The following is a 57671-nucleotide window of genomic DNA, read 5'->3' on the forward strand; positions in this document are numbered from 1 at the left end:
TTTTGATATGTAAATACACCAACTTGCCTCTCAGAGGAAAGTCCTGAATTGTAATCTCATCTTGAAAACCCTTTGATACTAATTGAAGATTATTAAACTCTTCTGGAGGTTTAGAATTCTCTTCAAAATAGAGGTGTAATATTTCTTCGCTATTAGTAGATGAAACTACTTCAAAATGTTCTACTAAAAAATCAGGAAGCATAAACTTCAAAAGTTCTATAGGGGTCATATAAAATTCTTAGATTACAAAGTTCTTATTTTATTTTGACATTTCCTCCCCAGGTTTTGAGATTGATCCTTTTTCTTAATATCTTAATGGTAAAATTGTTTTTATTTTAAATCGCTCAAATCACTTTCTGTTTCTAATTCTTCGGGATTATTGTTTTTTGTAAACAAACGAGCTTTTAAGCTTCCTTTAAGGGTTATTTTATCTCCTTTTACTTCAAGCCAGCTTCCTTCTCTTAATCCTAAAACAGGAATTGAGTTAAAAGCGTGAAATTCTTTAATTCTCGTTTCGCGGGTTTCTCCCATATGCAGCGATTGAGTATCAGGATCTAAATAATGCGGATTCAAATTGAAAGGAATTAATCCTAAAGTCTGAAAACTTGGTGGGTAAATTATAGGCATATCATTCGTGGTTTGCATTGATAAGCCGCAAATGTTACTTCCTGCGCTTGTTCCTAAATAGGGGGTTCCGTTTTTTACCGTTTCAGCAAGAAGCTGCATGATGTTGTTTTTATACAATTGCGTAACAAGCAAAAAAGTATTTCCTCCTCCGGTAAAAATCCCTTCTGCGTTTTTTATGGCATCCTCAGGATTTTCGAATTCATGGATTCCTTTTACAGAAATGCTAATAGAAGCAAATGCCAGAGCTACTTTTGCAGTGTATTCGTCATGCGAAATTCCGCTTGGACGCGCGTATGGAATGAATAATATGCTTTTGCAATTTTTAAAATGTGATTCTAGTGTAGGTAATATATAGTCTAAATAACTGCCTCCGTGTAGGGTAGAAGTGCTGGCAATGATGATGTTTTTCATAAAATTTTAACTCAGATTGTTTATGTTAAAGATATTAAAACTCTCTTTTTGCCAAGTGTAAAATGGGTTTAATTAACATATTTTTACCAAGTCCTTAATACTAAATTTGCAATACATTAAGATATTTTTACAGCTTTAAGAATAATTTTAATTTTTTAGCATTTTGATCAATAAAGTTGCATGTGTTTTAATGATTGTTTTGGGGCAAACAAGTTGGTCTCAAAGTCAGGATCGTAGTATTATTAACGGAAAGATAGCTTCAAACTCATCTGATTTAGAAGGTGTTTATGTTATAAATGCTCAAACTGAAGCTATGACAACTACGGATGAAAATGGAGCTTTTTCGATTTCTGCCAAAGATGGTGATACACTCGTTTTTTCGTCTATACAGTTCAAAGAAAACAAGGTTTTGCTTACTGCGGATAACTTCTCAGATCTTCATTTTACTGTAAAACTAAATATGGTAATGCATCAATTGCAAGAAGTTGTGGTTAGAAATTATAATGGAATAAATGCAACTTCGCTGGGGATTATTCCGGAAGGGCAAAAAAGATATACTGAAGCCGAAAGAAAACTGCATACGGCAACAGCTTTAAATGCTCAGGCAAATGCAGGAACAATGGCAGGAGGTTCAGTTTCTGCAGATCCTTTATTTAATTTTTTATCCGGCCGTACAGCAATGCTTAAAAAAGAAGTTGTTGTAGAAAAGAAAGAAGCTTTCATGAAGCTTTTGGAGCGTATGTTTAGCATTGATCATTTTGTGAATAGACTACAAATTCCGCTTGAATACGTAAAAGGATTTGAATATTATGCCGTCGATAATGATAAGTTTACAGTAATTTTGAACTCTAAAAATAAAACTTCAACAGAATTTTTGTTGGCAGAATTAGCTGTAAAATACAAAGAAATAATAGCGAGTGAAAATAAATAAAATAGTACTGATTCTTATTCTGATATTGACTCAGGTTAGTTTTGGACAAAACACGGCATCAAAAGAAATCCTTGGACAGATTTTTGAACAATCTACTTCGGTTGAAGGGGTGAATATTATCAATAATACAACGCAAATTGCAACTATTTCAGATGTTAATGGAATGTTTTCGATTGTAGTGAAAGAGGGAGATGTTCTGGTTTTTTCGGCTGTAAATTTAGAAGGTGTTCGTTATCGAATTACCGCTGACGATCTGATTCTAAATTCGTTAAAGATAAAAATGGCTGCCAAAGAAGTAGAATTGAAAGAAGTTATCGTAAATGAAAATGCCAATATCACAGCAGAAAATTTAGGAATAATTCCGTACGGACAAAAAAAATACACGCCCGCAGAACGAAAAGTTTATACAGCAACTTCGACTTCTGTAGATAAAGTATTGAACATGATTTCCGGACGAACCACGATGCTTAAAAAAGAGGTAAATGTGGAGAAAAAGGAAGCGCTGTTTAGAAAAATTGAATACCTTTTTGAAGAGAATTATTATACAGACAGATTGAAAATTCCGGTAGCAGATATCAAAGGATTTCAATTATATTGTGTAGATGATGCTGAATTTGCCGTATCTTTGAATACTAAAAACAAAACAATGAGTATGTTTTTAATAACAGATTTAGCAAGAAGATATTTAATAATTCTCGAAAATGAAAAATAGACTAGGAATACTCGTTGTGTGCTTATTTTGCCAGATTGCGCTGGGACAAAATAACTCAAGGAAGCCATTGCATGGGCAAGTTACCAATAGTAAATTGGGTATAGAAAGCGGTTATGTGATGAACATTAACGCAAACGTCAGAACTTTTATTGGTTCAGGCGGATTGTTTGATATTATGGCAAAACCAAAAGATACTTTGTTGTTTTCAGGTTTGGCATTTCAGGCAAAAAAAATCGTTCTGACAGAAAAAGATTGTGCAAATGTACTTTTTGTGATTCAGTTAGATTTAGCTAACAATCAATTGAAAGAAGTTGTTGTTCGTAAAGATTTAAAAGTAAAATCACTAGATAAAGATACTCAGAAATATGTTGATATGCAGTTTGAAGATGATAAGCAATCTACAGCAAAAAATATCGCAATGTACTCTGATCAAACCATTAAGTACGGAACAGATTTTGTCCGCATCTTTAAAGATGTAAAAAAGATCTTAACGAAAAACAAAGAAGTTGAGCCTGAAGTTATAGACGATATGGCTTTCGTTCAATATTCAAGAGCTAATTTTTCGCCGGACTTTTTTACTAAAACATTAGGATTGAAAAACGATGAAATCGATTTGTTTTTAATGTATTGTTCTAATGATCCGGAATCTAAAAAACATTTAAAACCAGAAGAAAAATTTGAACTAATGGATTTTTTGGTTAATAAAAACAAAGAATTTCAAAAAACAAATGTTGCCGAAAAATAGATTAATTTATCCTCTTTTAGGATTATTGTTTTTATCGCTTTCAGCTTTTACATTCCATAAATTTTATATGGGTGTTTTTCAGGTCAATTATGCGGCCGAAAAAAAAATGATTCAAATTACTTCCCGAATCTTTGTCGATGATCTGAATAACGGAATCGAAAAAAAATACCATAAAAAAACAAACATCGGTACTGAGAAGGAAACTCAGGCCGATGTTGATTTATTAAAAAAGTACCTCTCAGAAAATTTTACAATAAAAATAAACGGACAATCAAAACCAATAACTTTTTTGTCTAAAGAAGTAGAATCGGATGATGTTCTGGTTTGTTATTCCAGAATCAAGGATGTTGAGAAATTTAAGACAATTGAAATTTCAAATAGTATTTTGGTCGATTGGAATACAGAACAGCAAAATATTACACATATCACGGCATTTGGGGTTAAAAGAAGCGTTCTCTTTACAGAATCTTCAAGAAAGGAACTGTTAAAGTACTAGATAATGTTAAGAATTATTGTTTTAATTGTTATTTTCACACCCTGATAAAATTACCTTTAAATATTTATGAAAAAACTTTCATTATTATTGCTTTTTCCTGCAATACTTATCGCTCAGGAAAAAACTACTACTACTGTTGCTCCCAAACAACAAGGAAAATACGACACGAATAAATTCAGTCAGATGTATGATTTGTTGGCAACACCTAACATGTTTCGTACAGCAGCCGGTGCGCCGGGACCAGCATATTATCAGCAACAGGCAGATTATAAAATCGATGTTGAATTAGATGATAAAAATTCAAAATTAAATGGTTCTGAAACGATTACGTATTCAAACAATTCTCCGGATAGTTTAGAGTATTTATGGGTGCAGTTGGACCAGAATCAAGCAAAAGCAAATACACAATCCTCTTTAGCAGAAAGCGAAAAAATCAGTCAGGTTTTGCCTTTGGATGGATTTTCGAGTAAATATTTGAAAAAGGATTTAGAACGTGGTTTTAATATTGAATTTGTAAAAGATTCAAAAGGAAACGCAATGTCTTATACGATCAATGAAACCATGATGCGTATTAATCTGGCAACTCCTTTAAAACCGGGTGAGAAAATCTCGTTTGCTGTAAAATGGTGGTATAATATCAATAATTATAGAAAAGAAGGCGGACGTTCAGGTTATGAATTGTTTGAAAAAGACGGAAACAAAATATATGTAATCGCTCAGTTTTATCCAAGAATGGCGGTTTACAATGATGTTGAAGGATGGCAAAATATGCAATTTTGGGGAAGCGGAGAGTTTGCTTTGCCTTTTGGAAATTTTGATGTAAATATTACAGTTCCTGCTGATCACGTAATTGATGCAACAGGAGAATTGACCAATAGAGCTGAAGTTTTTACTCCGGAACAAGTAAAACGTTACGAACAAGCTCAAAAATCATTTGATAAACCCGTTGTAATTGTTACACAAGCGGAAGCAGAAGTAACAGAAAAAGGTTTCTCTGAAAAGAAAAAAACATGGAAATTTAGTGCCAAAAACGTACGTGATTTTGGAATTGCTTCGTCAAGAAAATTCATTTACGATGCCATGGCAGTTAAATTAGGAGGTAAAATTGTAATGGCTGAGTCCGTTTATCCAAAAGAAGCAAATCCACTTTGGGGAGAAACTTCTACGATAACAGTGGCACATACATTAAAAAGTTATTCGTCGCATACATTTGATTATCCTTATCCAAAAGCAGTATCAGTTTCTGCAGAAGATCAAGGAATGGAATATCCAATGATTTGTTGGAATTTTGGTCGCCCTGACGAAAATGGAGTGACTAGTAAAGAGGTTAAAAACGGAATGATTGGTGTTGTAATCCATGAAGTTGGACACAATTTTTTCCCTATGATTGTAAACTCTGACGAGCGCCAATGGACTTGGATGGATGAAGGTTTGAATTCATTTATGGAATATATGGCAGAACAGGAATTAGATCCAACTTTTCCATCAAGACGTGGACCGGCAAAAAATATCGTTCCGTACATGAGTGGAGATCAGAAGTTTTTAGAGCCAATTATGTCTAACTCAGAAACGATTGCTCAGTTTGGAAATAATGCTTACGGAAAACCTGCAACAGGACTTAATATGTTAAGAGAAGTTGTGATGGGACGTGAATTGTTTGATTATGCTTTTAAAACATACGCAAACAGATGGAAGTTCAAACACCCAACTCCTGAAGATTTCTTTAGAACTATGGAAGATGCTTCGGCCGTAGATTTAGATTGGTTTTTTAGAGGATGGTTTTATTCAACAGATTTTGTAGATATCGGAATCAAAGAAGTAAAACAATATTACGTTTCAGAAACTCCAACTGCAGATCTTAAAGATGTAAAAGTTAAAAAAGGACGTTTCGGAGTTGATAAAGGACCATTTGTTTATTTAGTAGCAAGTGATAATGCAGAAGTAAATGTTTCAAATAAAAAAGCATTGAAATTAACCGACGTAAAACTATTGTCTGATTATGTAGATCAAACTTTTACTACAGAAGAAAAGGCAGGTTTAAAATCGCCTAAATATTTCTATGAAGTAGAATTCAATAAACCGGGCGGAATGATTATGCCAATTCTTGTTGAGATTACTTATGAAGACGGTTCAAAACAAAATTATCAATATCCTGCTCAAATATGGAGAAAGAATAATGATACCGCTAAAAAAGTTTACGCAACCGAAAAAGCGATAAAAAGCATTCAGATAGATCCAAAATTAATGACTGCTGATATTGATTTAACCAACAATTCTTGGCCAAAAGTAGAAGAAAAGTCAAAATTTGATTAAATATAAGGAAAGAAGACTCTGAAAAGAGTCTTTTTTTTTAAGTAAATTTTAAAACTGTCAGCTACAAAATTTAATATCTTTGTGGGACACAAAAATAAAAGATATGTTTGGTATAGGAGGAGGAGAATTAGTTTTCATACTATTTATAGTTCTAATGCTTTTTGGTTCAGACAAAGTGCCGGAAATTGCCCGTACAATGGGAAAAGCAATGGCGCAATTGAAAAATGCAACCAATGATATTAAAAGTGAAATTCAGAAAGGTGCTGAGGCGAATGGTCTTGATGCAAAAGCGCTTACTGATATAACCGGAAATATCAACGCCCAAATAAACGACGCTAAGTCTAACTTATTGGGTGACTCTCCTAATTTATTGGGAGATACCGCAACAGAAATTAATAAAGTAAAAGAAGATGTTGATTCTATCTCAGGACCTGTAAAACGCCAGATGTAATGCTTGAAAGAATAAAAGAATTAGATACTAATCTATTTATATATCTTAACGGATTAGGTTCCGAAACGTACGATAAATTTTGGCTTATTATTACCAGTCAATTGAATTGGACGCCATTTTTTCTATTGCTATTTTATCTTATTTATAAAAAAGTAGGAGGCAAGCAAACCTTGTATATTGTATTGTTTATTGCAGTTTTGTTGACTTTTACAGATCAGGTGACTAATTTGTTTAAATACAGTTTTCAGCGTCCGCGTCCTTGTAATAATCCCGAAATCAGCTCGATTATTCGGATTGTTCAGGTTAGAACATCATATAGTTTTTTCTCTGGTCATGCTGCCAATACAATGGCTGTGGCAACGTTTTTATTTCTTATTTTAAGACGTTACTTCAAGTATTTAGGATTCTTGTTTTTATGGCCGTTAATCTTCGCTTATAGCAGAATCTATTTAGGATTGCATTATCCCGGAGATATTCTAACAGGATATTTCTTTGGAGCACTTTTCGGGTCTTTACTATATTTAGTATATAGAAGGCTAAAACCACTATATTTTCCTGATAGTATTTAGGAGCCATTTCCAGCACCCGAGCCTGAAGTGCGAATTGGCGAAGCAATTCGCTATATCTTTTGTTTTTTAAAGAAAAAAACAAAAGGATATCGCTTCTATCTGGGCTAAGGCATTTGTTTTCAAAAGAAAATTTTAGATCAATTTAATATCATAATCTTTGGATTGCCTCCTGCTTTAGCTCAAAGTCATTAAGTTAAGCTTTTTGACTAGCCTCCAGCTTCAGCTGGAGGTGTTTAATACGCACAATGAGTGGCTTTAGCCAAATCGCACATTTTTGGCTAAAGCCACTCAGACTGGTTTTACATAATCTCCAGCTAAAGCTGGAGGCTATTCAAAACTACACTTTGAGATAAAAAATATAATCAAAAAAGCTTAACTTAATGACATTGTGGCTTTAGCTGGAGGGTTAAAAATTTAGCACAAGATAAAGGCTTTAACCAAAACGCAATGTTTGGCTAAAGCCTTTTTTTAATATTCAAATTAAGGTTTATTTGTTTTCAAGTAAGATTTGTCATTTCGACCGAAGGGAGAAATCACACCAGTGATTCGATAAAGATTAGCGACTATAGATGCGGAGTTTCTTGTGTGATTTCTCCTTACGTCAGAAATGACAAGATAATGACTAAAGTATTTGATTAGCTGTCAGATTTTCAAGAACAGTCTTTTCACTCCATTCCAATCCATCAGGAAGCTCTTTTTTACTGAACTCAATATGAATAACCCTTCTTCTTTCGTTATTAGTTGTTTTATTTGATGCATGAAATAATAGAGGTTTCATAATCATGATTCCGCCTTTTTCAACTTCGCAGATTGTTTCTTTTTCAATTTTCAGATTTTCAATTCTCAAAATTCCTTTTGAATGCGAATTGTTTATGACTTTTAAAGCGCCGTTGTCTTTTGTAGTTTTATCAATATGAATTCTGATTGTAAAATTATTTTCAAGAATTTCTTTTGGAGGCTGAACCGCAAATTGGTTTTGTTTTATAGTCCAGTTTACGAAATTATCCAATTCTATTTTTCGGTTTACCGAAATAGTTAAATCCTGATGATAAGCCACAAACCAATTTGATTTTTCGGGTTTATCAAAATAGATTGATTTCGTTATAAAATAGTCTTTCCCAAAAGTTGATTCAATAATATTCTTTAAATTCTCATTGAAAATAAAAGGTAATGTTTCAGGGATTTCTTTATGAAATTGTCTTATAGCAAATAAATCCTGAGATTTTCGAAAAGTAGCATTCTCAGTTTCGTTTTCGGTGATATTTTCAATTAAAGAAATTAGTTTGTCGATTTCAATATTAGAATAAACATTATTGATAATTGTAAAACCTTTGGAATCTATTTCGGTACTATAACTCATTACTAATATTTTTTGTGACTAGTTTCCTGTTCTGGCTGAAGGTAAATTAAATGAAGTATTATTAATTATAAGTTAGATTTGTCATTTCGAAGAATGAGAAATCACACAAGAAACTCCGCAAACAAAATCGCCAATCTATGTCGAGCTTCTGGTGTGATTTCTCCCTTCGCTCGAAATGACAAACACTAACGAATTTGATCAGCTGTCATTTTTAATAATAATTTTCTAATTAAAAAAAAAGCTCAGCGTCTTAGTGCCTCAGAATCTCAGAACCTTTTTCTAAAGAACTCGACTAACCGTCAATCCATCACGGATTGGCAATAAAACCGTTTCAACTCTAGGATCATTCTTCAAAAGTAAATTGTATTCTAAAAGCACTTTTGTACTAACATCATTTGGGTGAACAGGTTGTAAGATCTTCCCGCTCCATAATACATTATCAGATAAAATGATTCCGCCTTTATTCATTTTAGGAACAATCATTTCCCAATAATTCAGGTAGTTTTCTTTATCGGCATCAATAAAAACCAAATCAAACTTAACATCCAAAGTTGGAATAATATCAATGGCTTCTCCTAAATGCTGAAACATTTGTTTTCCCCAAGGCGATGCATCAAAATACTTGCGTTGAAAATCTACCAATTCTTCCTTAATATCAATAGTATGCAGCTGTCCATTTTCCTGCATTCCTTCGCATAAACATAAGGCAGCATAACCGGTATAAGTTCCGATTTCAAGAATATTAACCGGACGGATTAATTTAGATAACATACTTAAAACACGACCTTGAAAATGTCCGCTTAGCATTCTTGGCAAAAGTATTTTTTGATAGGTTTCTTTGTTAAGTCTGGCTAGCAATTCCGGTTCGTTTTCAGAATGTTGCTCGATATAATCTTCTAAGTCTTGTGATATAAAATGCATCTTGTATTATCTTCTAATTTGAAAGCAAAAATACAAAAAATATCGGCTCACTTTTTTGCATAAAAAAAAACCATTCGCCGAAACGAATGGTTTTAATTTGAATCCGGAAGAAATTATTTTTTCAAAGCGTCATTAACTTCTTTTGCTGTTTTTACAGTTCCGTCTTTAGCAGCTTTAGCAGCGTTTTCTACTTTTTCAGCTCCTTTTTTAGTAGCATCTTTTACGTCAGTAGCTGTTTTTTTAGCTGCGCTTTCTACATCATCAGCTGCTTTTTTAGTAGCATCTTTAACATCTTGAGCAGCATTTTCTGTTTTGGTAACAGCGCTGTCTTTTACTTCTTTAATATCTGTTGTTAGAGAATCAACTTTGTTTCCAAGAGTTAATTCGTCTTCTGCTGGTTTTGGTTCTTTCTTCTCACAAGACTGAACAGCGAATGCTAATAAAGCGATAACAGCTAAGCTTAAAATTTGTTTTTTCATAGGGAATGATCTTTTTTAGGTTATAAAAATTTAAAGGTTATAAAGCTGAAAAATAAAGATACACATTTTAAAATGACTGCGCGCTTTGTAAGATTATTTTCCTTTTGAGAGCAAGACAATTCTCGTGCCAAATTTTATGATTTTAAAAGATTACTGCTAAAGTTTTTTCAGAATTAAAAGGTTTCCATAAATACTTAGTAACTTTGCACCATGCAAATCGAGAAAAAAGACATAAGAGCCTTATCAAAAGATCAATTACGAGATTTTTTTGTTGAAAATAATGACAAAGCTTTTCGCGGAAATCAGGTCTATGAATGGTTATGGAGCAAAGGAGCACACAGTTTTGACGATATGACGAATGTTGCCAAAGCAACACGTTCTATGCTGGAGAATAATTTTGTAATCAATCACATTAAGGTTGATACTATGCAGCGCAGCAACGACGGAACCGTAAAAAATGCTGTTCGTTTGCATGATGGTTTAGTAGTAGAGTCAGTATTGATTCCTACTGATACCAGAACAACAGCTTGTGTTTCCAGTCAGGTTGGTTGTAGTTTAGACTGTAATTTCTGTGCAACTTCACGTTTAAAAAGAATGCGAAATCTGGAACCGGGAGAAATCTACGATCAGGTTATTGCCATTGATAAAGAAAGTCGTTTGTATCACAATCATCCGCTTTCGAATATTGTTTTTATGGGAATGGGAGAACCTTTGATGAATTATAATAATGTAATCAAAGCCATCGATATGATTACTTCTCCGGAAGGTTTAGGAATGTCTCCAAAACGTATTATGGTTTCTACGTCCGGAATCCCAAAAATTATTAAAAAAATGGCCGATGATGATGTAAAATTCAAATTGGCAGTTTCTTTGCACTCGGCTATTGATGAAATTCGTGCGAGAATCATGCCTTTCAGTAAAAATTTCCCATTAGCAGATTTGAGAGAATCATTAGAATATTGGTATAAAAAGACAAAAAATAAGATTTCATACGAATATGTAGTCTGGAAAGGAATCAACGACGACAAAGCTTCAATAGATGCATTGGTGAAATTCTGTAAATATGTGCCTTGTAAGGTTAATTTAATAGAATACAACCCAATAGATGACGGAGAATTTCAACAAGCTTCAGAGGAATCTATTATGGCTTATATAAAAGCATTGGAGAATATTGGAGTTGTGGTAAAAGTACGTCGCAGCCGCGGAAAAGATATTGATGCTGCTTGCGGGCAATTGGCAAACAAAGAAGCCGAAATGTAGAGAAATATTCCGCCAGGAATAATTGATTGGTAGAAAAAAAAATATTGACAAAGTGAATTTGTTCCATAGGAACATCTGATCATATCATTACATAAGAAAAAGCATTAAAAACGAGAGTTATTCTTGTTCTTAATGCTTTTTTTTGGGCAAAAAGGATTCTTATTTTTTCAAATCAATTTCTTCCGTTACGCCATCTTTTGTTATTTTGGCAAGAGTGTCACAGTTTCCATCTCCATAATCAATAACGGCAGTGGCTGCGTTTTTGGTAATAGAAACAACACCTTTTACGGCAAATGGTTTTCTGCATGAGGCATCAAATTCAAGAGGCGTTGTAATTTCTGCCGAGAAAGTATCTCCGTTAGGGAAAGTTGTTGTTCCGCTTCCGGTTACTAAAAATGCATTGTCTTCCCAGTTAAACCAAGTATCATAACCGGCAACCATTTCTTTTACCAATGAACCTTTTCTGGTATAAACGCCACCATCATCAAAAGTAATAGTCATGTCGATCGTTGCGGTCGAAACAGGATGCGCTGTCGCAAGCAAATTAGTGGTTTTTATAGTTCTAACGATGCTTTTGCTTCCTTGAAGTTTTTTGCCATTGTGATAAAATCCGTCAAAAGTATAACTGATTGTTTGAGTAGAAGCAGTAAAATCGTTGGAAAATGAAATAACCATTTTTCCTTTTACCACATTTCCGTTATCGAGTGTACATCCTTCAACGCCAAAATCAACTGTTTTTGTCCAGGTGTTATTCGTTAAAACTGTTGTAATAGTAGCACAACTGGGTAAAAAGTTTTTAATAGGTCCGCCAGGTTTAGCAGTACTATTTTGTTGTGTGTTAAATTGATCTTCAGCAATATTAGTTACATCTTCAATTGAGGCATCAATTTTAGAAGTCGTAATAATTTCGTTGTTCGAAATTGCTGCAGTAGTTCCGTCATTTGTTTTTTCATCAGAATTACAACTAATAAAAAAAGATAAAGCGACTAATGTTCCAATAAATAAAACTTTTGTTTTCATAATAAATAATTTTGGTTTTTACTTTTAAATAATGAATTCAAATTAGGCTTTATAAAAAACGTTCTTGGTAGAGTTTTTTTTAGTTAATGCATAAATTATTGTTATACTAACTTAAAATAGACAACGTTTTTTTATTTAAAATAGTATATTTGGGATCGAAATGAATATTACTTCTCAAATAAAACAGCCCATCTTTAACGAGATGGAACTTTTTGAAAAAAAGTTCCATGAATCGATGACCTCAAAGGTGGCTTTACTGAACCGTATTACGTATTATATAGTAAATAGAAAAGGGAAACAAATGCGTCCGATGTTTGTTTTTCTGACTGCCAAAATGGTTTCAGGAGGTGTTGTAAATGAGCGAACGTATCGTGGTGCATCTGTAATTGAGTTGATTCATACCGCAACTTTGGTACATGATGATGTGGTGGATGATAGTAATCGCCGTCGCGGATTTTTCTCCATTAATGCGCTTTGGAAAAATAAGATCGCCGTTTTGGTTGGAGATTATTTACTATCCAAAGGATTATTGCTTTCTATCGATAATGGCGATTTTGATTTACTCCGAATCATTTCAGTTGCAGTTCGCGAAATGAGCGAAGGGGAATTACTTCAGATAGAAAAAGCCCGAAGACTCGATATTACCGAAGATATATATTACGAAATCATTCGCAAAAAAACCGCTACACTTATTGCTGCTTGTTGCGCGCTTGGTGCAAAATCAGTAATTGAAGACGATATTCAGGTTGAGCATATGCGCAAATTTGGTGAGCTTATCGGAATGGCTTTTCAAATCAAAGATGACTTATTCGATTATAGTGAAGAAGCTATTGGTAAACCAACCGGAATCGACATTAAAGAGCAAAAAATGACTTTGCCTTTAATTCATGTTTTAAATACGTGTACCCCGCAAGAAAAAAAGTGGTTGATAAACTCCATTAAAAATCACAATAAAGATAAAAAACGCGTCAAAGAAGTTATTGCTTTTGTAAAAGATAATAATGGTTTGGCTTACGCTGAAAATAAAATGGTAGAGTTTCAGCAGGAAGCGCTTTCGTTACTTCAAAACTTTGAAGATTCTGAGTTCAAAGCTGCTTTAATCCTGATGGTGAATTATGTGATTGAGAGAAAAAAGTAATTTTAGATTGAATCTACTATTAAGATATTAGTGTTAATTTCGTTTAAGCTATTTTTAATTCTTATACAATGTTCAAAAAAAGAATCAGCGCAAAAAATAGTAGCATAATCAGCATTTCTTGAGCTATAGTTTTTGTCTAAATCTTCTTCCTCTTTTTCTTTGATAAAATTTTGCTTTAACCAAACAAATTCAGCCTCTATTCTTTGAAATAACAATTTGTTTTCTTGATTTAAATTTTCAATTTTGGATATTTCTTCGATTTCTTCTTTAGAAAATACGTGTTTATATTCGCTTTTATCTAAATCAGCATCTAAAATCTTTTTCATTAAAAGAATCATGTAATCTAAAAAACGCACAAAATCTTTAGTATCTACATTATGTCCAGAATCCATTTCTCTTATTTCATTTACTTCAAAATAATCAGTAAAATTTCCATATTGGAACATAAAACCATAGGCATTTCTGTTTTGTATTTCATATAGTGATTCGATACCATTATTAATGTATAATTCATTGTACATTTTCTCATAGCTTTCTCCCTGAAAAGTTCTCCTTTCATATTCAATTTCGCCAAGCCAAAAAGTCAACTCCCATAATTCGCTTGGAAGAATAGTATTAATATTAGAACTCACTTTTTGAACTACATTGTCAAATGTTACATCAAAATCATCTTTAAATTCATTTTTTCTTTCAATGATGAAATTTTCAAAAGACTTTTTAAATTTAGTTTTAGAAGATAAATCCAGAATTAGATTTTTCTTTGCCTTTTCTGCATCCAATTTGTAAAACTCTGTTGTTCTTCCCATTCTTCTTAAATTTTTATCTTAAACTCTTAATCAAATATAATTGGTATAAGTTTATTTTGCAATTTGTATTCTCCTTAAGTTTACATCGCATAAAAAATAATTAAAAAATTCTCAATTAAAAAATTGTATTTATCCCTTTGATAGTAAGTGATTTGCTGTTTTTTTTGGAATTTGATCCCAAAGTTTCGGGATTATTATTGATTTTTTTTAATTCTTGATGCAACCATTTCGAAACGACAATCGTCTATGCTAATAGAAGTCTGTTACTAAACCAAAAACCAAAAGCTTATAAATGAAAATTATTCATTTACATCAAGAAGAAACCGAAATTATAAAGTTGGCTGTCGAAAATAATCGGCAGGCACAACAACAGATTTATAGCAGGTTTTCTTCAAAAATGCTAAGTGTTTGTCGACAATATATAAAGGACATTCAACTGGCAGAAGATGTAATGATTACAGCTTTCATGAAGGTATTTACCAATTTAAGCAAATTCGAAAATAAAGGAAGTTTTGAAGGTTGGATTCGCCGAATTATGGTTAACGAATGTATCTCGTATTTAAGAGTTCAGAAAAAAGTAAAATTTACTGAAGATGAGATTTATGTCGAAGAAAGTTTTAATGCAATTGACAGCAAATTTTCGACAGATCAGATTCAGCTTTTAATAGATGCTTTGCCGGATGGATATAGGATGATTTTCAATTTATATGCGATAGAAGGATACAAACACAATGAAATTGCCAAGATGCTCGGGATTAATGAAGGAACATCGAAATCGCAATTATCGCACGCCAGAAAAATGCTGCAAACACAAATTAATACCTTAAAAAAACAAGAAAATGGAACCGAATAATTTTGAAAAGGATTTCCGTGAAAAACTAAACCAGCGTACGATTGAACCAAGCGATAAAGCATGGGACAGATTAGATGCGATGTTAAGTGTTGCTGAAGAAAAGAAACCAAAGAGAAAAAACAAATGGATGTATATCGCAGCCAGTTTCGTTGGTTTCTTATTAGTTGGAACATTCTTTTTTAATCAGAATAAAAGCGTAGTTGAAACGCCAAAAAATAAGGTTGTAATTGAAGATGTTATAAAGAAGGATTCGGTTGTAAAACCAACTTTAAATGTAATAGATTCAATGAATACAGCAATAGCAGTTTCAGAAAAAGAAGTTGTCGAGAAATCAGAAAGACAAGGAAATAATCACCCCGACGTTTTGAAATCGAATTCAAATAACACAATAAAAAATGAAAAAAATCAAATAGCGGAGTCTTCAATCATCAAAAACAATCAAGAAAAACAATCAATCAAAAATGAAAATTCATTTGTCGAAACTTCTAAAAAAGAAACAGTAGATCAGTTGTTAGTTTCGGCCGAAAAAACTGTTGTAGCAGAGAATTCGGTTAAACCGAAAGCAAAAATTAAAGTAAATGCTAACGATTTATTAAACCAGGTCGACGGAGAATTAGAACTTTCTTTTAGAGAAAAAGTAATCACAAAAGTCAACAAAAATTATCAAACAGTAAAAGTGGCTTTGGCAAATCGAAATCAGCAGGAGTAAAGAGTATAGAAGAAAGAGTATAGAAGCAAGAAATTAGAATGTAGGTTTTTAGTTCCGGAGGAACGATCCATATTGTAGCGTCGGGTTTTAACCCGATGGAGATGAAATTCATATTTCACATTTCATATTTCCCAATCGACAATCAACATTTTACAATCAACAATTAATCATCAATAATTAACAATTAATAATCATCATCAATCACAATCATTAAAAAAATCAATCATGAAAAATTTTACCATTTATCTCGTTATCCTAATATTTCTATTTGTAAGCAAAGTAATGGGGCAGGAAACCTTTGAATCTAAAGCAAGGCAAATTGCTAATAAAATAGAAAAGATTACTAAGGAAGAAAAAGCAACTTTAAAAGAAGAGGTTGAAGCCGTAAATGTTCAGTTGTCTGAAGGAAAAATTACGCAAGAGCAAGCTGATAAACGCAAAAAAGAATTGGCAGAAGTCAGAGCTACGATTATTGAACAAAAAGTAACCGAGGCTCAAAATGAACTTAATGATTTAGTACAGCAAAAAGTGGATGGAAAAATCAAAGAAGGAGATTCAATAAAGAAACATACTTTGGTTATTCACTGGAATGATAAAGAATGGAAAGACAATAAAAAAAGAAAAGATTCTATTCGTGGCGAAAAAAGGACTACTTCACAATTTGTATTCGCAATGGGTTTGAATAATATGATGGTCGACGGAAAACTTCAGGATTCAAACTACAGTTTTATAGGTTCACATTTTTATGAATGGGGTTTTACCTATAATTCAAGATTAATGAAAAACGACAATTTATTGCATGCCAAATACGGACTTTCATTAATGTACAATAATATTCGTCCAACAGATAATAGAAGTTTTGTTGTAGACGGAGATCAAACTGTTCTGCAGACAAACGCTATAAATCTAGACGAATCTCGTTTTAGAAATGTTTATATCGTACTGCCGGTTCATTTAGAATTCGATTTTTCTAAACCTAAAATAGTAAACGGAAAAACGTATTTTAAAACACATCAAAGTTTCCGTTTTGGAATTGGAGGTTACGCCGGAATCAACGTAAAATCAAAACAAATCCTAAAATACGATCAGGACGATTTAGATTATAAAACAACGATAAAAGGCGATTATAATGTAAATAATTTTATTTACGGACTGAGTTCTTATATAGGTTACAAAGAAGTGAGTTTGTATATGAAATATGATTTGAATCCGTTGTTTCAGGATAATTTAGTAAAAGAAAATAATATTTCATTAGGAGTAAGACTTGATTTAAATTAAGAATACAGTTACGTTTAGTTAGTAGAAAAAGTGCTTCGAAAGAGGCACTTTTTTTATTTGAAATCATCCAATTTCAAGATTGATTTGTGTACTTTTACAGACTTCAAATTTTTTAAATATTTTACGTTTTGATTTCACAAAATACGATTAATACTGTTTTTGAAACTGCTCGAGTAGAGGAGGTTATTGGTGATTTTGTTAATTTAAAACGTGCCGGAAGTAACTTCAAAGGCTTAAGTCCATTCTCAGATGAGCGCTCTCCGTCATTCATGGTATCACCTGCAAAAGGGATCTGGAAAGATTTTAGTACAGGAAAAGGAGGGAATTCTGTCAAGTTTCTAATGGAGCACTCACAGTTTACTTATCCGGAAGCCATTCGATATTTAGCAAGAAAATATAATATTGAGATCGAAGAAACGGAACAAACAGATGCTGAAAAAGCGATAACAGATGTTCGCGAGAGTATGTATTTGGTTTCGGAATTTGCAAAAGACTATTTTCACAGAACACTTATAAATTCAGAGGAAGGAAAAGCAATTGGACTTTCGTATTTTAAAGAAAGAGGTTTTACAAATGAAACCATCAAGAAATTTGATTTAGGATATTCGCCGGAAACGTGGGATGCTCTTACCAAAGAAGCTTTGGGTAAAGGATATAAACTGGAATTTCTGGAAAGTACCGGTTTGACAATTCCCAGAGAGGATCGCCCTTTTGACCGTTTCAAAGGACGTGTCATGTTTCCCATACAAAGTATGTCGGGACGTGTCCTTGGATTTGGAGGTCGTATTTTAACCAATGATAAAAAAGCAGCAAAATATTTAAACTCGCCTGAAAGTGATATTTACCATAAAAGTAAAGTGCTTTATGGAATTTATCAGGCCAAACAGTCCATCGCAAAACAAAATAATTGTTATTTGGTAGAAGGTTATACAGATGTTATTCAGTTTAATCAAGCCGGAATCGAAAATGTTGTAGCTTCTTCAGGGACAGCTTTAACGCCGGACCAGATTCGTTTGATTAATCGTCTGACCCGAAATATTACAGTGCTTTTTGATGGAGATGCTGCGGGATTACGTGCGTCTATTCGCGGAATCGATTTGATTCTGGAAGAAGGAATGAATGTAAGAGTATGTGGTTTTCCTGACGGAGAAGATCCGGATAGTTTTGCCAGAAAAAATTCTCATGATGAACTGGTTGCCTATTTAGAAGAAAATAGTAAAGATTTTATACAGTTCAAAGCGTCACTCTTAATGAAGGATGCTAAAAACGATCCTATTAAAAAGGCTGATTTAATTAGGGATATGGTTACGAGTATTTCTAAAATACCGGACCGTATTCAGCGAGAGGTTTATACTCAGGAATGTGCCAGAATTATGGATATTTCCGAGCAGGTTTTGGTGAGTACGTTGGCGCAGTTGATTCAAAAGGATCTTACAGAAGCTAATAAAAAGCAAAAACAGGAGCAAAAACCTTTTGAAGTTTTAAGAAACCAAAATCCAAAAAACACTGGGTATTCAGGAGGAGATCCAGATGATCCAAGAACCGGACCGCCGGACGGTTATATGGAGGAACCGGGATATCCGCAACAGCAACAAGCTGAAAAAGTCGATATATTATACCGTTTAGAGCGAAAAGTAATTGAAATTTTATTGCTTTACGGAGATAAAACGGAAGAATTTGAAGATGTATTTTTAAAAAGTAATGATGAAGGTGAAGTTGTAATGGTTTCTGAAAAGAAACAATATAAGGTTCATCAACGAATTTATTTGAGTTTACAGGAAGATGAGGTCGAACTTTCGAATAATTTATTCCGTGATATTTTTACGGATATAATTGGGTTTTATCATCAAAATGAAAAATTTAGCTTAGAGCAATATTTGATGCGCTTAGAGCCGGATTTTGCTCAGGAAGTTACAGATATTTTAATGGAAGATGAAAGATTGGCTTTGCACGATTGGGAAGGTCAAAATATCTTTACAAAAGGGAAACACGAAACGATAGCACAATATGTTTCTGAAACCGTTATGTCTATGCGTTGGTTTTTGGTTGGTAAAATCATTGAGGAATTAAAAAGCTCTATACAACCTGAAAATTCAGATAATACAGAGCTTTTGTCGATGGTGATGGATTACTCAAAATTAGTTAATTCATTTTCGAAAAAACTAGGAAGAGTAATGTCAAGATACCATTAAATAATTTCTAAAGTCTTTGCTTTGTTAACAAGATCTACTAAATTAGTAACATTTAATTTAGTCAGCAATCTTAATTTGTAAGTACTGATCGTTTTTTCGTTCAGATTTAAGATTTTAGAGATTTCATTGTTTTTCTTACCATCACTTAAGTAACGTAGAACTTCAATCTCGCGATTTGACAGTTTTCTGTACAAACGTTCGCTTTTGCTTTGTTTAGCAATAAGAGCCATGTTTTTACGCACAGTTTCGTTGATGATAATTTTTCCTTCATGTACTTTAATAATAGAAAGACCTAAAGTTTCAAGTTTTTCTGTTTTGTGCACATACCCGGAAACTCCTGCTTTGATCGCATTTGGAGCGTACATTTGTTCAGCGAGGTCACTAAAAATTACAATTTTTGTTTTTGGGAAGTTCTTCAGGATAGATTTCACTTCGAAGATGCTCGAAAGACCTTCTAACTCTAGATCTAGAATTAGGATGTCAATCTCCTTCGTCTGAAGAATATCTCTAACCATTGAAAAATTGCCCACATTGGCAACAATTGAAATTTGATCGTGGTCTTTGAAATAAGACTTAACGCCAAAGTGAGTCACAGGATGATTGTCTGCAAGACATACTTTAATCATAATTTTTACCTTTTTTAGAATTGTTCATGTTTTTGGAACTGTAAAATTAATAAATAAATTCTGTAATTAATTGCAGACAAATGTTAAAAAGTTTTATTTTAACGTTTTCGGTATAATGCAGACCGGTATTGCGTCCATTTTATGCTTGTTACTGGTGTTTAAACGTTTATAAATTTCAAAGACAGATTTTTCTCTCCCACTATAGTCAGCTGGCGTATTTCCTGACTCCGCGGCCAACATCGCCCATTCAAGTTCGTCATAACTCGCCCCTAATTGATCTTCATCTGTACGATTATCTCCAAACAGGCCATCAGTTGGTGCAGCTGTTAAAATTGATAGCGGAATCGTTAAAAATTCTCCAAGAGCATAAACATCTGACTTCATTAAGTCTGCAATTGGACTTAAATCGACTCCGCCGTCTCCGTATTTGGTGTAAAATCCTACTCCAAAATCTTCAACTTTGTTTCCAGTTCCGGCAACTAATAACCCATGAATTCCTGCTAAATAATATAAAGAAGTCATTCGTAAACGAGCACGGGTATTAGCCAATGACAAACTAATTTTTCCTTCGTCATCTGTTTTTGGTACAGAACTCTTAAAAGCTTCAAAAGTGGCAGTCAAATCTGTTTCTACATTCGAAACATTCGGAAAACGCTTTTTTAATTGCTCAATATGTTCTCTTCCTCTCGAAACCTGATTTTCGGCTTGGTGAATAGGCATTTCTACACATAAAACTTTCAAACCTGTTTGGGCACATAATGTAGAAGTTACCGCAGAATCTACTCCGCCGGAAATTCCAATTACAAAACCATTTACTTTTGCATTGTTAGCATAATTTTTCAACCACTCTACAATGTGGTTATTCACTTTTTCTGTCTGAATAGTACTTTTTTTAGCCATAATAATTCAAGATTTAAGATACAGGGGTGTATATTTGCACAAATATTTTTAAGTAACGTTTATTTAAAATATAGGCAACACAAATCTAATTAAAATAAAATGAAAATATATCGCTTTGTAGTGGTTCTATGCCTGTTTTTTTTGTCCTGCGATCAAAAAACTAAAGTCGAAAAAGCAGTAGAAGAAATTCCGGTTGATATTAAGGTGGAACGTTTTGATAAAGTGTTTTTTGAAAGCAAACCTGAGGATTTAGCCAAAATAAAAAAACAATATCCTTTCTTTTTTCCGGCAGGAAGTGACGATAATATTTGGTTGAAGAAAATGCAGGATCCGCTTTGGAGAGAAGTATATACTGAAGTAGAAAAAAAATACAGCAATTTTGAGCCGGTTCGTGAGGAATTCAATGCGCTTTTTCAACATGTAAAATATTATTTTCCTAAAACTAAAACACCAAAAGTTATTACGCTAATTGGAGAAATGGATTATAATACCAAGGCTATTTATGCAGATAGTCTGGTAATTGTTTCTTTGGAATTGTATTTGGGTAAAAATCATAAGTTCTATGAATTTCCAAATTATTTAAAAGAAAACTTCGAAGAAAAACAAATAATGCCGGATGTTGTTTCTAGTTTTACGTATAGAAATATCCCTGTTTCTCCGGATAAAGATTTGCTTTCTCAAATGATTTTTAATGGAAAACAATTGTATGCAAAAGATTTGCTTTTGCCTGGATATTCAGATGCTGAAAAAATAGGATATAAGCCGGAACAAATAAAATGGTGTGAAGAAAACGAAGAATATATGTGGCGCTACTTTATAGAAAGCGAAATGTTGTATAGTGCAGATCCTAAATTAACGACGCGTTTTATGACGCCGGCTCCATTTTCTAAATTTTATTTAGAAATAGATAATGATTCTCCCGGGAGAGTTGGAGCCTGGATTGGCTGGCAAATGGTGCGATCATATATGAAAAATAATACTAATGTAACGTTGCCGGAATTATTAAAAACAAACCCAAAAGAAATTTTCGAAAAGTCAAAATATAAACCGAAGAAATGATGTCAGATACAATAAACTCAGAAATTAGATTCAATATAGAATTGGACGAAAACCGCGTTCCGGAAAAATTAACATGGAGCGCACAAGATGGCGGTGTGCAGGCTCAGGATGCAAAAGCAATTATGTTGTCGATTTGGGACAGCAAAGTAAAAGAAACTATGCGTATTGATTTGTGGACAAAAGATATGCCGGTTGATGAAATGAAGATTTTCTTTCACCAAACATTAGTTGCAATGGCTGATACGTTTAAACGTGCAACGGATGACGAAAAAATGTCAGATACAATGAAAGATTTTTGTGATTATTTTGCAGAAAAGCTTGAGCTAACGAAGTAGTTTTAAATTTCAATAAAAAAATTCCAAATTCCAACACTGGAAGTAAATTCCAATAATAAAAAACCCCAAATTCCAATTTAGATCGGAATTTGGGATTTTTTTATTTTTTTGCATTCTGGGCAAAGCCCAAAAATTGGAATTTGGAATTTTTTTATTGGAATTTAAAATTGACTATTGTTTTTAAATACTTCCTGATTTACTTCATCAATATACGATAAAACATCATCTTTTCCGGTTTGTTCTGTAGCAGAAGTTACGAAATAATGCGGCATTTCTTCCCAGTTGTTGGCAAACATTTGCTTTTTGTATGCTGCAATATGAGAATCGATTTTTACTTTACTGATTTTATCTGCTTTGGTAAAAATAATGCAAAACGGAATTTCACTTTCTCCCATATACGACATAAATTCGATATCTATGGCTTGCGCATCGTGGCGAATATCAATCAAGACAAAAGCGCAAACTAATTGCTCGCGGGTTTCGAAGTAATCTGTAATGAATTGTTGAAAAACCGATTTTGTTTTTTTAGAAACTTTGGCGTAACCATAACCAGGTAAATCGACCAGAAACCAATTGTTGTTAATCTTGAAATGATTAATCAATTGGGTTTTTCCAGGTCTTCCTGAAGTTTTTGCTAAGTTTTTATGATTGGTAAGCATGTTAATCAAAGATGACTTACCTACGTTTGATCGGCCGATAAAAGCATATTCCGGCAAAAAATCCTGTGGACATTTTGCAACTTCGGAATTACTGATAATGAATTCGGCGGTATTAATTTTCATGTTTTTTGTTTTTAAAACCTCCTAAAAGTCGAAAGTTAGATGCTATAAATTCTTTTTAACAAGCCATTCTTCAAGAATAGTATTGAATTCCTGAGGATGTTCCATCATAGCAGCGTGTCCACATTTGTCTATCCAATACAAAGTTGAATTAGGCAATAATTTATCAAATTCTTCGGCAACATTTGGTGGTGTTACAGCGTCATTTTTACCCCAAATAACACAGGTTTCTACTGTCATTTTTGGTAAATCTTTTGCCATATTATGACGAATTGCACTTTTGGCAATCGTTAAAGTTTTGATTAGTTTGATACGATCGTTTACGGTCGCATACACTTCATCAATAAGTTCCGGAGTTGCAATTGCAGGATCATAAAATACATCTTCAGCTTTCTTTTTGATGTATTCATAATCGCCTCTTTTTGGGTAACTATCTCCCATTGCGCTTTCGTAAAGTCCAGAACTTCCGGTAATTACGAGTCCTGCAACTTTTTCAGGATATAATTTTGTATGGTAAAGAGCGATATGTCCTCCAAGTGAATTGCCTAACAAAATAACTTTGTCAAAACCTTTAAAAGTGATAAAGTCCTTCACATATTTTGCAAAGCTTTTTACGTTTGTTTTTAAAATGCTTTGGGTATAGATTGGCAAATCCGGGATAACAACTTTGTATCCTTTTGTTGGGAAATATTCTGCTACAGCATCAAAGTTACTTAGGCCTCCCATTAAGCCATGTAAAATCACGATAGGAGTTCCTTCTCCAGCTTCATAATAGCTGTATTTGCCTTCTTTTTTGTAGTGTTTGTCCATTTAATTTAATGCCAATTTCAATTTGGACAAATATAGGGTTTAATAAATAAAAATGAATTTTTGCTACCATTTTTTAACTAGATAATTTCAGTAGAATTTCTAAGTGGTTAAAAATCAGGTTTTATAGGTGGTTTTGGTGTGTTTTCTAAATGTTAAGAAATTAGCATAATAACTAATTTTTTAAGAAATATGATGCATATTTTTTTTGATTGATCAGTGTTGTCAGGAATTGATTAATAATTAGTTAAAGTATTGATTGTTTATGTATTAGGAGTGGTGGTAGCAAAGTGGTTAAACTTATTAACAAAGTGGTACATTGTGGTAAATTGTGGTATTATTTTTTATATTTTTGTCCTATAACATATTAATGAATTTTTCTTGAACACAATTGTCGGAACATATGAGTGTAAAGTCGATGCTAAAGGGAGGCTAATGATGCCTGCACCTTTGAAAAAGCAATTGGCTTCATCTCTTCAAAACGGATTCGTTTTGAAGCGCTCTGTTTTTCAGCCGTGTTTAGAATTATATCCAATGGACGAGTGGGACTTGATGATGCAAAAAATCAACAAACTGAATCGTTTTGTAAAAAAGAACAATGACTTCATTCGAAGATTTACTGCCGGTGTTAAAGTGGTAGAAATTGATGCATTAGGGAGATTATTGGTGCCAAAGGATTTAGTAGCTTTTTCAAGTATTTCTAAAGATGTGGTTTTTTCATCTGCGGTTAATATTGTGGAAATTTGGGATAAGGATTTATATGAAAAATCAATAAGCGGCGAAGATATGGATTTTGCAGATTTAGCCGAAGAAGTAATGGGAAATATTAATGACGACGACAATGGAATATCATAATCCGGTTTTGCTTCATCCTACAGTTGATGGTTTAAATATTAAACCTGATGGCATTTATGTAGATGTTACGTTTGGTGGCGGTGGTCATTCAAAGGAAATTTTAAAACGATTAGGACCAAACGGAAAATTATTTGCTTTTGATCAGGACGAAGATGCGCTTGCAAATGCATTACCAGATGAACGGTTTACCTTAATAAATGAAAATTTTAGATTTATAAAAAGGTTCCTGCGTTTTCATGGTGTAAAAAGTGTAGATGGAATTTTGGCAGATTTAGGAGTTTCATCACATCAATTTGATGTTCCTGAAAGAGGATTCTCGACAAGATTTGATGCCGAACTCGATATGCGGATGAGTCAGAAAAATGATTTAAATGCTTATCGTGTGGTTAACGAATATGAAGAACAGGATTTACGTCGTGTTTTTTTTGATTATGGAGAGTTGAAGAACGCACCAGTTTTAGCAAGAACAATTGTAGAAGCAAGAGAACATCAGCCAATAAAAACAACAGATGAATTAAAAGACGTTCTGGCAAAATTTTTACCGGAACGAGTTCGAAATAAAATATTGGCTCAGATTTATCAGGCGATTCGTATCGAAGTAAATCAGGAAATGGATGTGTTGAAAGAATTTATAGAGCAATCATTAGAAATTCTTAATCCGGGCGGAAGATTTTCAGTGATATCGTATCATTCTCTTGAAGACAGACTGGTAAAAAGATTTATCAAAAACGGAATGTTTGAAGGAGAGCCGGAACGTGATTTTTTTGGAAATTTTTCGGTTCCGTTTAAAACCATCGGAAAATTGATTGTTCCGGACGATGCAGAGATTAAAATCAATAATAGAGCAAGAAGTGCAAAATTGAGAATTGCTGAGAAGATATAATATATATAGGTAGAAAATGAAAGGTGGAGTATTTGGCATATTAAAAGCAAGATTTCTGATTAACGATGATGCAGTAAAAAACTGGAGGTTCATTGTTTTTATCATTCTGCTTGCTATTCTGATGATTGCAAATACGCAACGATACGAACAGAAAGTTTTTGAAATTGCAAAACTCAATAATGAAGTAAAAGAATTGCGATCAGAATTTGTAGATCGACGTTCAGAATTAATGGATTTGAAAATGGAATCGACGATATCGGATAAAATGCTTGAAAAACAGATTTTTCCATCAACAGTTCCTCCAGTAAAAATAGAAGTTGAAAAAGAAGAAGAAAAAAATTTCTTTAAAAGAATATGGCAGTAGACGATAAAAATATATCCTACAGAATTTACCTCGTAGCAGTTTTCATCTTTGTGATGGCAATTGCTATTGTTGTTAAATTGACCAATATTCAATGGGTTGAAGGAGACTATTATAGAAAACTTGCGAAACAGCGTACAGTTAGAAATTTTGTGATTCCGGCAAACAAGGGAAATATCTATTCTGCTGATGGAAGTTTATTGGCAACATCAATCCCTAATTATGAAATTAGATTTGATGCTAAAGCTCCAAAAACAGAAACTTTTGAAAAATATGTAAAAGCATTATCAGATTCATTGGCAACTGTTTTGGATAGACCGGGAGGTTATTACGAGCAGGAATTGAGAAAAGCAAGAGCGAATAAAAATCGCTATTATTTGATCGCCCGTAAGTTGAGTTATACTAACTATGTAAAAATTAAAGGTTTTCCATTATTCAATTTAGGTGCTTTTAAAGGTGGAATCATAGTGGAGCAAGAGACAGTTAGGAAACATCCGATAGGAAAAATTGCAGAAAGAACAATTGGTTACGATCGTATTGATCCTGCAACCGGAATTGAAGTTGGAAAAGGAATCGAGTGGGCTTTTAAAAGTTATCTGAACGGAAAAGACGGTAAGATTTTAAAGCAAAAAATTGCCAAAGGACAATGGAAACCTATTCGTGATGTCAATGAAGTTGATCCGTTGGATGGTTTTGATGTGATCTCGACAATTGATGTTTTTATTCAGGATATTGCACATCACGCTTTGTTGAAACAGCTTGAAGAGTACGAGGCAGATCACGGTTGCGTGGTGGTTATGGAAACAGAAACTGGTCATGTAAAAGCGATTTCTAACTTAGGAAGAGCCGAAGACGGATCGTATTATGAAACCACAAATTACGCTGTAGCAGAATCTCATGAGCCGGGCTCTACTTTTAAATTAGTCGATTTAATGGCGATTTTAGATGATAAAGTGGCAGATACAAGTACGGTGTATGATAGTCACAATGGACAAGTGAAATATTATGGTCGTTCTGTTACTGATTCTCATAGAGCTGGTTACGGGAAAGTTTCATTAGCACGCGGTTTCGAACTTTCATCAAATACGGTAATGGTTCAGGCAGTATATGATAATTACAAAAGTAATCCTTCAAAATTTGTAGATCATATTAATAGTTATGGATTAAATAAAACACTGGGATTACATTTTAAAGGAGAAGGAAGACCTTATATCCCGCAACCGGGAGATAAACATTGGTCTGGAGTTTCATTGCCTTGGATGGCTTTTGGTTATGGAGTTTCGGTCACTCCGATGCAGACTTTGGCGCTTTACAATTCAATTGCTAATAATGGAGTAATGGTAAAACCTCAGTTTGTTTCAGAGATTAAAGAATGGAACAAAACGATCAAGAAATTTGATGTAGAAGTGATTAATCCAAAAGTTTGTTCGCAGGAAACTATTAATAAAATAAGAGCAGTATTGCTTAATGTGGTTAAAAAAGGAACTGGATCTAAATTGTATTCGAAAGATTTTTCGATGGCAGGAAAAACAGGAACAGCTCAGGTAAATTATGGTGGTAAAGAAGGAAAGTCGGCGTTGTATTACGCGTCTTCATTTGTCGGATATTTTCCGGCAGATCATCCTAAATATTCTTGTATTGTGGTAGTGCACAAACCAAATACATCTAAAAATAATTATTTCGGAGCAGATGTTGCCGGGCCGGTTTTTAAGAGAATTGCTCAAAAAATATTTACAGATGTGCCTTCAACAAATAAAATTAAGAAGTTGGACTCTGGAATACCAAAACAGGATAACAGCTACAATCAATATACTGTAGAGGTAAATAAAAAATCAAATCAGATTCCGGATTTAAAAGGAATGCCGGGAATGGATGCAATTGCTTTACTGGAAAATTTAGGTTTGAAAGTAAAAGTAAACGGAGTAGGAAAAGTAAAAAAACAGTCTTTGCAGGCTGGACAAAATATTAGTAAAAACACAACAATAGTATTAGAATTATCGTGAAAATACTGAAAGACATATTATACAAAGTAGCTATCGAATCTGTAACGGGTTCGACAGAAATCGACATACATAAAATTGATTTTGATTCAAGAAAAATTGAAGCAAATGATGTTTTTGTAGCGATTCGCGGATCCCTTTCTGATGGTCATGACTATATCGAGAAAGCGATTCAGTTAGGTGCAATTGCGATTATTTGCGATACTTTACCGGAAAATATTGAAAAAGGAATTACCTATATACAAGTAAAAGATACCAATACAGCATTGGCATTTATGGCAGCTAATTATTTTGGAAATCCTTCTGAAAAATTAAAATTAGTTGGGGTTACAGGAACAAATGGTAAAACAACAATTGCGTCATTATTATTTCAGTTGTTTCAAAAAGCGGGTTTTAAAGTTGGTTTGTTATCAACAGTAAAAATCATGGTTGATGAAACGGAGTATAATGCAACACATACAACACCGGATTCTATAACAATCAATTATTATTTAAACGAAATGATTGAGGCTGGAGTGACACATTGTTTTATGGAAGTGAGTTCACACGGAATTCATCAAAAAAGAACAGAAGCATTGCATTTCGTAGGTGGAGTTTTTACGAATCTTTCGCACGATCATTTAGATTATCATCCGACTTTTGCAGAATACAGGGATGTAAAAAAATCTTTTTTTGATTCATTGCCAAAAACAGCTTTTGCCCTATCAAACATCGATGATAAAAACGGAACTGTGATGTTGCAAAATACAGTTGCCAGAAAATTCACGTATGCATTAAAATCTTACGCTGATTTTAAAGCGCAAATATTAGAAAGTCAATTGTCAGGTTTATTGCTAAAAGTAAATGACAATGAAGTTTGGGTAAAACTTATCGGGACTTTTAATGCGTATAATGTTTTGGCAATTTACGGAACTGCGGTTGAATTAGGAATGGATAGTTTGGAGGCGTTGCGCTTACTGTCTGATTTAGAAAGTGTTTCAGGTCGTTTTCAATATATTGTTTCGGAAGGAAACATTACAGCAATTGTAGATTATGCGCACACGCCGGACGCTTTGGATAATGTATTAAAAACGATTAATGATATCCGTACCAAAAACGAGCAATTGATTACAGTTGTTGGCTGTGGCGGAAACAGAGATAAAACGAAAAGACCAATTATGGCAAAAATTGCTACAGATCTTAGTGATAAAGCAATTTTAACGTCTGATAATCCAAGAAACGAAGATCCTGAAGTGATTTTAGATGAAATGGAAAAAGGCGTTGAAGCTCATAATTATAAAAAAATATTGAGAATTACCGATAGAAAACAGGCTATAAAAACAGCTTGCCAATTGGCTCAGCCAAATGATATTATTCTAATTGCAGGAAAAGGCCATGAAACCTATCAGGAAATAAGTGGTGTTCGTCATCATTTTGATGATATGGAAACTGTAAAAGAAATCTTAGAGCAACTAAACAAATAATAAAAATAAATTTTTAAGTTCAAATACCACCAAAACGATTGGAATTTGGAATTTCTAAATTGGAATTTAAAAAATAGAAAAATATGCTATACTATTTATTTGAATATTTCGACAAAACATTGGACATTCCGGGAACTGGAGTGTTTCAGTATATCACTTTCAGATCAGCTTTAGCATTGATGCTTTCGTTGCTTTTGTCAACGATTTACGGAAAAAGAATTATAAACTTTTTACGTAAACAACAAGTTGGGGAAACTGTTCGTGAATTAGGTTTGGCAGGTCAAAATGAAAAAGCAGGAACACCAACAATGGGAGGTCTGATTATCATTTTTGCTACGCTTGTGCCGGTTTTGTTATTTGCTCGTTTGCATAATATTTACATCGTATTGCTTATTGTAACCACACTTTGGATGGGAACAATTGGTTTTATAGATGATTATATTAAAATATTCAAAAAAGATAAAGAAGGGCTTAAAGGTATTTTTAAAGTTATTGGTCAGGTTGGTTTAGGACTTATTGTAGGTACTGTTTTGTATTTTAATCCTGCCGTTACGGTTAGAACCGATACAGGATATGTTGGGAATTCTAAAGTTGCTACTACTGTAGTTTTACCTGCTCCAATAGAAGAGAAATCAACTGCAACAACAATTCCTTTTGTGAAAAATAATGAGTTTGATTATGCTGAATTATTAGCGTGGACAGGTGAAGGATATGAAAAATGGGCTTGGTTGATTTTTATTCCGGTTGTGATTTTTATTATCACAGCGGTTTCAAACGGAGCTAACTTAACAGACGGAATTGATGGTCTCGCGGCAGGAACTTCGGCAATATCTGTTTTAGCGCTCGGAATATTTACGTTTGTTTCCGGTAATATTATTTTCTCTAATTATCTAAATATAATGTATATCCCTAATTCAGGGGAAATGACCGTATTTATATCGGCATTTGTTGGATCGCTGATAGGATTTCTTTGGTACAACTCTTATCCCGCATCTGTTTTTATGGGAGATACAGGAAGTTTAACAATTGGTGGAATCATCGCCGTTTTGGCAATTGCAGTTCGAAAAGAATTATTGATTCCGTTATTGTGTGGAATCTTTTTAGTGGAGAATTTTTCAGTGGTTTTGCAAGTGAGTTATTTTAAATTCACTAAAAAACGTTTTGGCGAAGGCCGAAGAATTTTCCTGATGTCGCCACTACATCATCATTATCAAAAGAAGGGATATCATGAGAGTAAAATCGTAACTCGTTTTTGGATTGTTGCCATCATGTTAGCCATATTATCAATCGTTACTTTAAAACTTAGATAGTTTCAATTAAAAATTTAGAATTAAAAATTAAAAGTTCTTAGAAATGAAAGAAAATATTATTCAGGATAAATCATTTCTGTTTGCGGTTAGTCAATTTGTATAAATACCTAACCACTAAAAAGAAAGAGTTTGTTTTGAGTAAACAGATTTTAAGATCTGGAACTTCAATTGGAGCAAATATAGAAGAGTCAATTGGAGGGCGTTCAGATAAAGAGTTTCTATTTAAGCTTGAAATTTCATATAAAGAGGCAAGGGAAACTATTTATTGGTTGAAATTATTGAAAGCAACGGATTATATTTCTATAAGTGAGTTTGAAAGTATTCATAGTGAAGCAGAAGAGATATGCAAAATATTAGCAAAAATTATAATAACCTTAAAAAGGAAAATTTAATAGAATTAAGAGCCTCGTGTGCTAGATTTTTAATTTTTAATTCTCAATTTTTAATTATATAGAGTATGAGGTTAGTAGTTTTAGGTGGAGGAGAAAGTGGTGTTGGTACCGCTATTCTCGGGAAGAAAAAAGGATACGATGTTTTTGTGTCGGATTTTGGAAAGATAAAAGAAAGTTATAAAGAAGTTCTTCTAATTAATAAAATTGCCTGGGAAGAAGAAAAACATACTGAAGACCTGATTTTAAACGCCGACGTGGTGATGAAAAGTCCGGGAATTCCAGAGAAATCTCCCATCGTAAAAAAACTGATTGCAGCCGGAATAAAAGTGATTTCGGAAATTGAATTTGCAAAGCCATTTACAGAAGCCCTGACAGTTGGAATTACAGGAAGTAATGGTAAAACAACAACGACAATGCTGACGCATCATCTATTAAAATCAGCTGGTTTGAATGTTGGTTTAGGAGGAAACATTGGAAAAAGTTTTGCCTGGCAGGTAGCCGAGAATAAATACGATGCCTATGTGCTTGAGTTAAGTAGCTTTCAGCTTGACGGAATTATAGATTACAGACCGGATATTGCCATTATTACAAATATTAGCCCGGATCATTTAGATCGGTATGAATATAAATATCAAAATTACATCGATTCAAAGTTTCGAATAACAATGAATCAAACCGAAAGCGATTACCTTATTTATGATGCAGATGATGAGGCAATTGCAGAATGGTTAAAAAATAACACAACAAAAGCAAAATTAATTCCTTTTTCATTGTCTAAAACATTCGATGAAGGGGCTTCTATAAATAACAACAAAATGGAAATAAAGATCAACCAAGAAGAGTTTACAATGGAAACAGAATACATTGCGTTAGAAGGAAAACATAACATGAAAAACGCAATGGCAGCAAGCTCTGTAGCGAAATTGATGCAGATAAGAAATGCAACAATTCGCGAAAGTTTATCTAATTTTCAAGGTGTTGAACACCGTTTAGAGAAAGTATTAAAAATTCAGAATGTACAATATATCAACGATTCAAAAGCAACAAATGTAAACGCTACATTCTTTGCCTTAGACAGTATGAATGTTCCAACGGTTTGGATTGTTGGAGGTGTTGATAAAGGAAATGATTACAACGAATTGATGTCATTAGTTCGCGAAAAAGTAAAAGCAATTATCTGCTTAGGAGTCGATAATCGTAAAATTATTGAAGCTTTCGGGAATGTTGTTGATATCATGGTTGAAGTTAATAATATGAGCGACGCTGTAAAAACAGCACAACGCTTAACCGAAAAAGGAGATGCAGTTTTATTGTCGCCAGCCTGCGCAAGTTTCGATTTATTCGAAAACTACGAAGACAGAGGAAAGCAATTTAAGCAAGCGGTCCACAATCTATAATTTTAGATTTCTGAGTTTTGATTTTAGATTTTTCTAAACGATGAAATTTAAATTAATATATAAGTTCTTTTGATTATGACGACTGATGAAATGAAGATGAGAACAAAGAAGTTCTCTTTGATGATAATAGATTTGGCGGAAAAACTACCAACTACATATATTGTAAAAGTGGTTGCTAATCAAATAGTGAGGAGTGGTACATCTGTTGGAGCAAATTACAGGGCAGTTTGTAGAGCAAGAAGTGATAAAGAATTTGTTGCTAAAATGAATATCGTTTTAGAAGAATCGGATGAAACTTTATTTTGGTGAGAGATTATAAAAGAGAAAATGTGGATTGCTAAATCTGAATTAGAAACAATTTGGAAAGAAGGAAATGAGTTAACAGCCATTTTTGTAAGTAGTTTAAAAACAGTAAATAATAGAATAAATAAGTAGACAAAGATTTTAAAACAATCTAAAATCTAAAATCAGAAATCTAAAATATGAAAGAGCTAGTTAACAAATTAAAAGGAGATAGAGTAATATGGTCATTCGTGGCTTTATTAGCGCTGTTTTCGTTTATGCCTGTTTTTAGTGCGAGTAGTAATCTGGCGTATATCGGTCACGGAACAGGAAATACATTGGGATATTTGGTAAAACATTTGGCTCACGTTTGTATTGGTTTCCTGATTATTTATTGGGTTCACAGAGTTCCGTATCATTATTTTAGAGCAATTTCAAAAATAGCGTTGCCTATTGTTTGGTTTTTGCTGCTTTATACATTGCTTAAAGGAACTGTAATTGCCGGAGCAAATGCAAGTCGTTGGATTCAGGTACCATTTATTGGTATTACGTTTCAAACCTCGACTTTGGCAGCCAGCATATTATTCATATTTGTAGCACGTTATTTGTCAAAAACCAAGGATGAGAATGAACCATTTCAAGCATCATTAATACAGCTTTGGTTGCCGGTTTTTATAACATTGGCACTTATTTTACCAGCTAACTTTTCGACCACAGCGTTGATCTTTTCGATGGTTATGATGCTGACTTTTATTGGTAAATATCCTTTAAAGTATATTGGTTTTATTATTGGTTCAGGAATTGCAATGTTGGCGTTCTTTCTCTTAGTGGCAAAAGCCTTTCCGGAATCAAGATTCTTTAGCAGGGTTTCAACTTGGGAAAGTCGTATTATGAACTTTACAACTGATAAACCGGATGAAGATGATTATCAAATTGAGAAAGCAAAAATTGCAATTGCTTCCGGTCAGTTTGGTGGATTAGGGCCAGGAAAAAGTGTTCAGAAAAACTTTTTGCCACAATCATCTTCCGATTTTATTTATGCGATAATTGTCGAAGAATATGGATTAGTTGGAGGAGTATCGATATTGATTCTGTACTTATTACTATTGTTCCGATTTGTAATCGCATCACATAAAGCGAATACATTATTTGGAAAATTAGTCGTCGTCGGACTCGGATTTCCTATGATATTTCAGGCGATGATTAATATGGCGGTCGCTGTAGAATTATTGCCGGTAACAGGACAAACACTTCCGCTGATAAGTAGTGGAGGTAGTTCGATTTGGATGACGTGTTTCTCACTTGGAATTATCATTAGCGTAACCAAAAAAGAAGAAGAAATTGCCGAAGAACAGGAAGAAAAAGATAGACGTAAAGAAGCACTTCAAAGATTAATTGATAAAGAATTATCAGAAGAAGATTTGCCGGCTGACGAAAAAATATACGAAGAAGAAGGAATGTATTCAATCGAAGATAATTCCAGAAATCCAATGAATGCAGTATTAAATAAAGCTTAGAAATAGGATAGTTTTAAAGCCTTATAATTTTTAAAATATGACAAAGTATAAATTCATACTAAGTGGAGGTGGGACCGGAGGACATATTTATCCTGCAATTGCGATTGCAAATGAGTTAAAGTTACAATTCCCTGACGCTGAATTTCTTTTTGTAGGTGCCAAAGATAAAATGGAAATGCAAAAAGTGCCTCAGGCAGGTTACGAAATAAAAGGTCTTTGGATAGCTGGATTGCAAAGAAAATTGACCTTACAAAATATGATGTTTCCGTTGAAATTGGCAACAAGTTTGCTAGAGTCAAGACGAATTATCAAACAGTTTAAACCAAATGTAGTTATTGGTACGGGAGGTTTTGCAAGCGGACCATTATTGCAAGCAGCAGGTTCAGCAGGAATACCGACAGTGGTTCAGGAACAAAATTCTTTTCCGGGAATTACAAATAAGCTGTTGAGTAAAAAAGCAAATGCAATTTGTGTTGCTTATGAAAATTTGGAAAGGTTTTTTCCTAAAGAAAAGATTGTTTTGACCGGGAATCCGGTTCGTCAGGATTTAATAGATATTGACAGTAAACGCGAGGAAGCAATTGCTTTTTATGGCTTAGATCCAAATAAAAAAACATTGTTGGTTTTAGGCGGAAGTCTAGGCGCACGAAGAGTCAATCAGTTAATCGAGAAAGAATTGCAAAATATACTTTCGCAGGATGTTCAGATTATCTGGCAATGCGGGAAATTATATTTTGAAGATTATAAAAAACACAATCAACAAAATGTACGAGTAGTTGATTTTATTGAAAGAATGGATTTTGTTTATGCCGCTGCGGATGTGATTATTTCACGTGCAGGAGCGTCATCGGTTTCAGAATTATGTATTGTTGGGAAACCGGTAATTTTTATTCCGTCACCAAATGTAGCCGAAGATCATCAGACAAAAAATGCGCAGGCAATTGTAGATGTAAAAGGAGCTATTTTATTGAAAGAATCAGAATTGGAAAGTCAGTTTAGTATTGTTTTTGAAGCAATGTTAAAAGATCATGGCAAGCAAAAACAACTGAGTGACAATATTAAAAAGTTGGCTAAGCCAAATGCAACAAAAGATATTGTAAATCAGATTATAAAGTTGTTATAATATAAGTTTTTCTTGAAATTATACAACATCAGATAAAAAAGAGCACGCTATTTTAGGCATTTTTGATTCTAAATAGCATAAAAATATAAAGGCTTAGTTTCTAGTTTTTTATAATAATAGAAAACTATAAAAAGCTGAAAAAGAAATAATTAAAAGTTGAGGACTTAAGGTTTGAAACGAAATGCTTAAAGCAAAATTGAAATGAATTTAAATCAGATACAAAACGTTTATTTTATTGGTATTGGAGGCATCGGAATGAGTGCTCTGGCCCGCTATTTTAAAAATATAGGGAAACAGGTTTCAGGTTATGATAAAACGCCATCAATGCTAACAAATGAGTTAATTGAAAGTGGTATTGATATTCATTTTGAAGATAATATTAATTTGATTCCGTCAGATTATTTTGTTGAAAATACATTGATAATTTTTACTCCGGCTGTGCCTAAAACACATTCTGAATGGAATTATTTTATTGAAAGAAATTACGAAATTAAAAAACGTGCCGAAGTTTTAGGAATTATTACTAAAGACACTTTTAGTTTTGCTGTTGCAGGAACTCACGGAAAAACGACGACATCCAGTATTTTAGGTCATATTTTATATGAAAGTGGAGCAGATGTAACTGCTTTTGTGGGTGGAATTGTAGAGAATTATAATTCGAATTTAATTGGAAACGGTAAAACGGTAACAGTTGTAGAGGCAGATGAATTTGATCGTTCATTTTTACACTTACATCCTAATATTGCCTGTATTACTTCAATGGATGCAGATCATTTGGACATTTACGGTACAAGTGAGGCAATTGAAGCGTCGTTTGTAGAATTTGCTTCAAAAATAGAAGATAAGAGCAATCTTTTTATAACTAAAGAATTGCCGCTCGAAGGTATTCAATGTGCTATAAATGAAGATGCTGTATATAAGGCTTTCAATGTTCGTATTGAAGATGGAAGTTATGTTTTTGATGTGCAGACGCCATCAGAAATTATGAAAGATTTGCATTTTGGATTACCTGGTAAACACAATCTAATGAATGGATTGATGGCTATTGCGATGGCAAAGACTTTTGGCACCCCGACCGACTTGATTGCAAAAGCCATTGCTTCATTCAGCGGAATAAGAAGACGTTTTTCATATCAGATTAAATCTGAAAAATTAGTTTATATAGATGATTATGCACATCATCCAACAGAAATAAATGCAGTACATCAGGCGGTGAGAGAATTATATCCAAATCGTAAAGTTTTGGCTATTTTTCAACCACATTTATTCAGCAGAACACGTGATTTTGCAGATGGATTTGCCGAAAGTTTATCTCAGTTTGATGAAGTGTTTTTGATGGATATTTATCCTGCACGCGAATTACCGATGGAAGGGATTACATCAGATTGGCTGTTGGGTAAAATGACAAATTCGAACAAAAAAATTGTTGCAAAAAGTGATTTATTAGCGGAGATCGAAGCCAGTGATGCGCCAATAATTGTGACAATAGGAGCTGGTGATATTGGTGAAATGGTTCCGTCAATTAAAAAAATGCTAAATGAAAATATTTAATTGGACAAATATTCGATTAATTCTCATTTTAGGGCTTGTACTTTTTTTGTATTCGTTTGCTCAACATCGAAATGGAGATCGAAAACTGAAAAAATCTATGGTTGTTTTTGTAGGAGAAAATACGCTTTTTGTGAAGCCGGAAACGGTTAATAAATTGTTGATAGAAAATAAAAAAGACGCTTCCAGTATCCGAAAAGATGAATTAGATTTGAATAAGATAGAAAAAAACCTTGATACGCAAGACATGATTGAAAAGTCAGACGTTTTTGTAAGTATCGACGGCGTTCTAAAAGCGGTAGTAAAACAGAAGACACCAATAGCGCGAGTTTATGATGGTGATCAATCTTTTTATATTGACTATGAGGGAAATAAAATGCCTTTGTCGGACAATTTTACGGCGCGAGTTCCTCTTGTTTCAGGGGCAATAAATAAAAAAAATAACGAAGATTTAGCTGCTTTATTTCGCACAATTTATGACGATGGGTTTTTGAAAAAAAACATCATTGCAATACAAATTATGCCGAATGGCAGCCTAAAAATGTTTAATCGAAATTATAATTACGTCATCGATTTTGGCAGAACGATGAATGTTGATAAGAAATTTAGAAACTATAAAGCGTTTTTTCAAAAAGCAGTTTTAGATAGTTCGTTATACAAATACAACAAAATTGACCTTAGGTTTACGGAACAAGTAGTTTGCACAAAATAATAGAAAATGGAAAAAGATAACATTGCAGTAGGTCTAGATATTGGAACAACCAAAATAGTTGCCATGATAGGCAAGAAAAATGAGTATGGCAAATTGGAAATTTTGGGTATTGGTAAATCCAAAAGTTTGGGAGTTGCGCGAGGTGTAGTAAACAACATTACGCAAACTATTCAGTCAATTCAACAAGCAATACTTGAAGCAGAAAATAATTCAGGTTATAAAATTAAAGATGTGGTTGTTGGTATCGCAGGACAACACATAAGAAGTATACAGCATACAGATTACATCAGCCGTAATAATCCGGAAGAAGTAATTGGCGAAAAAGATATTCAACTTTTAATTGATCAGGTAAATAAACTGGCGATGTTGCCGGGAGAAGAAATCATTCACGTTTTGCCACAAGAATTTAAAATCGACGGGCAATCTGAAATTAAAGAACCAATCGGAATGTACGGTGGAAGATTAGAATCTAGTTTTCACGTAGTAGTAGGACAGGCTTCTTCAATTAGAAATGTTGGAAGATGTATTCAGAGTTCAGGAATCGAATTGTCAGGATTGACATTAGAGCCTTTAGCTTCTGCAGATGCAGTTTTGAGTCAGGAAGAAAAAGAAGCAGGTGTTGCCTTAATTGATATTGGTGGTGGGACAACAGATTTAGCCATTTTTAAAGATGGTATTATTCGTCACACAGCAGTAATTCCTTTTGGAGGAAATGTAATTACAGATGATATCAAAGAAGGCTGTTCAATTATAGAAAAACAAGCAGAGCTTTTAAAAATAAAATTCGGATCGGCTTGGCCGGGAGAAAATAAAGACAACGAGATTGTTTCTATTCCAGGATTAAGAGGAAGAGAGCCAAAAGAGATTTCGCTTAAAAACTTATCTAAAATTATCCATGCCCGTGTTGTGGAAATTGTAGAACAGGTTTTTGCTGAGATTAAAGCTTACGGACACGAAGATCCTCGTAAAAAATTAATTGCCGGAATCGTTCTTACGGGTGGTGGCGCTCAACTAAAACATATAAAACAATTAGTAGAGTACATTACAGGTATGGATACCAGAATTGGATATCCAAACGAACATTTAGCAGGGAATTCGAGTGAAGAAATTTCTAGTCCGTTATTTGCAACCGCAGTTGGATTAGTAATGAATAGTATCGAAAATAGTACGCAAAGTGCTGTTAGAATGGAAATTGTAAATGAGCAGCCCAAAGTGGTTTACAGAAATGTTCCGCCTCAGACACAACAACCTATTCAACAACGATACGAAGTAGAAGAAAACTACGTTGAAAGAGTAGAAACTATTGAAGACACAAGGGAAGTTAGAAAAAATGTGTCTAAAGAAGAATCTACAGAAACAAAAATCAGAAGATCATTTTTTGACCGCTATGTCGATAAAATCAAAGATTTTTTAGACAACGCTGAATAAATATAAGCCGAATAATAATAAGAGAAAAGGAGTTACTATTGGCCCCAAGTCAAGAAGTAAAAAATGTATTAAATAAGAATTTCAAAAACCAAAAAGATGATGAGCAACTCAGAATTTGGAAGTATTTCATTTGATTTACCAAAAAACCAATCAAATGTTATCAAAGTAATAGGTGTAGGTGGAGGTGGTAGTAACGCTATCAACCACATGTTTAAGCAAGGTATTAAAGGCGTAGATTTTATCGTTTGTAATACCGATTCACAGGCACTACAGAACAGTTCAGTACCTAACAAAATTCAGTTGGGTATGAATCTGACAGAAGGTCTTGGAGCAGGAGCAAATCCTGATGTAGGACAGCAATCTGCTATTGAAAGTATCGCTGATATCGAGAAAATGCTGGACCGTGGTACCAAGATGGTATTTATTACCGCTGGTATGGGTGGAGGAACAGGTACAGGTGCTGCTCCGGTAATTGCACAATTGGCAAAAGAAAGAGAAATCCTTACCGTTGGTATCGTGACAATTCCGTTTCAGTTTGAAGGGAAAGTTCGTCAGGAACAAGCACTTTTAGGAATCGAAAAATTGCGCAAGCAGGTCGATTCGTTAATTGTAATTAATAATAATAAATTAAGAGAAGTATACGGAAATCTAGGTTTTAAAGCCGGATTCTCAAAAGCAGATGAAGTTTTGGCAACAGCCTCAAGAGGTATTGCCGAAGTAATTACGCACCACTATACTCAAAATATCGATTTACGTGATGCTAAAACTGTTTTATCAAATAGTGGAACAGCTATCATGGGGTCTTCTGTTGCTGCGGGTGAGAACAGAGCAAAAGATGCTATCGTTTCGGCATTGGATTCTCCGTTGTTAAACGACAACAAAATTACAGGAGCCAAAAACGTATTGTTGCTTATCGTTTCTGGATCAAACGAAATTACACTGGATGAGATTGGAGAAATCAATGATCACATTCAGGTAGAAGCAGGTCACAATGCTAATATTATCATGGGAGTTGGTGAAGACGAAACTCTTGGTGATGCTATTGCGGTGACTATTATTGCAACAGGTTTTGATGTTGAACAACAAAACGAAATTGTAAATACTGAACCTAAAAAAATCATCCATACATTAGGAGATGACCAAAGAAGTGTTTATGATTTAACAAATAAAACATTAACATCTTTTGATGTAAATACAGAAACACCTACTGTAAAATCAGAAGAAAAGATTGTTTTTGATTTAATGGAAGATACCTCGTTTGCTGATACGGTTGCTCCCGTAGTACCAACTCCGGTTGCTCCAGTTGCAGTTGCTCCAACTATTAATCAGGAAGAATTGGTAGTTATGTCTGAGTTTATCAAAAATCTGGATGTAACTTTTGAAATTGTTTCGCCAATTACAGATATTGATTTTACAATATCAACGCCTGCTCCTGAGGTGCAAGCTTTTCAGGAAGTGAAACCAGTTCAGCAGAGAACTTTTGAAAGAGAAGAGCAAACTACTTTTTCATTTGATTTACCGCTTTACAGATCAGAGCCAGAAGTAAAAAGAGAGCCAGTTGCTGAACAGCAAGAAACTAAAATCTTATTCGAATTATCAAATGAGACTCGCAATATAAAAGTAAATGATCCTGTACAATTTGTGCCGGTTACAGAAGTTTCGGATAAAGGAATCATCAAATATTCGTTAGAAGAATATATGGAGGTTGAAAATGATTTAACAGCATCAAAACCGGTTGAAAAAGTGATAGAAGATGTAATTCCAGAGGAATTAAATATCACAATGAAACCAAGAGATTTTGCAAGCGAAGCTGATTATTCAACAACATCAAATGTTTCTCCAATGGAATTAACAATTGAGGAGACGTTGCGTTTAAGAGCTGATGAAAGAAGAAAGAAACTAAAAGAATTTAATTATAAATTCCATAATAATGTTTCCAGAATTGATGAACTTGAAAAAGAGCCTGCTTACAAAAGATTAGGAATCGATTTGTCTAATTCACAGTCAAATAACAACAGTTCGAGAATATCAGTTGGGACAGATAGTAACAACGATTTGCAATTAAGATCAAACAATTCCTTTTTACACGACAATGTAGATTAATATTGTTATCATAATAAATACGGATAGCCCGAAAATTGGATTTAATTTTCGGGTTATTTTTTTTATCTTCGCACAGAATTTAGAATTTGACTTCTTTCTTAGACTTTAAAAGTGAATCTTATTGTAAGGTTGACAAGGTCAAAAGCAAATTCAAATAAATAATCAATCTATAAGCTTAGCTTATTTAAATAAAATTAAGAAATGAGTTTACAAACATTAATCATGGACGAGATCAAAACCGCCATGAGAGCAAAAGATACAGTAGCATTAGAGGCATTAAGAGCAATTAAATCTGAAATGCTATTAGCTGCAACGGCTTCAGGTTCTAAAGAAGAGTTAACAGAAGATGATGAAGTTAAATTACTTCAAAGACTAGTTAAAACCCGTAAAGAAAGTGCCAGAATTTTTACAGAACAAAACCGCCCTGATCTTGCTGAGCCAGAATTAGCACAAATTGCTGTAATCGAAAAATTCCTTCCTGCACAATTAAGTGAGGAAGAAGTAGAAGCTGTAATTGCAAAAATCATTGCTGAAACTGGAGCATCCGGAATTGCTTCTATGGGTAAAGTTATGGGATTAGCATCTGCACAATTAGGCGGAACTGCTGAAGGAAAAACAATTTCGACAATCGTTAAAAAATTATTAGTTTAAGAAATTAAATTTTAGAGTTTAGATTTTCAATTCATAATCTAAACTCTAAGATCTATAATAATAAAGACCACGTAGTTCAACTGGATAGAATATCAGATTTCGGCTCTGAGGGTTGGGGGTTCGAACCCCTCCGTGGTCACAAAAAAAGGCAAAATACATAAGTAATGTATTTTGCCTTTTTTTTGTCTGAATTTAAGGCTTGTCTCAGACAACTTAGTTCATGATTAATTCTTTCTTCTTATTTTCTTTTTCAAACTCTACACAAGTATTCATTAGATGTTGTGTAAAAATGCTTGCCTTTTTTACAGGTAGAATTCCTTGATTATTATTCTTTTTCGATTTTTTTTAGCATTTATTTTTTTGCAAAAAATGTCTTTTTTTATTCATCTTAAAATTTTTAGTGGCAATAATACATTCAATTTATTGTCATATTTGAATTATTAAATAAATATTTATTGTACGGTATATCTTATTTTTTAATGATTTAAAGATCAGTAAGGTACTTCATTTCTAACAGAAAAATAATTCTCAAATAGTAGTAAACTTATTAATTGAGAATTCAATTGTGGAGTGTATTGAACAATGTAGAATTTATGCAAACTCTAACGAATTTGGGAGAAATTTATTTTATGGAGTTGGTTTTAATCACTCAATTTTCGAAATGTTGAGTTTTATCTTAGAAAATGGAGAACTTAAAAAAATTGGCAGGTAAAATTCTGTCTGCTTATTTTTCTTTTAAAGTAGCATGAATTTGGTGTTAAGAAACGTGAAAAATTGTTTTTTAAAAGAGTGTTGTATAAAAAAACGGAGTATAAATGTAAAATGAGCAATATGGATTAAAAAAAATGAGGAGAAAATAACTAAAAAAATGAAAAAAAATTAAAAACTAAAATGAATAGAATAAAAATTAAAATGAACAAAAATTTACTTATTGTATTGGCCTTTCTTTTGTTTGATTTAGGGTATGGGCAAAATATTATTACCTGGAAAGGGGGTAACGCAGGTAGTGCTCAGGATTGGGATACCCCTGCTAACTGGAATCCTAGTCGCAGACCAGTTGCAGGCGATGATGTCATTATACCGAATACAGCTTTTCAACCTATAATAGTTGGTGATGCGTATTGTAAGTCTATTAAGTTGTCAAATTCAATTCCTGGTGGTGTTGTTTTGTCTGTAAACGGAGATGGTATTCTTATTGTTGATAATTCCTTAGAGATGGATAGTGGTACAAGTTTACGTATTGGTACAGGAAATCTATTCATTACTGGAGATGTTAAAATGAATGGTGGACCACTACAAAATGATGTGACTTTTACCGGAGCAGGTAACTTAACTATTGGTGGTACAATGACAGGCGGTACATTGAATGCCGGAACAGGAAAGGTAGAGTATAACAGTACCGCTCCCCAGACAGTAGGTGTTTATGTCTATAATAATTTAACACTTTCTGGTAGTGGTTTAAAAACAATTACAACTAGTAATACGGGGGTAAATAACACTCTTTCAATGGAAGGGACGGCAACAACGTCAGCACCGCCAACTTATGGTAATAATGCGACTTTAAAATATAATAGTTCTGTATCACACACAGCCGGGCCGGAATGGATACCATATTTTACTTCTACCGGAGGTATTGTAATTGCCAATACTGGTGCAGTTACTATTGCTGTCGAGAAAAAAATTGGTAAAGACACACCTCTTTCTATAGCTGGCAGGGCGTCATTACTAATTTCAGGGCAGTCTAATTTTTATTTTGGAGGTAATTTAATTAACAAGGGGAAATTGATATCTGATGGTGTAATTTATATTGATGGAGATGCAGAATCTCAAAGTATTGATGGCTTTACATCGAAAGGAATTATTATGGCTAAAAATAGCGGTAAAGCTACTTTTACACAAGACATGACTTCAGGAACTTTAACGTTTAATGGGGTAGCCGGAACACTTAATCTTGGAACAGGTTTGACACATTCCTTTACTAATTGGATTAGATTTCAAGGAATATTAAATGCTGATTCAAGTCTTTTGAAATTTTCAGGAGATGTAATTGATAATGGAGGTAGTTTTATTGCAGGTACAGGAACAGTAGAATTTAATGGTGGAGCTCAAAATTTAGGAGCAGGATCAATAACTTATAATAATCTAACATTATCAGGAAATGGTACTAAAACTTTTGCGGCACAAACTACAATAAATGAAACTATTTCTATTGCAAGTAATATAGTTGTAGATCTAGGGGCTACTTTAGTACATACTGCAAAAACTATAAAATTGGGAGGCGCACTTGGAGCAGGTGGGTCATGGGGAAGCAAACTTTCTAATGCTGTTAACACGGACGATACTTTTTTCGTTCGTAACAATGGTATTATTAACGTTGGGCCAACAATGGCTGTAGATAAAAGTACTATAGCAGCACTTACTACAGAATATGGTACACCATCAGCACCAAGTAGTTTTGTTTTAACTGCTATGGCTATGGTTGAAAATATTTTAGTTACTCCATCATCAGAGTTTGAAGTAAGTTTTGATGTTGATAAGAATTTTAGTAATACTGTTACTATTCCAGCTGGGGCTACTATAACTAGAACAGTTTATGTTCGATTAAAAGCAACAACGAGAGCAGGAGACTATCTTTCCGGAACTGTAATTTTAAGTAGTGGTACTACTACAACTTCGATTGTAATACCAGTTGCAAAAAGTACCGTAAATAAAGCAAAACTTACTATCATAGCAGATAATTTGGTGAAAAATTACGGAGAAGAAAATCCAACACTTACATTTACATATAATAAATTTGTAAATGAAGAAACTAATGTGGTTTTAACTGCACAACCTGTAATTACTACTACAGTTGATAAAAACACTAATTTTGGTTCATATCCACAATCTATTACAGTTAGTGGAGCAAAGGCGGAAAATTACGATATTACCTATACTGCAGGTAATTTTACAGTAAATCCTTTAAAAGAAGCAGGTTTAGGAAATCTTACGATTAGTAATGGTCCTTTATCACCACTTTTTGTAGAAGGAACTTTTGCTTATAATGCAATATCTGTGCCTTACAAACAAACAAGTGTTACAGTAACACCAACTGCTAAGGATGTAACCGCAACAATAAAAGTAAATAATATAGCTGTTGTTAGTGGAACTCCTTTTGAAGTTGTTAATTTACAAGTAGGTTCAAATACGATTATTACAAGAGTATTAGCTCAGGATAATCTAACTTATAAAGATTATGTAATAACTATCGCTAGAGAGCCAGCCTCAAGTAATGCTGGTTTAACAGATTTAGCAATCAGTGATGGTACTTTGAGTCCAGCTTTTGCAGAAGGAACTACAAAATACATTGCCACAGTACCTAATGATGTTACAAATATTAAAGTAACACCAGTTAGTGCAGACACAACAGCAACGATAACAGTAAATGGAAAAGAAGTTCCTAGTGGAACAGCTTCGGGAGGACTTCCTTTACAAGTAGGTGAAAACACAATTACTACAGTAGTTACAGCTCAGGACGGAACGATTAATACATATACAGTAATTGTTACAAGAGCATCTTCGAGTAATTCAGGCTTAACAGATTTAGCGATTAGTGAAGGAACTTTAAGTCCGGCTTTTGCAGAGGGAACTATAGCTTATACAGCTACAGTACCTTATGATATTGCAAATATCACTGTTACACCAATTACAGCAGATACTACAGCAACAGTAACCATAAATGGAAAAGAAGTTCCTAGTGGAACTGCCTCAACAGACCTTCCGTTAAAAGTAGGTGAAAATACAATTAAAACTGTAGTAACAGCTCAAGACGGTACGACTACTACTTATACAGTAGTTGTTACTAGAGAAGAAGCTCCTTTATCTAATAATTCAGGCTTAACAGATTTAGCGATTAGCGAAGGAACTTTAAGTCCGGCTTTTGCAGAGGGAATTATAGCTTATACAGCTACAGTACCTTACGATATTGCAAATATTACTGTTACACCAATTACGACAGATACTACGGCGACAGTAACCGTAAATGGAAAAGAAGTTCCTAGTGGAACAGCCTCAACAGACCTTCCGTTAAAAGTAGGTGAGAATACAATTACAACTGTAGTAACAGCTCAGGACGGAACGACTACTACTTATACAGTAGTTGTTACCAGAGAAGAAGCTCCGTTATCTAGTGATGCGGGTTTATCTGATATTGTTGTAAGTGATGGTACTTTAAGTCCAGCCTTTAATACAGATACAAAGGGTTATAGCGTAGATGTGCCATATGAAACGGACTCAATTATAATTACACCTAAAGCAATCGATCCAGATGCAAAGGTTGAAATGATTGTTGATGGAATAACAATTACTGATAACAAATCTCCAATAGATTTAAAGGTTGGAGAAAATGAAATTACTGTAGTTGTTACAGCGCCAGACGGTACACAAGAAACATATATTGTTGTTGTAAATAGAGCAGATGCTATACCACAGGCAATTATACCAACAAACATTATTACTCCAAACGGAGATGGTAAGAATGATTTCTGGATCGTTCCGGGTCTGGATAAATACCCAAACAATTCCGTTAAAGTATTTGATAGAGCAGCTAGATTAGTGTATTCTAAAAACAATTATACCAATGAGTGGGATGGTACTTACAAAGGATCTCCACTTAACGAGGATACTTATTACTATTTAATTGATTTAGGAAATGGGTCACCTAAAATGAAAGGGTTCATTTCAATTATTAGAGATAACAATTAAGAAAAAGAATATAGAATAGTAAAAAAGGTTAAAAGAATAACCATACAGAAATGAATACGATGAAAATTAAATCAATGAGAGTAATCTATATACAGGTAATGATGTTCCTTATTATATTAGGAACAAATTCCGCAAATGCACAGCTAACAGAATACGATGCTATGTATTTTCAAAATCAATATTTAAACAACCCTGCAATGGCAGGGTTGGATAAAGGAGTTAAATTTAACATAGGTTATCAGCGACAATGGGATGAAGTTCCGGGAAATCCGATATTAATGAATGCTACATTAGAGTATAATTCTGGAAACAGAACGGGACTTGGATTAAATGTTAATAGCGACAGAGCAGGTTTAATCAATAGAACAAGGATAATGGGAACTTATGCTTATCATTTGCCAATAGGAGTTGATCAAAAGATACATTTCGGTTTGTCTGCGGGTGCAAAATTTTCTTCTATAGATTATGCTAAAGTGGAAGGAAGCCTGGATGACATTGCGCTACAAAACTATAATCAAGGCGCCATTTTTGATGGAGATTTGGGTATTGCTTATACTAGCAGATTACTAACAGTTCAGGCATCATTGCCACAACTTCATAATTTTTTCTATGAAAATGATAATGGTATTAAAAAATATGCAGATCGCTCTACTTTTTATTCAGCAGTGAGCTACAAGATATTATTGTCAAATGAAGATGAGAATTTAAACATTGAACCATTGGTAGCTTTTAGAGGTGTTAAGGGGTACAAGGATATCTTGGATATGGGTGGAAGATTTAATTTTCCAGATTATAAAATGAACATATCTGCGTTTTACCATACCAATAAAACGGTTTCTACAGCATTTGGAATTTCGCTTGATGATTTGGGCATTTTCCTTGCGTACTCTAAATATTTTGGGGCATTAGGTGCTTATGCAAACAATACTTTTGAATGTGGACTTAGTTATAAAATGTAATAAAATGCATTTATAAATTGGTAAATTTATAGGGAGTAAATAAGAAGCTGAGAAATACGTAATGTATTCCTCAGCTTTTTTTATGTTTATTTATTTTGAAGAAAATTATCAATATAATTAACCACTAAAGTCACATGTTGATGTTGTGGAGCGTGCCCGGTTTGAGGAAGCACGATTAATTGTGATGTAGAAAGTTTTCGGGTTAGTGGATACCAGTTTTCAACGGCAAAACTAATATCATGATCTCCGGAAATAATAAGAATCGGAGTTTTGGTGTTTTCAAGTTTCCCTTTAAAGTTTTCTTTGTCTTCGGTCAATCCTGCACTACCTTTAAAATAAAGTTGAAAAACATCCATTGTAGAGGGGATTTTAGAAACATCTAATCTTTTTGCAATTCGGTCATGCGAAGCTTTAGCCTGTTTTTTGCTCTCTTCAGAAGTTGGCTCAAAGAAAAGTACAATCTCATCATTAAAATCATTCACAGGTTTTAAAGCAGCATCAAGAAAGGCCTGTTCAAGCGGAATAATTCTTTCTCCAGGAGGTCCCGTTCCTAATAATACAGTTTGAGTAATGAGATCAGAATATTGCAAAGTAGCTACCTGTGCCACTAATCCGCCATAGGACCAGCCCAGGACGATTATTTTTTTTATTTTCAAGAAATCAGTCAGATCTTTTACGTCTTTAGCAACATCTTGTAAATCTGTTGCTAAAGTTCCGCTAGAATAACCAATACCTGAATAATCAAAGGTAATTACTCTATATTTTTCGGCAAGTCCATCTAAAAATAGGGGATCCCAAGTGTCAAGAGTTCCTCTAAAACGGTTTACCAAAACAATTGGATCTCCGTTTCCAATAGAGCGATAGGCAATTTTTCGTCCCGAAACATCAGCATATTCTGTTTTCGAATTCAAGGCATTAATTGTTTGTGCATTCATAATGGATAAATTTAAAGTTAGCATCAAAAAAAACAAATGAAGTTGTAAATGCTTTCATTGTTCTGAATTTTGGGTTCATGATAAATTCAGACAAACAATTTTGATGCCTTTGTTAAAAATATTTATAAATCCAGGATTTTAGAGATAATGAACTATTTTGAGAGTTTTTGGTTTCTGTTTTATTTCGTTAAAAAGATAAGTTTTAGCGAAATATAGAAAAATTACAATTCGATTGTTTCGCCAATTTTGGGTAAAAACAGGTTTAGGTTTTCTTTTGTAAATGCGCTTAAAGCTTTTTGATGATCCATAACAATGAAACCAAAAGTATCGTAATGAACACCTAATATTTTATCAACCACTACAAGTTTTGAAGCTTCAATAGCTTCTTCAATTCCCATGGTTAATCCATCTCCAATTGGAAAAATGGCAAAATCAAGTTTAGTAAATTTTGTGATAAGCTGCATGTCGAGAGTCAAAGCTGTATCTCCACTGTAGTAAAAATTTCCGTCGACAGTAGTTAATACAAATCCACAGGCAATTCCGCCATAAGAACCATCCATAAAACTACTTGGATGCTGTGCTATTACACATTTTACTGTTCCAAAATCAAAGTCAAATTTACCTCCCGGATTAATTGGGTGTGCATTTTCGATTCCGTTTTTTAGAAGCCAGTTATATATTTCAAAATTTCCGAGAACTTTAGCACCAGTATTTTTTGCGATCCTTTCAACGTCCAAAATGTGATCGTAATGTGCATGCGAAATCAAAATATAATCTGCTTTTATTTCGTCAATATTTATGTTTTTTGCAAGTTCATTACCCGAAATAAAGGGATCAAAAAGAATATGTTTTCCATTTACTAAAACAGAGAAACAGGAATGACCATAATAAGTTACTTTCATAATAAAGCTATTTGAATTAATAAATATCTGAAATTTAGATTTTTATAATTCAAATGATATGCCATTCATCTGTGTGTAGTTAAGAATGCAAAAAAGATTTAAGTTAATGATCGATTATTTTTTGGAAAACAAATTTTCTACAACCCAAGCCGGTCCAATCATTAAAAACTGAAGATCTTTTAAGAAGGACGGTTTCTTACCTTCAATATTATGTCCGTAGAATTGCCCTATCCAGGCGATTATAAAAACACCAATAGAAAAGATCCATAACGGGAAAACTTGCCCTATGTAATAATTAACAACCAAACAAATCGCTGATAAAATCGCAATCTTAACGGCCATTGCAACCGATAATCGGATATAAAAAATAAGAACAAAAATTAATACAACAGCAGCCCAATTTTCAATAATTGGAGCATTAAGTTTTAAAGTATTGGCAATTATAGTACTTGGAATACTCATTAATAAACCTACTATCGAAAAGTAAATTGCGGGCACACAAACATAATGAATTGCTTTATTTTTTGGATTCTGATGACTTACGGCATACTCTTCAAACCATTGTTCTAATGTTCTCATTGTTTTGGATTTAGGTATACGTAAATCTAATAAAATTTTTGGAAGGTGCAAAGGCTCAAAGTAGTAAAGGTTTAGAGGTTGAAAGTTATAAAGATCTTGTGGTAATATTTATTTATGACACTTAAAAACATTCTTAATATTGAACATAAACGAAGTCTTAGTTTCTTAGCCCTTTGTAACTTTAGCCTTTGTAACTTTGAACCTGATTGTAATCAAAAACATTATCCCATAATTTATCTATGGAAATTAATGCTTGGTCAAGAGGCAGAACTTTCCATTTTCCATTGGTTTCAATGCCAAGACCAATGTTTTTTAATTTTTCTAAAGCATCTTTTACATCAAAATCAAGATCGGTTTTTAGGTTTGTTTCGAACCAGGATTCAATTTGAGAATCTAATTCTTCAGCAGTAATAGGTTCGTTGCTCTTGTATAAAAAAGTATAAGCCAAAATCGTTTCCTTCAGCACTTCTTCTTCAGAAGAGTTTAAGAGTGAATAGAAAGCACCGCTATTGTTTCCTAGATTTTTAAAGTAAAGACTGTCTGAGAGTATTTTAGAATATTTAATTTTCTTATTAACAAAGTTGTTGTATTGACGGAACAAATAAAGGGACAAAATTCCGAGCGCAATTAAACCTTGATTAAGTGATGTTTTACTATCTAATAAATCAATAGTTTCTCCTGATTCATAAGCATCATACATGTTGATTAAAGCAGGAATTACTTTAGCACTTAATAGCGAAATTCCACCAAAAATACCCGGAACCCAAAGTAACAATTTGTCTGTAGTTGACATTCTGGGAATTGCATTTGGAAAAATTGTTTCGATATCATTTTTAGGAACTCGCTTAAAAATTTTTAAAACAACAGATCCGGGTTCAATAGGCATTTTACCTAATTTGACTTTCTTTTGCTTTAGAAAATGAGTGTCATTATAATGCAGATAAATCATAACACGATCGTAGTATTCGATCTCAATTTCTTTTTTCCAAAAGAAATATTTTTTTACTTTTACTTTTGATTTATGATGTCCGCGAACATATAATTCATAATCTTGGAATGCATTAAAATCAATTGAAAGTTTTAAACCAATCAAATCAGAATCCTGAAACGCTTTATTCAAAGTTTCCTGATCAATACGAGTATAATTTCCTTGTTCTAAAACTGTAAGTAATGTTTCTTTAAAAACCGAAAAATCACTTTTACCCATAAAACCTTTTCGCTCTTTTAGACTCAAATCCGGATCAAACAAAGCATAATTTTGTTTTAGATTTCGATTTAAATTAAAAGCTTCATAATGAAAATAATGCTCGATAATATCAAACAGTTTTTTAAAATCATCAACTTTTTTTTGGTCTTCGGCAAAAGTGTTTATTTGTTGTTCGAGTAAGAATTCCTTGTTGAAGGGAATATAATGTTCTCGTGTCATATTTTGTAGGTTCTGAGGTACTAAGGCTCAAAGATACAAGGTTTTTTTTTAAACGCTCAAAGGTTTGGAGGTTCTAAGACAAAGTTTTTTTATTTTATGAATCAAAAAAAAGTGAGACTTTTAATCGTTGGCAACGATTAGAAATCTCACTTTAATTGTTCCAAAAAAAATGACAGCATTATTATAATCTTCCTTTCGGGAAAATTATACTTTAAAAGTAAAATTATTTAGCGCAATTTTACCACTTAATAAAATTCTGGCAATGCGTATTTATACCTGTTTTTAAGGTTGATTGTGATTTTATAGAAATTTTTTGTAACTTTTGTAGTGAATACTTTACGGAATAAATGGAATGATACTGTCTGAAGTAATTCAGTTTGTTCTTTTTATTTCAATTACTTTCTCAATAAATTGTATTAGATTTTTTCTTTCAAGCGAAAATAAAGCAGTTTTGTCTTCAGTGTTTAGATATAAATCGGCAATACTTGTAGCATCCATGTTATTAATAGAGTAATGATGGTCAGCATATTTTATAAGATCGTCTAAAAAAAGATCATGTAGTCTTCCTTTTTCCAGTGTTTCTTCGTTGCCTTCTTTTATTTTATCCATTTCTGATTCCGGCAAATCTATAGTGAGGTAAGTATAGTCTACAGGAACATTTGTAATCATCTCTTTAGTAACCTTCCCAGTTCCAAGGCAATATGCACAGGGCGCGGGAACCCATTTTAGTTGTCTGTTTAAACGTTTTATATCATCCCAATCGACAAAAGTTTTTCCTAGACATCTGGGGCATTCTAAATCTGATTTTCTAAATAGGAACTTAAAAATGGTCATTTTTTCTACAATTATTTTAAACGATTAGTGGCGTTGCGAATATAATTATTTATGTAGGAAAAATTAGTTTGCTAAAGGTTTTTTTTGAAGAAAAGATTTATGGTTGGTCAAGGTTGCAAGTTTTGAAAAGTATAAAAAAACTTCTGGATTTTGGTGTGTAGGTTTTTAGTAGATTTTTTTGAGAAGCGCAAGAACATTTGCTTAGTTGTATAATTAATACTTTGTGGATTAGACATAAACTATTCACAATAAAACTGCCGTTGTAGCACGAGCCATTTTGATTAGTCTACCTTACGAAAAAAACAATGGCAATAGAACAGAAAGTTCGGCTGGTTGAGGAATTGTTTGATCGTCTCGAAATTGAAATTACCACTTTCAAATCTGAAACTAATTTGTATTGCAATGCCGGTTGTGGTAAATGTTGTTCTAAACCAAATATAGATGCTTCTCCTTTAGAATTTTTACCTTGGGCGTTTCATTTATTTTTGAATGGTAAAGCAGAAGAAACCTTAGAAAAACTGAATGATTCGACTACTAAAAATTGCCTTTTATATCGACCACTTTCCGTATTAGAGCATCATAAAGGAAGTTGTAGCAATTATCGTTATCGCGGATTAATATGCCGTCTTTTTGGTTATGCTGCTAACACAGACAAATATGGAAAACTAAGATTAGCAACATGTAAAATTATTAAAGAAGAACAACAAGAAAATTTTAATGCAGCTGAAGAAGTAATTAATAAAGGAAAATATGTACCCATTTTTACTGATTATTATATGCAGCTTGCACAAATTGATTATAAAATGGGAATGACTTTATTACCAATAAACGAAGCGCTAAAAAGGGCAATTGAAGAGGTGTTGCATTATTACGCCTACAGACCATTTCCAGGTGGACTTGAGAATATTGCATAACAACACTTTGTAACGTAATAACAAAAAATATCTAATAATCAAATTGATACATTTTGAAATTTAAAACAATAAAATCTGATATTTTCTCCCTACAGGAATAATTTCTCCATTTGACATCGTAAGTGTTTTTAACGTTTTAGACGAGATTTCGCGAGTGTTTACAATATAAGAACGATGAACCTGAATAAATTCATTGCTATTGATTTCATCGGCAATATTAGAGAGCGAGCCGTAGATAATTAGAGGAGATTTTAATTTTTTGCTGTGCAATTTCATGTAGTTGCCCAGACTTTCGATATAGAGAATATCACTTAAAAGTGTCTCGATCATTTGACCGTTGGCACGATATGAAAGTGTTCTTTCGGTGGCAGTATTTTCTTTTTTAAGACTTTTTCCGGAGTAAAACGTTCTGGCTTTTTCGATCGCTTTCGAGAATTTTTCCAACGAAATAGGTTTTAATAAATAATCGATAGCATCGTTTTGATAAGCAGAAAGTGCAAAGTCAGAATATGCTGTAGTAACAATGGTTATTGGGCGATTGGGTTGTAACTCCATTAATTCAATACCAGAAATTACAGGCATATTAATATCCAGAAAGATAATATCGTATTTGTTTTCGTTGAGCATTTTTACTGCTTCCATACCACTAAAAGCACTTCCGGAATGTTCCAGATCGTCGTATTTTGCGATATGCGATGCTAGTGCCTTGTGAGCAGGCGTTTCGTCATCAATGATCAGGCAACGATAGGTAAGTCCCATATATTCAGTTTTACGCTAAAAGCATTTTTTTCTCTTTTGCAGTTCAGTTCATGTTTCAAACCGTAGACTTCGAGCCGTCTTTTTAGATTTTCAATTCCAATTCCTGTTCCCGAAAGCCTGGAACCGGATTCTAAATAATTATTTTTCAGGGTAAAAGATAAATGTCGTGATTTTACTTTTAAATCCAACAGAATAAAAGGTTCAGCAGTTTCGCCTGAAAACTTAACAGCATTTTCGACCAAAGGTAAAAAGAATAAAGGCGGAATATCGATGTTGTTAAAATCGCCTGCATAGTTTTGAGTCACATTTAATCTTTCGTTTCGAAACGTATAATATTCAATGTATTTTTTAACAAAGTCAATTTCTTCGGCAACCAAAACATAATCTTTTTTAGTGGCTTCAATCTGATATCGAAGCATGTCTGAAAGATTCAAAATTCTGTCGGGCAATTTATCAGGTTCCGTTAGAGATTCTCCATATAAATTATTCATTGCATTAAGCAAAAAATGTGGATTGAGCTGTTGTTTTAAAAAGGAAAGTTCTGACTTGTAATTCATAATATCCTTATCTGTTTGTATCATTTTTTTGGTAATCACAATATGAATAAAGTAAAAAAATATTCCATTAATAATAAGTGATAGAATTTGAAGCGTTTTTAAGGCTCCTAATCCAACGATCGGAAAAAGCCAGCTCATGAAAAAATAAAAAGTAGTCCAATAAATGACAAACAATGTAAAAAAGGTTTTAAACTTTTTTTTGAATAAAAAGGGGGTGATAATAAAAACATTGAAACAAGTTACCCAGACAATAGACGGAAAGTAGCCAATTCCGACTTTACTAAAAATATAAGTCCAGTTATGTCGCTCTAAATCTACATCTTTTATTTCATCGTACACACAAGCCAAAATAATCAAATAAACAATGAGATTTACGATAAGATTTCGGAGAAAAAAATTCTGATATATTTTGAGAATCGTCATAACGGCAAAATTAGCGAAATAGTATAGTTTTTGCTTTTTTCTGTGCCAAAATTATACAAACGCCATTGGTATAAATAATACGCCATTTGAATAATTAAGCTATTATAATAAAGAGTTCACAACTACATTTGCTTCGGATTTTAAACATTTTTCCAAACGAACTTTAATTTTTAATTGGCTTATGAAAACGCAAATTATTTGTGCCTTAGTTGTATTTGCTTCTATGCGAACAATTGCTCAGGAAAAAGAGACTCCAATAAAAACGGTTGCAAAAGCGGTAACGGATAAATTTCCGACTACTCGAATTTTAGATTTGCAATACGAACAGTTAGGGCCAACTAATTTTGATTCGAAACTTTTTGGCGAACGTTTTGAAAGAGGAAGAATTGAGAGCCATAATCGATTTAAAGCCGCTATTAATGTACCTTTCCTGACCTCAAAATCAAGACGGTTTGTTTTGACAAGTTCATTGCGCTATAAATATGAAACTTATGAATTTGGAGACATTTATAACTACAATTCGGCAACAACACATACCAGAGAAAAAGAGGAAATTCATTTTTTTGCAGCCGCTTTAAGCGCGACTTATGTTTCGACGCTTTTTCATAAACCCATTATTTACAACGCTACGGTAACTGCAGATGGAAATCAGGATAATTTTCAACGTGTAAAAGGTTTTGCTACTGCGAGTATTGTTTTAAAAAGAACCGCTAATACAACCTTTACTGTAGGAGCTTTGGTCATGATGGATCCTTCGGCTATTATCCCGATTACGCCGCTTTTGACCTATAATCATAAATTTGAAAATTCAAAATGGGATATCGATTTCATTTTGCCACAACGCTTGTTGTTTAGAAGAGAATTGCTGGAAAACGGAAGAATTTCCCTAGGAACAGAATTGAATACTGAAAGTTTTTACTTAAATTTAAACAACCCAAAATTGAAAGGAATTTATGAACTGAATCAACTCGAATTGAAGTCGGGAATCAGCTATGAATACCGCTTTTCGCCAAAAATTATTGGAGTTGTAAAAGCTGGTGTTAACAATGTTATGAGTGTTCGTGTAACAGAAAAGGGGGAACGCACTTCTAATTATGTTTATGATCAGAAGGAAGATGCGCAAGGTTATTTTAGATTTGGGATTTCATATAATCCGTTTTAAAGCAGTTTTTGATTTTAAATTAAGTAGTATTAAAATTAGCAATTATGATTGTTGAAATTTTTAAAACAAATGTTCAGAAAGAAGCAGATAAAAATTATATTATTGCTGTCATTCAAACCCAATTTCCCAATTATAAAATCAATTTTGATTTAGAAGACTGTGATAAAATATTAAGAGTTGAAGGTGTCGATTTAGAGCCCAAAAACATAATTGATTACGTAAATTGTCTAGGTTATATCTGTATAAAATTAGAGTAAAATTAATGTGCCAATTAGAAAATTTGATAATTAGAAAATTTTATAGATTACGCACAATAATTATCTAATTATCAAATTTTCTAATTGTCACATTCTCTCAATTGCCACATTATCTAATTGCCAAATTCTCTACATTTGTGCTCTTATGAAAAAAGCTTTCCAACTCTTCGACTTTACTCAAAAAGTTAATTATAGAAATGAAATTTTAGCAGGTTTAACAGTTGCGATGACGATGATTCCAGAATCGTTGTCGTTTGCTATTTTAGCCGGATTTCCACCACTTGTAGGTTTGTATGCTGCTTTTATTGCCGGTTTAGTTACTGCAATTTTTGGAGGAAGACCCGGAATGATTTCGGGCGGAGCCGGAGCAACCGTTATTGTATTGATTGCTTTAATGAAATCTCACGGGATTGAATATGTTTTTGCAGCCGTTGCGCTCGGTGGCATAGTACAAATCTGTATCGGACTTTTTAAACTCGGAAAATTTATTCGATTAGTTCCTCAGCCGGTTATGTTTGGTTTTGTAAATGGTTTGGCTGTGGTGATTTTCATGTCACAATTGGAGCAGTTTAAAACTGTAATTAATGGTCAGGTTTCCTGGCTACAAGGAACTCCTTTGTATATAATGCTTGGTTTGGTTGCGCTGACAATTGCAATTGTATTGCTTTTTCCAAAATTGACTAAAACAGTTCCAGCTTCTTTGGTAGCAATTTTAGTAGTGTTTGCAATTGTACTTTTATTTAATATTGAAACAAAAACAGTTGAAGATATTGCTTCAGTTCAAGGCGGATTTCCTCCGTTCCATATTCCTAATATCCCGCTTTCTTTTGAAACCTTCAAAGTGATTTTTCCATATTCTGTAATTGTAGCTGCAGTTGGTTTAACTGAAGGTTTGCTTACACTGAATTTAGTCGATGAAATTACTGGAACACGAGGCAATAGCAACAGAGAATGTATTGCTCAGGGAAGTTCAAATATCTTAAATGGTTTCTTTTTCGGAATGGGAGGATGTCCAATGATTGCTCAGACTCTCGTGAATCTATCTGCCGGATCAAGAGCCAGACTTTCAGGAATAATCGCTTCTTTGACTATTTTGTTAATCATACTTTTTGGAGCACCAATAATTGGAAAATTACCAATGGCAGCTTTGGTTGGCGTAATGATGATGGTCGCAATTACTACGTTTGAATGGGCAAGTTTCAGAATCATAAACAAAATGCCTAAACATGATATTTTTGTTGGAATTCTCGTTGCAGTAATTACGATTTTATTGCATAATTTGGCTTTGGCAGTTTTGATTGGCGTGATTATTTCTGCTTTGGTTTTTGCTTGGGAAAGTGCTAAAAGAATTCGCGCCCGACATTTTATTGATGAAGCAGGAGTGAAACACTACGAAATTTATGGCCCGTTGTTTTTTGG

The 57671-nt window shown here is 33.4% G+C and carries 55 protein-coding genes and 1 tRNA gene (1 of these 56 running past the window's edge); 38 read left to right on the forward strand and 18 right to left on the reverse strand.

The genetic code is table 11. From position 1 onward, the window contains the following. Both EAH81_RS21040 and pepE read right to left on the reverse strand, forming a co-directional pair. On the reverse strand, positions 1 to 229 hold a 229-nt coding region (locus EAH81_RS21040), incomplete at its 3' end, for a transposase (protein WP_140510948.1). Between the two features lie 101 nt (positions 230 to 330). Then, positions 331 to 1038 carry a dipeptidase PepE gene (gene pepE, locus EAH81_RS21045; RefSeq protein ID WP_140510951.1) on the reverse strand — a complete coding sequence of 236 codons (708 nt, stop codon included), beginning with the start codon at positions 1036 to 1038 and terminating at the stop codon, positions 331 to 333. Positions 1039 to 1201: 163 nt separating this feature from the next. On the opposite strand from pepE, the gene EAH81_RS21050 reads away from it, so the two are divergent. The 7 genes from EAH81_RS21050 (at position 1202) to EAH81_RS21080 (ending at position 7255) form a co-directional block, all read left to right on the forward strand. Continuing rightward, positions 1202 to 1969, forward strand: coding sequence for a carboxypeptidase-like regulatory domain-containing protein (locus EAH81_RS21050; RefSeq protein ID WP_140510954.1), 768 nt, complete (start codon positions 1202 to 1204; stop codon positions 1967 to 1969). Further along, entirely contained in the window at positions 1956 to 2681 is a 726-nt protein-coding gene (locus EAH81_RS21055) for a carboxypeptidase-like regulatory domain-containing protein (protein WP_241676611.1), read from the forward strand. The genes EAH81_RS21050 and EAH81_RS21055 overlap by 14 nt, the downstream gene beginning before the upstream one ends. Further along, entirely contained in the window at positions 2671 to 3426 is a 756-nt protein-coding gene (locus tag EAH81_RS21060; protein ID WP_140510956.1) for a hypothetical protein, read from the forward strand. The genes EAH81_RS21055 and EAH81_RS21060 overlap by 11 nt, the downstream gene beginning before the upstream one ends. Beyond that, on the forward strand, positions 3410 to 3922 hold the full coding sequence (locus EAH81_RS21065; protein WP_140510958.1) for a DUF6702 family protein: 513 nt from the start codon (positions 3410 to 3412) through the stop codon (positions 3920 to 3922). Before EAH81_RS21060 ends, EAH81_RS21065 begins: the two co-directional genes overlap by 17 nt. Before the next feature lie 66 nt (positions 3923 to 3988). Next, positions 3989 to 6235, forward strand: a complete 2247-nt coding sequence (locus tag EAH81_RS21070) for a M1 family metallopeptidase (RefSeq protein ID WP_140510960.1) — start codon at positions 3989 to 3991, stop codon at positions 6233 to 6235. 103 nt (positions 6236 to 6338) lie between these two features. Then, on the forward strand, positions 6339 to 6686 hold the full coding sequence (locus tag EAH81_RS21075; protein WP_140510962.1) for a twin-arginine translocase TatA/TatE family subunit: 348 nt from the start codon (positions 6339 to 6341) through the stop codon (positions 6684 to 6686). Further along, the gene (locus EAH81_RS21080; protein ID WP_140510964.1) at positions 6686 to 7255 is read left to right on the forward strand and encodes a phosphatase PAP2 family protein; all 570 of its coding nucleotides are present in this window, start codon (positions 6686 to 6688) and stop codon (positions 7253 to 7255) included. Before EAH81_RS21075 ends, EAH81_RS21080 begins: the two co-directional genes overlap by 1 nt. A gap of 622 nt (positions 7256 to 7877) precedes the next feature. On the opposite strand, the gene EAH81_RS21085 is transcribed toward EAH81_RS21080, so the two are convergent. From EAH81_RS21085 to EAH81_RS21095, 3 genes are all read right to left on the reverse strand, one after another. Then, complete coding sequence (locus EAH81_RS21085) at positions 7878 to 8615, reverse strand: phytanoyl-CoA dioxygenase family protein (protein WP_140510967.1); 738 nt, start codon at positions 8613 to 8615, stop codon at positions 7878 to 7880. A 279-nt stretch (positions 8616 to 8894) separates the two neighbouring features. After that, on the reverse strand, positions 8895 to 9536 hold the full coding sequence (locus tag EAH81_RS21090) for an O-methyltransferase (RefSeq protein WP_140510969.1): 642 nt from the start codon (positions 9534 to 9536) through the stop codon (positions 8895 to 8897). Between the two features lie 113 nt (positions 9537 to 9649). Continuing rightward, positions 9650 to 10015, reverse strand: a complete 366-nt coding sequence (locus EAH81_RS21095; RefSeq protein WP_140510971.1) for a hypothetical protein — start codon at positions 10013 to 10015, stop codon at positions 9650 to 9652. A 210-nt stretch (positions 10016 to 10225) separates the two neighbouring features. Here EAH81_RS21095 and rlmN point away from each other — a divergent pair, with 210 nt between their 5' ends. Then, complete coding sequence (gene rlmN, locus EAH81_RS21100) at positions 10226 to 11275, forward strand: 23S rRNA (adenine(2503)-C(2))-methyltransferase RlmN (RefSeq protein ID WP_140510973.1); 1050 nt, start codon at positions 10226 to 10228, stop codon at positions 11273 to 11275. Between the two features lie 159 nt (positions 11276 to 11434). On the opposite strand, the gene EAH81_RS21105 is transcribed toward rlmN, so the two are convergent. Then, the gene (locus tag EAH81_RS21105; RefSeq protein ID WP_140510976.1) at positions 11435 to 12295 is read right to left on the reverse strand and encodes a hypothetical protein; all 861 of its coding nucleotides are present in this window, start codon (positions 12293 to 12295) and stop codon (positions 11435 to 11437) included. A gap of 160 nt (positions 12296 to 12455) precedes the next feature. On the opposite strand from EAH81_RS21105, the gene EAH81_RS21110 reads away from it, so the two are divergent. Next, a complete protein-coding gene (locus tag EAH81_RS21110; RefSeq protein ID WP_140510978.1) occupies positions 12456 to 13433 on the forward strand; it encodes a polyprenyl synthetase family protein in 978 nt (325 codons plus the stop codon). 2 nt (positions 13434 to 13435) lie between these two features. Here EAH81_RS21110 and EAH81_RS21115 read toward each other — a convergent pair whose 3' ends face one another. Next, on the reverse strand, positions 13436 to 14239 hold the full coding sequence (locus EAH81_RS21115) for a hypothetical protein (protein ID WP_140510980.1): 804 nt from the start codon (positions 14237 to 14239) through the stop codon (positions 13436 to 13438). 292 nt (positions 14240 to 14531) lie between these two features. Here EAH81_RS21115 and EAH81_RS21120 point away from each other — a divergent pair, with 292 nt between their 5' ends. From EAH81_RS21120 to dnaG, 4 genes are all read left to right on the forward strand, one after another. Further along, positions 14532 to 15092 (forward strand): RNA polymerase sigma factor, encoded by a 561-nt coding sequence (locus EAH81_RS21120; protein WP_140510982.1) that lies wholly within the window; start codon positions 14532 to 14534, stop codon positions 15090 to 15092. Next, entirely contained in the window at positions 15079 to 15801 is a 723-nt protein-coding gene (locus EAH81_RS21125) for a hypothetical protein (protein WP_140510984.1), read from the forward strand. Before EAH81_RS21120 ends, EAH81_RS21125 begins: the two co-directional genes overlap by 14 nt. A 225-nt stretch (positions 15802 to 16026) precedes the next feature. Continuing rightward, entirely contained in the window at positions 16027 to 17079 is a 1053-nt protein-coding gene (locus EAH81_RS21130; protein ID WP_140510987.1) for a hypothetical protein, read from the forward strand. A 128-nt stretch (positions 17080 to 17207) separates the two neighbouring features. After that, positions 17208 to 19271, forward strand: a complete 2064-nt coding sequence (gene dnaG, locus EAH81_RS21135) for a DNA primase (RefSeq protein ID WP_140510989.1) — start codon at positions 17208 to 17210, stop codon at positions 19269 to 19271. Here dnaG and EAH81_RS21140 read toward each other — a convergent pair. Further along, positions 19268 to 19897, reverse strand: a complete 630-nt coding sequence (locus tag EAH81_RS21140; RefSeq protein ID WP_026730588.1) for a response regulator transcription factor — start codon at positions 19895 to 19897, stop codon at positions 19268 to 19270. The genes dnaG and EAH81_RS21140 overlap by 4 nt on opposite strands. Positions 19898 to 19990: 93 nt before the next feature. Then, positions 19991 to 20797 (reverse strand): NAD(+) synthase, encoded by an 807-nt coding sequence (nadE, locus tag EAH81_RS21145; RefSeq protein ID WP_140510991.1) that lies wholly within the window; start codon positions 20795 to 20797, stop codon positions 19991 to 19993. A 99-nt stretch (positions 20798 to 20896) separates the two neighbouring features. Between nadE and gldB the strand changes: the two genes are divergently transcribed. Then, on the forward strand, positions 20897 to 21856 hold the full coding sequence (gene gldB, locus EAH81_RS21150; protein WP_140510993.1) for a gliding motility lipoprotein GldB: 960 nt from the start codon (positions 20897 to 20899) through the stop codon (positions 21854 to 21856). Next, positions 21856 to 22191, forward strand: coding sequence for a gliding motility protein GldC (gldC, locus tag EAH81_RS21155; protein WP_170214147.1), 336 nt, complete (start codon positions 21856 to 21858; stop codon positions 22189 to 22191). The genes gldB and gldC overlap by 1 nt, the downstream gene beginning before the upstream one ends. Before the next feature lie 161 nt (positions 22192 to 22352). On the opposite strand, the gene yihA is transcribed toward gldC, so the two are convergent. Further along, positions 22353 to 22973, reverse strand: a complete 621-nt coding sequence (gene yihA, locus EAH81_RS21160; RefSeq protein ID WP_140510995.1) for a ribosome biogenesis GTP-binding protein YihA/YsxC — start codon at positions 22971 to 22973, stop codon at positions 22353 to 22355. A gap of 42 nt (positions 22974 to 23015) precedes the next feature. After that, on the reverse strand, positions 23016 to 23780 hold the full coding sequence (locus tag EAH81_RS21165; RefSeq protein ID WP_140510997.1) for an alpha/beta fold hydrolase: 765 nt from the start codon (positions 23778 to 23780) through the stop codon (positions 23016 to 23018). Between the two features lie 378 nt (positions 23781 to 24158). Between EAH81_RS21165 and EAH81_RS21170 the strand changes: the two genes are divergently transcribed. From EAH81_RS21170 to EAH81_RS21260, 19 genes are all read left to right on the forward strand, one after another. Continuing rightward, positions 24159 to 24632 (forward strand): division/cell wall cluster transcriptional repressor MraZ, encoded by a 474-nt coding sequence (locus EAH81_RS21170; protein ID WP_140510999.1) that lies wholly within the window; start codon positions 24159 to 24161, stop codon positions 24630 to 24632. Further along, positions 24607 to 25515 (forward strand): 16S rRNA (cytosine(1402)-N(4))-methyltransferase RsmH, encoded by a 909-nt coding sequence (gene rsmH / locus EAH81_RS21175; RefSeq protein ID WP_194150831.1) that lies wholly within the window; start codon positions 24607 to 24609, stop codon positions 25513 to 25515. Before EAH81_RS21170 ends, rsmH begins: the two co-directional genes overlap by 26 nt. A 16-nt stretch (positions 25516 to 25531) precedes the next feature. Continuing rightward, positions 25532 to 25879, forward strand: a complete 348-nt coding sequence (locus EAH81_RS21180; protein ID WP_140511004.1) for an FtsL-like putative cell division protein — start codon at positions 25532 to 25534, stop codon at positions 25877 to 25879. Beyond that, on the forward strand, positions 25870 to 27879 hold the full coding sequence (locus EAH81_RS21185) for a penicillin-binding protein (RefSeq protein WP_140511006.1): 2010 nt from the start codon (positions 25870 to 25872) through the stop codon (positions 27877 to 27879). Before EAH81_RS21180 ends, EAH81_RS21185 begins: the two co-directional genes overlap by 10 nt. Further along, entirely contained in the window at positions 27876 to 29339 is a 1464-nt protein-coding gene (locus tag EAH81_RS21190) for a UDP-N-acetylmuramoyl-L-alanyl-D-glutamate--2,6-diaminopimelate ligase (protein WP_140511008.1), read from the forward strand. Before EAH81_RS21185 ends, EAH81_RS21190 begins: the two co-directional genes overlap by 4 nt. A gap of 83 nt (positions 29340 to 29422) precedes the next feature. After that, positions 29423 to 30649: a phospho-N-acetylmuramoyl-pentapeptide-transferase gene (gene mraY, locus EAH81_RS21195; protein WP_140511010.1), complete on the forward strand. Its 1227-nt coding sequence runs from the start codon at positions 29423 to 29425 to the stop codon at positions 30647 to 30649. 95 nt (positions 30650 to 30744) lie between these two features. Further along, on the forward strand, positions 30745 to 31041 hold the full coding sequence (locus EAH81_RS21200; protein ID WP_410501115.1) for a four helix bundle protein: 297 nt from the start codon (positions 30745 to 30747) through the stop codon (positions 31039 to 31041). A 65-nt stretch (positions 31042 to 31106) separates the two neighbouring features. Further along, positions 31107 to 32438 carry a UDP-N-acetylmuramoyl-L-alanine--D-glutamate ligase gene (gene murD / locus EAH81_RS21205; protein ID WP_140511012.1) on the forward strand — a complete coding sequence of 444 codons (1332 nt, stop codon included), beginning with the start codon at positions 31107 to 31109 and terminating at the stop codon, positions 32436 to 32438. Positions 32439 to 32513: 75 nt separating this feature from the next. Continuing rightward, positions 32514 to 32747, forward strand: coding sequence for a four helix bundle protein (locus EAH81_RS21210; RefSeq protein ID WP_241676612.1), 234 nt, complete (start codon positions 32514 to 32516; stop codon positions 32745 to 32747). Between the two features lie 173 nt (positions 32748 to 32920). Then, positions 32921 to 34237: an FtsW/RodA/SpoVE family cell cycle protein gene (locus EAH81_RS21215; protein WP_140511013.1), complete on the forward strand. Its 1317-nt coding sequence runs from the start codon at positions 32921 to 32923 to the stop codon at positions 34235 to 34237. Between the two features lie 37 nt (positions 34238 to 34274). Continuing rightward, complete coding sequence (murG, locus tag EAH81_RS21220; protein ID WP_140511014.1) at positions 34275 to 35360, forward strand: undecaprenyldiphospho-muramoylpentapeptide beta-N-acetylglucosaminyltransferase; 1086 nt, start codon at positions 34275 to 34277, stop codon at positions 35358 to 35360. A 201-nt stretch (positions 35361 to 35561) separates the two neighbouring features. After that, complete coding sequence (gene murC / locus EAH81_RS21225) at positions 35562 to 36911, forward strand: UDP-N-acetylmuramate--L-alanine ligase (protein ID WP_140511015.1); 1350 nt, start codon at positions 35562 to 35564, stop codon at positions 36909 to 36911. Next, positions 36898 to 37620, forward strand: a complete 723-nt coding sequence (locus tag EAH81_RS21230; protein ID WP_140511016.1) for a cell division protein FtsQ/DivIB — start codon at positions 36898 to 36900, stop codon at positions 37618 to 37620. Before murC ends, EAH81_RS21230 begins: the two co-directional genes overlap by 14 nt. 6 nt (positions 37621 to 37626) lie before the next feature. Continuing rightward, positions 37627 to 39048, forward strand: a complete 1422-nt coding sequence (gene ftsA, locus EAH81_RS21235) for a cell division protein FtsA (RefSeq protein WP_140511017.1) — start codon at positions 37627 to 37629, stop codon at positions 39046 to 39048. Positions 39049 to 39144: 96 nt separating this feature from the next. Beyond that, on the forward strand, positions 39145 to 41151 hold the full coding sequence (ftsZ, locus tag EAH81_RS21240; RefSeq protein WP_140511018.1) for a cell division protein FtsZ: 2007 nt from the start codon (positions 39145 to 39147) through the stop codon (positions 41149 to 41151). 201 nt (positions 41152 to 41352) lie between these two features. Then, positions 41353 to 41802, forward strand: coding sequence for a GatB/YqeY domain-containing protein (locus EAH81_RS21245; protein ID WP_140511019.1), 450 nt, complete (start codon positions 41353 to 41355; stop codon positions 41800 to 41802). A gap of 65 nt (positions 41803 to 41867) precedes the next feature. Beyond that, positions 41868 to 41941: transfer RNA gene (locus tag EAH81_RS21250), tRNA-Arg, on the forward strand. A 752-nt stretch (positions 41942 to 42693) separates the two neighbouring features. Further along, positions 42694 to 46545 carry a cadherin-like beta sandwich domain-containing protein gene (locus tag EAH81_RS21255; protein ID WP_140511020.1) on the forward strand — a complete coding sequence of 1284 codons (3852 nt, stop codon included), beginning with the start codon at positions 42694 to 42696 and terminating at the stop codon, positions 46543 to 46545. Between the two features lie 59 nt (positions 46546 to 46604). Continuing rightward, on the forward strand, positions 46605 to 47504 hold the full coding sequence (locus EAH81_RS21260) for a PorP/SprF family type IX secretion system membrane protein (RefSeq protein ID WP_161595837.1): 900 nt from the start codon (positions 46605 to 46607) through the stop codon (positions 47502 to 47504). Between the two features lie 86 nt (positions 47505 to 47590). Here the strand turns inward: EAH81_RS21260 and EAH81_RS21265 are convergent, their stop codons facing one another. From EAH81_RS21265 to EAH81_RS21285, 5 genes are all read right to left on the reverse strand, one after another. After that, a complete protein-coding gene (locus tag EAH81_RS21265; RefSeq protein ID WP_140511022.1) occupies positions 47591 to 48439 on the reverse strand; it encodes an alpha/beta fold hydrolase in 849 nt (282 codons plus the stop codon). A 221-nt stretch (positions 48440 to 48660) separates the two neighbouring features. Continuing rightward, positions 48661 to 49341 (reverse strand): metal-dependent hydrolase, encoded by a 681-nt coding sequence (locus tag EAH81_RS21270; RefSeq protein ID WP_140511023.1) that lies wholly within the window; start codon positions 49339 to 49341, stop codon positions 48661 to 48663. A 114-nt stretch (positions 49342 to 49455) separates the two neighbouring features. Then, the gene (locus EAH81_RS21275; protein ID WP_140511024.1) at positions 49456 to 49920 is read right to left on the reverse strand and encodes a DUF962 domain-containing protein; all 465 of its coding nucleotides are present in this window, start codon (positions 49918 to 49920) and stop codon (positions 49456 to 49458) included. A gap of 181 nt (positions 49921 to 50101) precedes the next feature. After that, positions 50102 to 51346 (reverse strand): TMEM143 family protein, encoded by a 1245-nt coding sequence (locus tag EAH81_RS21280; protein ID WP_140511025.1) that lies wholly within the window; start codon positions 51344 to 51346, stop codon positions 50102 to 50104. Positions 51347 to 51718: 372 nt separating this feature from the next. Next, a complete protein-coding gene (locus EAH81_RS21285) occupies positions 51719 to 52180 on the reverse strand; it encodes a hypothetical protein (protein ID WP_140511026.1) in 462 nt (153 codons plus the stop codon). A gap of 305 nt (positions 52181 to 52485) precedes the next feature. On the opposite strand from EAH81_RS21285, the gene EAH81_RS21290 reads away from it, so the two are divergent. Then, a complete protein-coding gene (locus EAH81_RS21290) occupies positions 52486 to 53094 on the forward strand; it encodes a YkgJ family cysteine cluster protein (protein WP_140511027.1) in 609 nt (202 codons plus the stop codon). 60 nt (positions 53095 to 53154) lie between these two features. On the opposite strand, the gene EAH81_RS21295 is transcribed toward EAH81_RS21290, so the two are convergent. After that, entirely contained in the window at positions 53155 to 53853 is a 699-nt protein-coding gene (locus EAH81_RS21295; protein WP_140511028.1) for a LytR/AlgR family response regulator transcription factor, read from the reverse strand. After that, positions 53829 to 54434, reverse strand: a complete 606-nt coding sequence (locus EAH81_RS27920) for a sensor histidine kinase (protein ID WP_241676613.1) — start codon at positions 54432 to 54434, stop codon at positions 53829 to 53831. The genes EAH81_RS21295 and EAH81_RS27920 overlap by 25 nt, the downstream gene beginning before the upstream one ends. Positions 54435 to 55014: 580 nt before the next feature. Here EAH81_RS27920 and EAH81_RS21305 point away from each other — a divergent pair. The 3 genes from EAH81_RS21305 to EAH81_RS21315 form a co-directional block, all read left to right on the forward strand. Then, the gene (locus tag EAH81_RS21305) at positions 55015 to 55995 is read left to right on the forward strand and encodes a hypothetical protein (protein ID WP_140511030.1); all 981 of its coding nucleotides are present in this window, start codon (positions 55015 to 55017) and stop codon (positions 55993 to 55995) included. Positions 55996 to 56039: 44 nt separating this feature from the next. Continuing rightward, a complete protein-coding gene (locus tag EAH81_RS21310) occupies positions 56040 to 56252 on the forward strand; it encodes a hypothetical protein (protein ID WP_140511031.1) in 213 nt (70 codons plus the stop codon). Between the two features lie 145 nt (positions 56253 to 56397). Beyond that, positions 56398 to 57671, forward strand: partial view of a SulP family inorganic anion transporter gene (locus EAH81_RS21315; protein ID WP_140511032.1) — the 5' portion only. 256 nt of this gene lie beyond the right edge of the window; the window shows 1274 of its 1530 coding nt (coding positions 1-1274); it begins with the start codon at positions 56398 to 56400; its stop codon lies beyond the right edge, outside the window.

The sequence above is a fragment of the Flavobacterium pectinovorum genome, from assembly GCF_006438875.1.
Taxonomy (GTDB): domain Bacteria; phylum Bacteroidota; class Bacteroidia; order Flavobacteriales; family Flavobacteriaceae; genus Flavobacterium; species Flavobacterium pectinovorum_A.

Excerpts from the sequence above, each read along its gene's own strand:
- EAH81_RS21270 (WP_140511023.1), bottom strand. The coding sequence starts at position 49,341 with ATGAAAGTAACTTATTATGGTCATTCCTGTTTCTCTGTTTTAGTAAAT.
- EAH81_RS21065 (WP_140510958.1), top strand. The coding sequence starts at position 3,410 with ATGTTGCCGAAAAATAGATTAATTTATCCTCTTTTAGGATTATTGTTT.
- rlmN (WP_140510973.1), top strand. The coding sequence starts at position 10,226 with ATGCAAATCGAGAAAAAAGACATAAGAGCCTTATCAAAAGATCAATTA.
- EAH81_RS21070 (WP_140510960.1), top strand. The coding sequence starts at position 3,989 with ATGAAAAAACTTTCATTATTATTGCTTTTTCCTGCAATACTTATCGCT.
- EAH81_RS21255 (WP_140511020.1), top strand. The coding sequence starts at position 42,694 with ATGAATAGAATAAAAATTAAAATGAACAAAAATTTACTTATTGTATTG.
- EAH81_RS21275 (WP_140511024.1), bottom strand. The coding sequence starts at position 49,920 with ATGAGAACATTAGAACAATGGTTTGAAGAGTATGCCGTAAGTCATCAG.
- EAH81_RS21295 (WP_140511028.1), bottom strand. The coding sequence starts at position 53,853 with ATGGGACTTACCTATCGTTGCCTGATCATTGATGACGAAACGCCTGCT.
- EAH81_RS21230 (WP_140511016.1), top strand. The coding sequence starts at position 36,898 with ATGAAAATATTTAATTGGACAAATATTCGATTAATTCTCATTTTAGGG.
- EAH81_RS21290 (WP_140511027.1), top strand. The coding sequence starts at position 52,486 with ATGGCAATAGAACAGAAAGTTCGGCTGGTTGAGGAATTGTTTGATCGT.
- EAH81_RS21120 (WP_140510982.1), top strand. The coding sequence starts at position 14,532 with ATGAAAATTATTCATTTACATCAAGAAGAAACCGAAATTATAAAGTTG.
- EAH81_RS21215 (WP_140511013.1), top strand. The coding sequence starts at position 32,921 with ATGAAAGAGCTAGTTAACAAATTAAAAGGAGATAGAGTAATATGGTCA.
- EAH81_RS21095 (WP_140510971.1), bottom strand. The coding sequence starts at position 10,015 with ATGAAAAAACAAATTTTAAGCTTAGCTGTTATCGCTTTATTAGCATTC.
- EAH81_RS21305 (WP_140511030.1), top strand. The coding sequence starts at position 55,015 with ATGAAAACGCAAATTATTTGTGCCTTAGTTGTATTTGCTTCTATGCGA.
- EAH81_RS21140 (WP_026730588.1), bottom strand. The coding sequence starts at position 19,897 with ATGATTAAAGTATGTCTTGCAGACAATCATCCTGTGACTCACTTTGGC.
- EAH81_RS21185 (WP_140511006.1), top strand. The coding sequence starts at position 25,870 with ATGGCAGTAGACGATAAAAATATATCCTACAGAATTTACCTCGTAGCA.
- murD (WP_140511012.1), top strand. The coding sequence starts at position 31,107 with ATGAGGTTAGTAGTTTTAGGTGGAGGAGAAAGTGGTGTTGGTACCGCT.
- nadE (WP_140510991.1), bottom strand. The coding sequence starts at position 20,797 with ATGGCTAAAAAAAGTACTATTCAGACAGAAAAAGTGAATAACCACATT.
- murC (WP_140511015.1), top strand. The coding sequence starts at position 35,562 with ATGAATTTAAATCAGATACAAAACGTTTATTTTATTGGTATTGGAGGC.
- murG (WP_140511014.1), top strand. The coding sequence starts at position 34,275 with ATGACAAAGTATAAATTCATACTAAGTGGAGGTGGGACCGGAGGACAT.
- ftsZ (WP_140511018.1), top strand. The coding sequence starts at position 39,145 with ATGATGAGCAACTCAGAATTTGGAAGTATTTCATTTGATTTACCAAAA.
- EAH81_RS21060 (WP_140510956.1), top strand. The coding sequence starts at position 2,671 with ATGAAAAATAGACTAGGAATACTCGTTGTGTGCTTATTTTGCCAGATT.
- EAH81_RS21180 (WP_140511004.1), top strand. The coding sequence starts at position 25,532 with ATGAAAGGTGGAGTATTTGGCATATTAAAAGCAAGATTTCTGATTAAC.
- gldC (WP_170214147.1), top strand. The coding sequence starts at position 21,856 with ATGTCAGATACAATAAACTCAGAAATTAGATTCAATATAGAATTGGAC.
- EAH81_RS27920 (WP_241676613.1), bottom strand. The coding sequence starts at position 54,434 with ATGATACAAACAGATAAGGATATTATGAATTACAAGTCAGAACTTTCC.
- pepE (WP_140510951.1), bottom strand. The coding sequence starts at position 1,038 with ATGAAAAACATCATCATTGCCAGCACTTCTACCCTACACGGAGGCAGT.
- EAH81_RS21105 (WP_140510976.1), bottom strand. The coding sequence starts at position 12,295 with ATGAAAACAAAAGTTTTATTTATTGGAACATTAGTCGCTTTATCTTTT.
- EAH81_RS21245 (WP_140511019.1), top strand. The coding sequence starts at position 41,353 with ATGAGTTTACAAACATTAATCATGGACGAGATCAAAACCGCCATGAGA.
- EAH81_RS21165 (WP_140510997.1), bottom strand. The coding sequence starts at position 23,780 with ATGGACAAACACTACAAAAAAGAAGGCAAATACAGCTATTATGAAGCT.
- ftsA (WP_140511017.1), top strand. The coding sequence starts at position 37,627 with ATGGAAAAAGATAACATTGCAGTAGGTCTAGATATTGGAACAACCAAA.
- EAH81_RS21285 (WP_140511026.1), bottom strand. The coding sequence starts at position 52,180 with ATGACCATTTTTAAGTTCCTATTTAGAAAATCAGATTTAGAATGCCCC.
- rsmH (WP_194150831.1), top strand. The coding sequence starts at position 24,607 with ATGACGACGACAATGGAATATCATAATCCGGTTTTGCTTCATCCTACA.
- EAH81_RS21085 (WP_140510967.1), bottom strand. The coding sequence starts at position 8,615 with ATGAGTTATAGTACCGAAATAGATTCCAAAGGTTTTACAATTATCAAT.
- yihA (WP_140510995.1), bottom strand. The coding sequence starts at position 22,973 with ATGAAAATTAATACCGCCGAATTCATTATCAGTAATTCCGAAGTTGCA.
- EAH81_RS21210 (WP_241676612.1), top strand. The coding sequence starts at position 32,514 with ATGACGACTGATGAAATGAAGATGAGAACAAAGAAGTTCTCTTTGATG.
- EAH81_RS21280 (WP_140511025.1), bottom strand. The coding sequence starts at position 51,346 with ATGACACGAGAACATTATATTCCCTTCAACAAGGAATTCTTACTCGAA.
- EAH81_RS21090 (WP_140510969.1), bottom strand. The coding sequence starts at position 9,536 with ATGCATTTTATATCACAAGACTTAGAAGATTATATCGAGCAACATTCT.
- EAH81_RS21125 (WP_140510984.1), top strand. The coding sequence starts at position 15,079 with ATGGAACCGAATAATTTTGAAAAGGATTTCCGTGAAAAACTAAACCAG.
- EAH81_RS21110 (WP_140510978.1), top strand. The coding sequence starts at position 12,456 with ATGAATATTACTTCTCAAATAAAACAGCCCATCTTTAACGAGATGGAA.
- EAH81_RS21265 (WP_140511022.1), bottom strand. The coding sequence starts at position 48,439 with ATGAATGCACAAACAATTAATGCCTTGAATTCGAAAACAGAATATGCT.
- EAH81_RS21080 (WP_140510964.1), top strand. The coding sequence starts at position 6,686 with ATGCTTGAAAGAATAAAAGAATTAGATACTAATCTATTTATATATCTT.
- EAH81_RS21310 (WP_140511031.1), top strand. The coding sequence starts at position 56,040 with ATGATTGTTGAAATTTTTAAAACAAATGTTCAGAAAGAAGCAGATAAA.
- EAH81_RS21130 (WP_140510987.1), top strand. The coding sequence starts at position 16,027 with ATGAAAAATTTTACCATTTATCTCGTTATCCTAATATTTCTATTTGTA.
- EAH81_RS21260 (WP_161595837.1), top strand. The coding sequence starts at position 46,605 with ATGAAAATTAAATCAATGAGAGTAATCTATATACAGGTAATGATGTTC.
- EAH81_RS21115 (WP_140510980.1), bottom strand. The coding sequence starts at position 14,239 with ATGGGAAGAACAACAGAGTTTTACAAATTGGATGCAGAAAAGGCAAAG.
- gldB (WP_140510993.1), top strand. The coding sequence starts at position 20,897 with ATGAAAATATATCGCTTTGTAGTGGTTCTATGCCTGTTTTTTTTGTCC.
- mraY (WP_140511010.1), top strand. The coding sequence starts at position 29,423 with ATGCTATACTATTTATTTGAATATTTCGACAAAACATTGGACATTCCG.
- EAH81_RS21075 (WP_140510962.1), top strand. The coding sequence starts at position 6,339 with ATGTTTGGTATAGGAGGAGGAGAATTAGTTTTCATACTATTTATAGTT.